Here is a 50,394-nt window from a genome sequence, read left to right as displayed (position 1 = left end):
TCGGTCAGATAGCCGCCCTCGTCGTAGCCGACGTAGCCGGGCGGCGCGCCGATCAGACGGCTGACCGAGTGCTTCTCCATGAACTCGCTCATGTCGATGCGCACCATCGCCTCGCCGGAGTCGAACAGGAACTCGGCCAGCGCCTTGCACAGCTCGGTCTTGCCGACGCCGGTCGGGCCGAGGAACAGGAACGAGCCGTTCGGCCGGTTCGGATCGGACAGGCCCGCGCGCGAGCGGCGGATCGCGTCGGAGACGGCCTTGACCGCCTCGTCCTGGCCGACCACGCGCTTGTGCAGCTCGTCCTCCATGCGCAGCAGCTTGTCGCGCTCGCCCTCGAGCATCTTGCTGACCGGAATGCCGGTCCAGCGGCTGACGACCTCGGCGATCTCCTCGGCGGTCACGCGGTCCTGCAGCAGCTTGAAGCCGGTGGTCTCGGCCTGCTGCGCCTCGGCCAGCCGCTTCTCGAGCTGCGGAATGCGCCCGTACTGGATCTCCGAGACCTTCGCGTAGTCGCCCTGGCGCATCGCCGCCTCCAGCGCGATGCGCGCCTGCTCGATCTCCTCCTTGATCGACTTGGTGCCGGCGACCGCGGCCTTCTCGGACTTCCAGACCTCCTCGAGGTCCGAGTACTCGCGTTCGAGCCCGGCGATCTCGGTCTCGAGGTCGGCCAGGCGCTGCCGCGACTCGGCGTCCTTCTCCTTCTTGAGCGCCTCGCGCTGGATCTTGAGCTGGATCAGGCGCCGCTCCTTGCGGTCGAGCTCTTCGGGCTTGGAGTCGATCTCCATGCGGATGCGGCTGGCCGCCTCGTCCATCAGGTCGATCGCCTTGTCCGGCAGCTGGCGGTCCGGGATGTAGCGGTGCGACAGCGTGGCCGCCGCGACGATCGCCGGGTCGGTGATCTCGACGCCGTGGTGCACGGCGTACTTCTCCTTGAGGCCGCGCAGGATCGCAATCGTGTCCTCGACGCTCGGCTCGCCGACGAACACCTTCTGGAAGCGGCGCTCCAGCGCAGCGTCCTTCTCGATGTACTTGCGGTACTCGTCGAGCGTGGTCGCGCCGATGCAGTGCAGCTCGCCGCGCGCGAGCGCGGGCTTGAGCATGTTGCCGGCGTCCATCGCGCCCTCGGCCTTGCCGGCGCCGACCATCGTATGCAGCTCGTCGATGAACAGGATCACGCGGCCTTCCTGCTTGGACAGGTCGTTGAGCACGCCCTTGAGGCGTTCCTCGAACTCGCCGCGGAACTTCGCGCCGGCGATCAGCGCGCCCATGTCCAGCGACAGCACGCGCTTGTCGCGCAAGCCCTCGGGCACCTCGTGGTTGACGATGCGTTGGGCCAGGCCCTCGACGATCGCGGTCTTGCCGACGCCGGGCTCGCCGATCAGCACCGGGTTGTTCTTGGTGCGGCGCTGCAGCACCTGGATCACGCGCCGGATCTCCTCGTCGCGGCCGATCACCGGATCGAGCTTGCCCGACTCCGAACGCGCGGTCAGGTCGACGCAGTACTTCTCGAGCGCCTGACGCGTTTCCTCGGCATTCTCCGAATCGACCTTCTCGCCGCCGCGGATCTTCTCGATCGCGGCTTCGAGGCCGGCCTTGGTCGCGCCGGCCGCCTTCAGCGCGCTGCCGACCGCGCCCTTGTCGTCGAGCGCGGCGAGCACGAACAGCTCGCTGGCGATGAACTGGTCGCCGCGCTGCTGGGCCAGCTTGTCGGTGAGGTTCAGCAGACGGCCCAGATCATTGCCGACGCTGATGCTGCCTTCCTGGCCGGCCACCTTTGGCAGCGCGTCGAGCGCCTGGCCGATGCGCGCGCGCAGCGCGCCGACGTTGACGCCGGCCTGCGCGAGCAGCGGCGCGGTCGATCCGCCCTGCTGGTCGAGCAGCGCGGCCATGACGTGGGCCGGCTCGAGCATCTGGTGGTCGCGGCCGACCGCCAGGCTCTGGGCATCGGCCAGGGCCTGCTGGAAGCGCGAGGTGAGTTTGTCCATACGCATGGGTCGATACCTGACATCGGAAGAGGGCGCGCCGGCGGGCGCGAATGCGCAAAAGATGCGGCTGGTTCGGTCCGGATCAAGCAGGGCCGGGCGCCGCCGCCCGCGCTGCGAGGCCAGTCTGGCCGGGCCGGCGCGCAGCGGTCTTGATCGGCGTCATCTGGAAATGACCGCCGCGAGCGGGCAGCATCGGGACCGATGCCGGCCGCCGCCGGCGCCGGAGACGGACCGTGATCACCGTTCACCACCTGGAGCATTCGCGCTCGCAGCGCATTCTCTGGCTGCTCGAGGAGCTCGGCCAGGACTACGAGATCGTCCGCTACGCACGCGATCCGGCCACGCTGCAGGCGCCGCCGGCGCTGCGCCGCATCCATCCGCTCGGCAAGTCGCCGGTCCTCGTCGACGGCGAGCTGACGCTGGCCGAGTCCGGGGCGATCGTCGAGTACCTGGCCGGCCGCTACGGCGGCGGCCGCCTGCTGCCGGCGCCCGATTCGCCGGAGCGTCTGCGCTGCACGTACTGGCTGCATTTCGCCGAAGGGTCGGCGATGCCGCCGCTGCTGCTCAAGCTGATCTTCGCGCGGCTGGCGACCGCGCCGATGGCGTTCTTCGCGCGGCCGGTCGCGCGCCGCATCGCCGCGACGCTGCAGCGGCGGCTGGCCGACCCGCAGATCGCGCGGCAGCTCGATTACCTGGAAAGCGAGCTGAGCGGACGCGACTGGTTTGCCGGCGCCGACTTCAGCGCGGCCGACATCCAGATGAGCTTTCCGGTCGAGGCGGCCGCCGCGCGCGCCGGCCTCGACGCCGGCCGGCCGCGGCTCTGGGACTGGCTGCGGCGCATCCACGAGCGGCCGGCCTACCGGCGCGCGCTCGAGCGCGGCGGCCCCTATCGGCTGGCCGGCGGATGAGCGCGCCGGCCGCCGTACCCGCCGCCGCGGCCGCGCGGCGAGGCACCGCCGCATGAGGCGGATCCTCGCGCTCAGCGTGTCGGCCGGCGCCGGCCACGTACGCGCCGCGCAGGCGCTGGTCGCAGCCGGGCAGGCATCGGGCGAGGTCGAGGTGGTCCACGCCGACGTGCTCGATTTCGTGCCCGGCGCGTTCCGGCGGCTCTACGGCGAGTTCTATCTCGATCTGGTCGGCCGCCATCCGCATCTGTGGGCCTACCTCTACGATCTCAGCGACCATGCGCCGCACCAGGGCTGGTTCGCGCGGATGCGCCGTGCCGTGGAGCGCCTCAACACGCGCGCACTGCACGCCCATATCCGTGCGCAGGCGCCCGATGCGATCGTCTGCACGCACTTCCTGCCGGCCGAGCTGCTGGCGCGGCGCATCGCGCACGGCGAAGCGCTGCCGCCGGTCTGGGTCCAGATCACCGATTACGACGTGCACCGGCTCTGGGTGCAGCCCGGCCTGCGCGGCTATCTGGTCGCCGCCGACGAGACCGCCTGCCGGCTGCGCGGCCTGCTGCCCGATGCGCCGCGGATCGCGGTGACCGGCATTCCGGTGATGCCGGCGTTCGCGCAGCCGCACGCGCGCGCGGCCTGCGCGCAGCGCCACGGCCTCGATCCGGCGCGCACGACCGCCCTGGTCATGACCGGCGGCGCCGGCATCGCCAGCGGCGCGGCGATGGTCGAGCGCCTGATCGCGATCGGCGGCGATCTGCAGATCGTCGCGCTGGCCGGACGCAATGCCGACCTGCTCGCCGAATACCGGCGTCTGGCCGCGGCGCATCCGCAGCGGCTGCACGCGATCGGCTACACCCCGGCCGTCGACGAGCTGATGGCCTGCGCCGACGTCGCCGTCACCAAGCCGGGCGGACTCAGCGTCAGCGAATGCCTGGCGATGGGCCTGCCGATGGTGCTGATCGCGCCGATTCCGGGGCAGGAGCTGCGCAACGCCCATCATCTGCTCGAGCAGGGTGCCGCGCTGCTGGCGCTCGACGCCGCCGCGCTCGAGTACCGCATCGGTCGCCTGCTGCGCGAGCCCGAACTCGGCGCGCGCCTGCGCGCGCGCTGCGAGGCGCTGCGCCGGCCCGACGCGGCGCGGCACGTGCTGGAGGAGGTATTGGCCGATGGCCGGGGCTGAGGCTCGCGGGCGTGCCGCCGGCCGGCTCCGGCGCGTGCTGGCCGGCGTGTTCGCGGCCTGGGTCGGCAGCGGCACGCTGTCGGCGCGCGAACTGGCGGCCGACGAGCAGGTGCTGTTCGTGCCCGGTACCGCGCGCGCGCTCGGCACGGACCGGATCGAGCTCGACGTGCATGCCTGGATCTACGAGCGCGAGGAACGTCCGCGGCTGGCCTCGGCGTTCGCGCGCTATCTCGGCTTCGACCGCGCCGCCGCCAGCGCCGAGGAGCGCGAGCGTTTCGAGCAGCGCACGCGGTTGTTCCTGGTCGACTCGGAGAACCGCAAGCGGATCGCGCTGCACCTGGCCGACGGCAGCCGCGTCGAGCTGCCGCGCACGCGGCGCGGCGGCCGCAGCGACGCGCGCGTGACGATGGCTGCCGCCGGCCGCGCTCCGGGCGCGCAATGGATCGGCTTTTCGGTGGACCTGCCGCCCGGCGATGCGCGGCGCTTCGAAGGGCGTGCGCTGTACGTGCCGGCCGAGGGCCTGTCGGTGGTCTCGGACATCGACGACACGATCAAGGACTCGGGCGTCGCCGACCGGCGCACGCTGCTGCTCAACACCTTCGTGCGGCCGTTCGCGGCGGTGCCGGGCATGGCGGCGCGCTATCGCGCATTGGCCGCCGCCGACGGCGTGCGCTTCCACTACGTGTCGTCGAGTCCGATCCAGCTGCTGGCGCCGCTGCTCGCGTTTCTCGAGGAGGCCGGCTTTCCCGAGGGCAGCGTGCATCTGCGCGAGGCGACCGCCTGGCGCACGCTGATTCCGCGCGAGGCCAGCGCCCAGGCGCGCAAGCGCGCCGCGATCGCGCGGCTGATCGCCGATTTCCCGCATCGCGATTTCGCGCTGGTCGGCGATGCCAGCGAGGCCGACCCGGAGATCTACGGCGCGATCGCGCGCGACCATCCGGCGCAGATCTGCGCGATCCTGATCCGCGATGCATCCGGCGCGGGCCGCGAGACGCCGCGCTACCGCTCCGCCTTCGCCGGCCTTCCGGACGAACGCTGGCAGATCTTCGGCGACGAGGACGACTGGGGCGCGGTGCTCGAGGGCTGCGCGCAGCGCGTGCGCGGGGCCGGCGATGCGCGGCAGGCGGTGGCGCGATGACCTCGCCGTCGCCGCGCCTGCTGCCGCCGCCGCCGCCGCTGACCGATGCCGCGGCGCTGTTCCTCGATCTGGACGGCACCCTGCTCGACATCGCCGAACGGCCGCAGGACGTGGTCGTCGCGACCGGTCTGCGCGAGGCGCTGGCACGCCTGCACGCACGGCTCGGCGGCGCGCTGGCCCTGGTCAGCGGGCGGCCGCTGGCCGAAATCGATCAGGTCTCGGGGCGGCTCGATTTCGCCGCCGCCGGCCTGCACGGCGCGCAGCTGCGCACCCCGGACGGCGGACTCGAGCAGCCGGCCGCGGCGGCGGCCGCCGCGCTCGAGCCGGTCCGCGCCGAGCTGGCCGCGTTCGTGCCGGCCTGGCCGGGCGTACTCGTCGAGGACAAGCACGACGCACTGGCCGTGCACTACCGGCAGGCCCCGCGGGCTGCGGACGCGGTGCGCATGCTCGCCGAACGCTGGGCGCGCATCGCCGGTTCAGGCTTCACCTTGCAGCATGGCCTGTGCGTGGTCGAGCTGCGCCCGGCCGGCAACGACAAGGGCACGGCGGTGGCGCGGCTGATGCGCGAGGTGCCGTTTTCAGGACGCGTGCCGTGGATGATCGGCGACGACCTGACCGACGAGCATGCGTTCCATCGCGTCAACGCGCTCGGCGGCGTCAGCGTCGTGGTCGGCGCACGGCGGCCGAGCGCGGCAAACCATGCGCTGGACGATCCGCCGGCGGTGCGGCGCTGGCTGGCCGAGGCCGCCGGCCTCGACGGCGCCGGTGGCGGCGAGCGGGCTTGAACTGGACAGAACCGGACGAACGACACGACGCATGACCGAACCGCAGCACGATCTCGACCTCGGCATCATCGGCAACGGCAGCGTCAGTGCGCTGATCGATGCGCAGGGACGCATCGTCTGGTCCTGTCTGCCGAGCTTCGACGGCGATCCGGTGTTCTGCAGCCTGCTCTCGCCGCGCGGCGGCGACGCCGGCTACTTCGACGTGGTGCTCGACGATCAGGTCTCGGTCGAGCGGCACTATCTGGACAACAGCGCGGTGCTGCGCACGCGGCTGCACGCTGCCGACGGCGCGGTCGTCGAGATCACCGACTTCGCGCCGCGCTACAAGCTGCACGGGCGCGTCTTCCATCCGATGAGCCTGGTGCGCACGCTGCGCCCGCTGGCCGGCGCGCCGCGGATCCGGCTGCGGCTGCGCCCGCTGGCCGGCTACGGCGCGCATGTGCCGGAGCGCACGTTCGGTTCCAATCACGTCCGCTTCGCGCTCGACGGTCTCGTGCTGCGCGCGACCAGCGACGTGCCGCTGCCGATGCTGGCCGAGGAGCTGCCGTTCCTGCTCGACCGGCCGATGCACGTGGTGCTCGGTCCCGACGAGACGCTGGCCGAGTCGCCGGCCCGATTCGCGCGCGAGGCCGAGGAGGCGACGCTGACCTACTGGCACGAGTGGGTGCGCTATCTGTCGATCCCGGCCGAGTGGCAGGATGCGGTGATCCGCGCGGCGATCACGCTGAAGCTGTGCCAGTACGAGGGCACCGGCGCGATCGTCGCGGCGATGACCACCTCGATTCCGGAGGCCGCGCACACCGTGCGCAACTGGGACTACCGCTACTGCTGGCTGCGCGACGCGGCCTTCGTCGTGCGCGCGCTGAACCGGCTCGGCGCGACGCGGAGCATGGAGGAGTACCTGCGCTATCTGTTCAACCTGGCCGCCGGCCAGCCCGATCTGGCGCCGGTCTACGGCATCCACTTCGAGCGCGAGCTGCACGAACGCGAGGCGACGCACCTGGCCGGCTATCGCGGCATGGGGCCGGTGCGCATCGGCAACGACGCCTGGCGCCAGGTGCAGCACGACGTGCACGGCAGCGTCGTGCTGGCGGCCACGCAGCTGTTCTTCGACCGCCGCCTGGTCGCGAGCGGCGACGCCGCCGCGTTCGCACGGCTCGAACCGGCCGGCGATGCGGCGTGGCGGCTGTACGACCAGCCCGACGCCGGGCTCTGGGAATTTCGCGGCCGCGCCTCGGTGCACACCTATTCCAGCGTCACCTGCTGGGCCGGCTGCGAGCGGCTGGCGCGGATCGCGCGCCAGCTCGGGCTCGACGCGCGCGCCGCGCACTGGGCGGCGCGCGCCGACGCGATGCGCGCGACGATCCTCCAGCGCGCGGTGCATCCCGAGGCCGGGCATTTCGTCGACGTCTTCGACGGCGACGGCCTCGACGCCAGCCTGCTGCTGCTGGCCGAGCTCGGCTTCGTCGACGCGGCCGATCCGCGCTACGTCGCGACCGTCGAGGCGATCGGCACCGGCCTCGCGCGCGGTCCGCACGTGTTCCGCTACCTGACGCCCGACGACTTCGGCACGCCGGAAACCAGCTTCACGATCTGCAGCTTCTGGTACGTCGACGCGCTGGCCGCGATCGGCCGCCGCGAGGAGGCGCGCGCCTTGTTCGAGACCCTGCTCGCGCAGCGCAACGGTCTGGGCCTGCTGTCGGAGGACATCGCGCCGCAGACCGGCGAGCTGTGGGGCAACTTCCCGCAGACCTATTCGCTGGTCGGCCTGATCAACGCCGCGATGCGGCTGTCGCGCAGCTGGGAGGAACTGCTGTGAAGACCCGGCCGCCGGTCGCCACGAGGGAGGCGCGCTGATGGGACGCCTGGTCGTCGTCTCCAACCGCGTCGCCGTACCGCGCGAGCTGCGCGCCGGCGGGCTGGCCGGCGCGATGCAGGCCGCGCTGTCGCAGCGCGGCGGCCTGTGGTTCGGCTGGAGCGGCCGCATCGCGGCGGCGCCGGCCGAGGCGCCGCGCATGGAGACCGTGGGCCCGATCACGTTCGCGCTGACCGATCTGACCCGCGCCGACTACGAGGCCTACTACCTCGGCTACGCGAACCGCGCGCTGTGGCCGCTGTTCCACTATCAGCCGAACCTGGTCGAGTTCAGCCGCAGCAATCTGGAAGGCTATCTGCGCGTCAACCGGCGCTTCGCCGGGCAGCTGGCCGGCCTGCTGCGCGACGACGACACGGTCTGGATCCACGACTACCACCTGATCCCGCTCGCCAGCGAACTGCGCGCGCTCGGCATCGGCGCGCGGATCGGCTTCTTCCTGCACATCCCGTTGCCGGCGGTCGAGCTGATGGCGATGCTGCCGGGGCACCGCCATCTGATCGAGTCGCTGGCCGACTACGACCTGGTCGGCCTGCAGACGCCGGCCGACCGCCACGCGCTGTGCGACTACTTCGAGCGCGAATGCGGCGCGACGCCCGAGGATGGCGGCATGCGCCTGCGCAACGGGCGTTCGCTGCGCATCGAGGCGTTTCCGATCAGCATCGATACCGCGCTGATCGCGCGATTGGCGGCCAGCGGATCGACCAATGCGGCCACGCGCGGCCTGGTCGCGAGCCTGCAGGGCCGCGCCCTGGCGATCGGCGTGGACCGGCTCGACTATTCCAAGGGCCTGCCCGAGCGCTTCGACGCGTTCGGCCGCTTCCTGGAGCGTCACGTCGAGCGGCGCCGCCAGGTCTCGATGATGCAGATCGCGCCGCTGACGCGCGAGGACGTGCCCGAATACCGCGAGCTGCGCGAACGGCTCGAGCGCATGGCCGGCGCGACCAACGGCCAGTACGCCGAGCCGGACTGGGTGCCGATCCGCTACATCAACCGCAGCTTCCAGCAGGCCACGCTGGCCGGCTACTACCGCGTCGCGCAGATCGGCCTGGTCACGCCGCTGCGCGACGGCATGAACCTGGTCGCCAAGGAGTTCGTCGCGGCGCAGTCGGCCGACGATCCGGGCGTGCTGGTGCTGTCGCGCTTCGCCGGCGCCGCCAACGAGCTCGACGGCGCGCTGATCGTCAATCCGCACGATGTCGACGATACCGCCGATGCGATCGAGCAGGCGCTGGCGATGCCGCTGGAGGAGCGCCGCGCGCGCTGGCAGGCGATGTTCGACCATCTCGCCCGGCACGACATCGCGGCCTGGCGCGACGCGTTCCTGGCCGCGCTGGACGCGCGGTGCTGAGCGCGGGCGGTCGGCGCCGCCGCGCCGGTCAGCGCGACTCGGGCAGCCGGTACTCGAAGTCGTAGCGGTGCGCGCCGTCGCTGATCGTGATCGACATGCGGCCTTCGATGCCGGTCAGCTCGCCGTCGCCCGAGTCGGGCACCACGGTGATGCTCAGCGACGGCGCGCCGCGCGTCATCGTGCCGCTGTGCTGCAGCATGAAACTGCCTGTGCGGCCGTGCAGGGTGCCGCTGACGCGTTCGATCGCGACATAGCCGGCCGAGCCTTTGACCGCGCCGGTCGCGGTCAGCATCTGGCCGACCCCGGTCGCATCGAGATCGCCGTGGAAGCGCTTGTCGAGCGCCATCCGGCCGCGCCGTTCGTCGGCGTCCGGCGGTTCGACCGGCAGCGGGCTCAGCTTGACGTCGAAGGCACCGCTGGCGTGTCGGGTCATGGTCGGCTCCTCGGTGGCGGGTGCGGCGGCCGTGGCAGGCGGGGTGGCGCTCTGCGCGACGGCAGCGGCCAGGCACAGCGCGCCGGCCAGGCACAGCGACGCGTAGCGGCGAATCGGATTCGGCATGGGGGCGATCTCGACGGACGGCGGGCCCGAGCGGACGATCGTCGGCGAGCGGTCGGCCGCCGTCAATCGGACCCTCACGGCAGGAAGCGCGCCCGCGTCTCGGGCGTCGGCAGCAGGCACTGCTCGGCGCGGCCGAACCAGCGCAGCCGGTTGCGTGCGATCCGGCGATAGGCCGCATCGCGCAGCGGCCGCGGTATCGCGCGCAGCAGCAGGCCGAGGCGCGCGATGCCGCCGAGGCCGCTCAGCACGCGCAGCACGGCGTCGCTCTCGACGTAGCCGCGGCCGTTCTCGACCAGCAGGAACGACGGCGGATCGGCCGGGTCCAGACCGTGGCGGCGCAGCAGCGCCTGGCCGGCCGCGCCCTGCTGCGTCGCGAAGCGAAAGCGGCCGGTGCGGTCGTGGCGCAGCACGAAACGGACGCTGCGGCTGCACAGCAGGCAGACGCCGTCGAAGACGATCACCGGCCCGGCCGGCTGCGCGGCGGCCGGACCCGCATCAGTCGACATCGAGGCTGCCGGCATAGGCGATCAGCAGACCGAACGGCGCGAGCCGCACCGCAACCTCGAAATGGTAGCGGTCGTCCCGCTCGTACTCGCGCGCCGCGACGTCGAAGCGGCGCCGCGGCAGCGCGATGCCGGCGATCGACAGCGACTCGGCGCGCCAATGCAGTCCGTCGGGCGTGGCCGCGATCCGGAAGCCGAGCGTCGCCAGGCCGATCCGCTCGATCAGACGGCCGTCGCGAACGGCCAGTCGCGAGCTCACCGGTACCGCGCCGAACCGGCGCGACCAGCGTTCGCCGCGTGCGTCGGCCGCGATCTCGACCTGGAGCGCATGCGCGCCGGCCGGCGGCAGCCGCAGCACGGCGGCGGCCAGCCGCGCCGCGCGCCCGCAGCCGCGTTCGACCACGACGCTGCCGGCATACCGGCACGGCCGCGCATCCTGGTGCAGCCGGCGCACGTGCGTCGGCAGGGCGCTCAGCGCTGCCGCACCGAGCAGCTGCGGCCACAGCGGCGGCACCGATCGCGTGCCGCCGCCGGCGTCGGCGCGCTCCGGCAGCGGGCCGGATGCGCGCACGGCCTTCAGACCGTGGCCGGATTCGGCTTGTCCGGATCGAGCTTCCACTGCTTGATCGCGCGCGCGACGTCCTCCGGATTCATCCGGCCCTCGGCGGCCAGCGCGGCGATCGCGGCGTGGGCGATCCAGTAGCGGTCGACCTCGAAGAAGCCGCGCAGATGCGCGCGCGAGTCGCTGCGGCCGTAGCCGTCGGTGCCGAGCACGACGTAGCGCTTGCCGTCGGGCAGGAACGCGCGGATCTGGTCGGCATAGCCGCGCACGTAGTCGGTCGCGGCCACGACCGGGCCGGCGCGGTCGGCCAGGCATTGCGTGACCCAGGCCTGGCGCGGCGTCTGGTCCATCGGATGCAGGCGGTTCCAGCGCTCGACCTCGAAGCCGTCGCGGCGCAGCTCGTTGAAGCTCGGGCACGACCACACGTCCGAGGCCACGCCGAATTCCTTCTCGAGCAGCTCGGCCGCGGCCAGCACCTCGCGCAGGATCGTGCCGGAGCCGAGCAGCTGCACGGTCGGCACGCTGCTGGCCTTGCTCTTGCCCTTGCCGCCGCTCTTGCCGGCGCCGCCGTCCTGCAGCAGGTACATGCCCTTGATGATGCCGGCCTCGGCGCCCTGCGGCATCTCCGGATGCGCGTAGTTCTCGTTCATCACGGTGACGTAGTAGAACGCGTCCTCCTGCTCGGTCAGCATGCGCCGCACGCCGTCCTGCAGGATCACCGCGACCTCGAACGAGAACGTCGGATCGTAGCTGCGGCAGTTCGGGATCGCGCCGGCGAGCAGGTGCGAATGGCCGTCCTCGTGCTGCAGGCCCTCGCCGTTGAGCGTGGTGCGCCCGGCGGTGCCGCCGATCAGGAAGCCGCGCGCGCGCATGTCGCCGGCGGCCCAGGCCAGGTCGCCGATGCGCTGGAAGCCGAACATCGAGTAGTAGATGTAGAACGGCAGCATCGGCACGTTGCTGACCGAGTAGCTGGTCGCGGCGGCGATCCACGAGGACATCGCGCCCGGCTCGCTGATGCCCTGCTGCAGCACCTGGCCGCTCTCGTCCTCGCGGTAGTACATCAGCTGGTCGGCGTCCATCGGCTTGTACTTCTGGCCGAACGGCGCGTAGATGCCGATCTGGCGGAACATGCCCTCCATGCCGAACGTGCGCGCCTCGTCGGCGACGATCGGCACGATGCGCGGACCGATCACCTTGTCGCGCAGCAGCAGGTTGATGCCGCGCACGAAGGCCATCGTCGTGGAGATCTCGCGCTCGCCGCTGCTCTTGAGCAGCGGCTCGAACAGCGCCAGCTCCGGCGTCGCCAGCGTCTCGGACTTCGGCCGCCGCTGCGGCAGGAAGCCGCCGAGCGCCATGCGCCGCTCGATCAGGTACTGCACCTCCGGCGAGTCCTTGCCGGGGTGGTAGTACGGCACGTTCGGCAGGTCGGCGTCGGAGACCGGGATGTTGAAGCGGTCGCGGAACGCGCGGATCGCCGCGTCGTCCATCTTCTTCTGCTGGTGCGTGATGTTCTGCGACTCGCCGGCGCCGCCCATGCCGTAGCCCTTGACGGTCTTGGCCAGGATCACGGTCGGCCGGCCGGTCGTGTTGACGGCCTCGTGGTAGGCCGCGTAGACCTTGTGCGGGTCGTGGCCGCCGCGGTTGAGCCGCCAGATGTCGTCGTCGGACAGGTTGGCGACCATCTCGCGCAGCTCCGGATACTTGCCGAAGAAGTGCTCGCGCGTGTACGCGCCGCCGAAGGCCTTGCAGTTCTGGTACTCGCCGTCGACGGTCTCCATCATCAGCTTGCGCAGCGTGCCGTTCTTGTCGCGCGCCAGGAGCGGGTCCCAGTAGCTGCCCCAGATCAGCTTGAGCACGTTCCAGCCGGCGCCGCGGAACACGCCTTCGAGCTCCTGGATGATCTTGCCGTTGCCGCGGACCGGGCCGTCGAGGCGCTGCAGGTTGCAGTTGACGACGAAGATCAGGTTGTCCAGGCCCTCGCGGCCGGCCAGCGAGATCGCGCCGAGCGACTCGGGCTCGTCCGATTCGCCGTCGCCGATGAAGCACCAGACCTTGCGGTCGCTCGGCGCGATCAGGCCGCGGTGCTCGAGGTACTTCCAGAACTGCGCCTGGTAGATCGCCTGCAGCGGACCCAGGCCCATCGAGACCGTCGGTACCTGCCAGTACTCGGGCATCAGCCACGGGTGCGGATACGAGGACAGGCCCTTGCCGTGGCCGGCCACCTCCATGCGGAAGTGGTCCAGCTGCTCCTCGCTGACGCGGCCCTCGAGGAACGAGCGCGCGTAGACGCCCGGGCTGGAATGGCCCTGGTGAAAGATCAGGTCGCCCGGATGGGCCGCGCTCGGCGCGCGCCAGAAGTGGTTGAAGCCGACGTCGTAGAGCGTCGCGCTCGATGCGAAGCTGGCGATGTGGCCGCCGAGGTCGCCGGGCTTGCGGTTGGCGCGCACGACCATCGCCATCGCGTTCCAGCGGATGATCGAGCGGATCCGCCACTCCATCGCCGCGTCGCCGGGCGACTTGGCTTCCAGGTGCGCCGGGATCGTGTTGATGTACTCGGTGGTCGGGTCGAACGGCAGATGGCCGCCGGCGCGCCGGGTCTCCTCGACCATGCGCTCGAGCAGGAAGTGCGCGCGGTCGGTGCCCTCGGCCTCGATGACAGCCTTGACCGAGTCGGTCCACTCGCGGGTCTCGACCGGATCGAGGTCCTGATCGAGGATGTCCTGCAGCTGATTCATGTGCGTACCCTCCGCGGCCGCTCTCGGCGCGGCTCGATGTGCTGGATGAATGGGATCCGGGTCATTTTAGCGGCGCCGGGGCACGCCGGGGCGACCGCGCCGGCAAAATGTCGCCGTTCGCGTGCGATGCGACAGGTGTCGCTGGCTTGCGCGGCGCCACCGCACCGCCTCCGGCCACCGTGCGCCGGCGCGAGACGATGTCTGCTGGCCGTGTCGTTTCTCGTAGGGCAAGCTGGTGAGCGGCCGGGACGCGGCCGTCGATTGCCGGTCGATGGGGAGATGACATGCAGGCGTGGTCGTTGCGATGGCGCATGGCGGTGGCGGCGGTTCTGGGTGGCGCGGCGGCGAGCGCGCAGGCCGATCTGGTCGTCTATGACGACGCGCTGCGCAACGGGTTCCAGAACTGGTCCTGGGGCGAGGTCGATCTGGCCTCGACCGCGCCGGTGTACGCCGGCACGCATGCGATCGCGTTCCGCGCACATTCCTGGCAGGGGCTGTCGTTCGCGCGGCCGGACCAGCCGCTGAGCGCCGCGACCTATCGCCGGCTGCGCTTCTGGATCCGCGGCGAGGCCGGCGGCGAGCAGCTGCGCCTGGTGCTGCAGTCTGGCGGTGCTGCCGTGGTCGACACCGCGCTGGACGGCTACGTCGCCGGCGGCGCGGTCGGCGCCGGCCAGTTTCGCGAGGTCGTGGTCGCGCTGGCCGATCCGCCGCTGGCCTATACCGGCATGTTCGACCGCATCGACCTGGTCGACGCCAGCGGCAACGCAGCCGGCAATCCGCAGCGCGTGCACGTCGACGAGGTCCGCCTGCTCGAGGGCGGCACCCAGCCCGATCCGGTCTTCGCCGACGGCTTCGAAGGCAGCGGACCGCCGCCGGCCGGCGGCCTGACGATCGAGCAGGACGTTGCAATCGACGGCCTCAGCGGCGACCGCTTCGGCTGGACCGACCGTGCCGGCCTGCCGCGCTCGGCCACGCTCGCGCACAACGATGCCGGCACCACGGCCGACGGCAGCCGCGGCGGCGAGCTGCGCGAGTTCCGCTACCGGGTCGGCGCGGCGACGCGCACGCTGAGCGCGGTCGGCGGCGGTGCCGGCGGCTTCGGCTACGTGGTTTCGCATCCGACCGACGCCGCGTTCTGCACCGGCGGCGGCGATTCTTCCAGCCTCGGCCATTTCACGCCGGGCCAGTTCCAGCGCGTGTTCTCGGGCCGCCACCACGCGATCTTCCGCTTCACGCAGGCCTATCCGCGCTATTGCACGGTGACCGCGCCGGCGGCGCGCTACGACGTGCCGGTGACGATCGACTGGGTATTCGCGAACGGCCGCGACCACCCGCTGTGGTCGATCACCTGGGATCTGTCGGCGGTGCCGGTCGGCCGTCTCGCCGACGATTCGCGCGCGCCGTACGGCGAGCTGCGCATCGACGGCGCCCCCAGCGACGCCGCGCGCAGCCCGATCGCCGGTACCGGCTGGGGCGACCGCTACCGCTTCGTCAGTACGCAGGACCCGTTGACGTTCGCCAGCGGCTGGACCTGGAACCAGCCCAATACGATCCCGTACGCGAAGCTGTGGACCAGCGCGGTCGACGCGACGATGGGCATCGTGCAGAGCGAGACGATCGACCAGCAGGATGCCGGCGGCTACTGGGGCCAGGATCTGTGGATGCGCAGCAGCGCCCAGGTCAGCGGCTGTCCCGGCCAGCACCTGATGCCGTGCAACTACAACTGGCCGTTCCAGACCGTCAACTACTCGCTGCCGGGCAGCGGGCCGACCGACAGCGCGCGCATCGCCTGGGGCACCAATTTCGGCTTTCTCGGCCAGGCCCAGTACCGCATCCGCGGCAATGCCTACTACGGCGGTTCGGCCAACGGCACCGCGCTGCCGGGCGATCCGATGGCGCCGGGCTGGCCGAAGAAGAGCTATTCCACGTACATCGTGTTCGGCACGCACAGCGCCGATCCGGTCGGCGCCCAGGTCGCGCAGATCGAGACGATCCAGACGCTGACGCTGGCCGCGACGATCGGCTCGGTCGCGACCGGCGGTCCGGCCGGCATCGCCGATGCGACCGTGCAGACCTATGCGCCGGCCGGCTACGACGCGGTCTACGGTGCGCTGACCTTCGTCGCGGCGGCCAACCGCCTCGACGCGACGATCGGCGTCGGCAGCGGCACGCTGCGCGATCCGCTGCTCGTCGTGCGGCAGTGGAGCGGCGGTCTGCCGACTACGCTGCGCTTGAACGGCGCGGTGCTGGTTCGCGACCAGGACTGGCTGCCGTCGCCTCGCGCCGGCGCGCAGGAACTGTGGATCACGCTCAGGCGCGACCTGGCCGCCGGCGCGCATCGGATCGAGATCGTGCCGTAGGCCGGCACGCCGGATACGGAACGGGGCGGTGCACTGCCGCCGGCAGAGAACAGCCCGTCCCGGGAACGGACGCGGTGCAGGGAAGGGACTAGGGAGGCGGATCGCATCGGCACCGGGACGGTGCCGCGAATACCGCAGCGGCGGGGAACGCGCGGGTCACGGACGGCCCGCGCGGCCAGGGAGGCGCCGCCGTATGCGCCGCACTGCGCATTTCCCTGCGCTCGGGCTCTGGGCAATACTCGGCCACCCCTCCACGGTCCCTGCGCCGCGTCGTGTCCGCCAGCCCCAGCGAAGTCACCCAGCTCATCCAGCGCTGGCAGTCCGGCGAGGCCGGTGCGCTCGACCGCCTGCTGCCGCTGGTCTACGCCGATCTGCGCGCGATGGCGGCGCGCCTGCTCGGCCGCGAGCAGCGCCAGGCGACGCTGCAGCCGACCGCGCTGCTGCACGACGTGTTCGTGCGCATGCTCGGCGGCGGCGTCGACATCCAGGACAGCGCGCATCTGTTCAACACGGCCGGCCGGATGATGCGCAACGTGCTGGTCGACCGCGCGCGCGAGGCCGGCGCCGAGAAGCGCGGTGGCGACTGGCAGCGCGTGGAGCTGGTCGACGCGCTGCAGCTGCCGATCCCCGAGCGCACCCATCTCGGTCTGCTCGACGAGGCGATCGACGAGCTCGAGCAGATCGACGCGCGCCTGGCGCGGATCGTCGAGCTGCGCTACTTCGTCGGCCTCAGCGTCGAGGCGATCGCGCGGATCATGGACGTGGACAAGCGCACGATCTACCGGGACTGGGCGTTCGCGCGCGCCTGGCTCGGACGCCACATGCAGCGCTGATGGACGCGTCCGCGCGCGCGCACTGGCGCCGGGTCCGCGAGGCCTTCGCGGTCCTGATCGACCTGCCGGCGCCGCAGCGCGCCGCGCAACTCGCCGCGCTCGGTGCCGAGGACGCGGCGCTGGCCGCGGACCTGGCCGCACTGCTCGCGCAGGCCGAGGCGGCCGGTGGCGCGGCCGACGATCCGGAGGCCGCCGATGCCGCCGCCGCACCGGCGCCGCAGCGTGCCGGCACGGTCGTCGGCGGCCGCTTCCGCCTGCTCGGCCTGCTCGGCATCGGCGGCATGGGCGAGGTGCATCTGGCCGAGCGCACCGACGAGCTCGACCGCAAGGTCGCACTGAAGCTGGTGCGCGGCGACCTGCCGATTCCGGCCGCGCGCGCCCGCCGCGAGCAGCAGATCCTGGCGCGGCTCAGCCATCCGCACATCGCGGCCCTGGTCGACGCCGGCATCGGCGAGGCCGGCCAGCCGTGGTTCGCGATGGAATACGTCGACGGCGCGCGCATCACCGACTGGTGCGACCACCGTGCGCTCGACCTTGCGGCGCGCGCGCGGCTGTTCGCGCGGGTCTGCCGCGCGGTGCAGTTCGCGCACCGCAATCTGATCCTGCATCGCGACATCAAGCCGTCGAACATCCTCGTCGACGGCGAGGGCGAGCCGCGCCTGCTCGATTTCGGCATCGCCAAGCTGCTCGACGGCACCGACGCGCAGCAGACCCAGACGCTGGCGTTCACGCCGGCCTATGCCGCGCCCGAGCAGCTGCGCGGCGAGCCGGCGACGACCGCCAGCGACGTCTACCAGCTCGGCCTGGTGCTCTACGAGCTGGCGGCCGGCGTGCCGGCACGGCGCGCGCACGAGGTTGCGCGCGCCCGCGCCGACGCCGATACGCCGCTGCCGCGCGTCGATCAGGCATTCGGCGCATTGACCGAGCAGGCGCCCGACGGCGCCGACCGCGTCGCGCGCGAGCGCGGCCTCGGCGTCGAGCGCCTGCGCCGTTCGCTGCGCGGCGACCTCGGCCGGATCGTCGCCAAGGCGACCGCCGCCGATCCGCGCGAGCGCTACGACACCGCCCAGGCGCTGGCCGACGACCTGGAGCGCTGGGCCGACGGCCGTCCGGTCGCCGCGCACCGCGGCACGTTCGCGTACCGGCTGCGCAAGCTGATCCGCCGCCACCGCGCGGCCACCGCGATCATCGCGCTGCTCGCGCTGGGCCTGGTCGCGAGCACGCTGTTCGCGGTGCATCGCGCCGCCGAGGAGCGCGAGCAGCGGCGCCGCGCCGAGGCGGCCGGGCAGCGCGCCGACCAGCAGCGCCAGCGCGCCGAGATCCTGCTCGGCTTCATGAACGACATGTTCCGCCAGGCCGACCCGCAGAACGCCGCTGGCGCCGAGCTGACCGCGACGCAGATGCTCGAACGCGCCGCCGCCGCGCTCGAAGCGCGCACCGACCTCGACGCCGCGACCCATGCCGCCCTGCTGACCCAGGTCGCCGATACGTTCAACTCGCTGTTCCTGCCCGAACGCGCCGCCGACAGCGCGCAGCGGGCGGTGAACCTGCTCGAGCCCGAACGCGAGCGGCGTCCGGACGAGTACCTGGCGAGCGTCGGCATCCTGCTCGACGCGCTGCAGATGCTCGATCGCAGCGACGCCCAGCTGGCCCTGGTCGACCACGCGCTGCCGGTCGCGCCGCGTTCGGACCGGCAGGCTGCGATCTGGACCGCGCATCTGCTGAAGTTCCGCGGCGCGGCGCGCTGCAGCCACGGCGATTTCCGCGACTGCGAGGCCGATCTGCGCGAATCGCAGCGGCTGATCGAAAGCACGCCCGACGCGCGCGCAGCCGGCCTCGCGGTCGGGCTCAACCAGCTCGCGGTGCTGCTCAATGACGAAGGCAACGCCGCCGAGGCGGTGGATCTGCTGCGGCAAGCGCTGGTCGCGCACGATCGCGATGCCACGGCCCTGTCGGCGTCGCGCGGGACGGTGCGGCTGAACCTCGCCAACAGCCTGGCCGCGCAGGGGCATGCCGCCGAGGCGATCGCGCTGCTCGAGGAAGGCCTGGCCGAACCGCCCGGGCTGTACGGCTCGGATGCCGCCTTCGTCGAGGCCGCGCTCAAGCGCAGCCTGGCGCGCGCGCACGTGCTCGGCGGCGACTACGCACAGGCGCGCCGGCTGCTGGCGGCACCGGCCGGCGCGATGCCGGCCGACCATCCCGGACTGCCGCGTCATTTCAGTCAGGCGCACCTGGTCGCGGCGCGGATCGCACTCGATCTCGGCGATCCGGCGACGGCGCTGACCGAGGTCGAGGCCGCGCATCGCCAGGTGGCGTCCGAGAACGACGCCGGCGCCACCCTGCTGCAGCTGCGCGTGGAGATCGTGCATAGCGATGCGCTGCAGCGCAGCGGCCGCTGCGATCTCGCGCAGCCGCGCTGGCAGGCCGCGCGCCAGCGCCTGGATGCGGCGATCGGTGCCACCCCGAGCTGGCTCGGCGCCGAGATCGCCGACGGTCTGGGCCGCTGCGCGCTCGCCGCCGGCGACACCGCGCAGGCCGAGGCCGCCTTCGACGCCGCGATCGCCGGCTTCGCCGCGGCCACCGGCGAAGCCTCGCCGTGGACCGCGCGCAGCCGCATCCACCGGCTCTGGGCGCAGGCGATGGCGAGCCGCGATGCGGCGCTGCTCGGCCGGCTCGACGCGGCGCGCGACGCGCTCGCCGAGGCGCTCGGCGGCAGTGCACGGGCCCAGGTCTGGCAGACCGATCTGCTGATCGAGGCCCTGTCGGCCGAGCTGCGCGTGCCGCTCGACCGGCGCCGGGCCGAGCGTGCCGCCGAGGCGCGCGCCGCGTTCGCCGCGCTGACCGGCCGGCCGGTCGCGTTTCGCGACGGCCTGACCGGCTTCAACTGAGCGCCGCGCCGCGGCGGCGGGGGCCGCCGGCACGGCCGAAGAAAAATTTTCGCCGCGATGTCATGTTTGGTCCTGCCGACTCCGCAACGGTAGGTAAGCGATCGTCCGTTCGCGCAGAGGGGAGGTACGGTGGTGAATGATGCAAACCTGACGAGCGGTGCCGTGCGCGGCACCCGCCGGCCGCTGGCGGTCGCGCTGGCGCTCGCGCTCGGCGTGCCGGTCGGCCTGGCCGCGGCCGCCGGCCTGCCGGCGCCGCCTGCGAGCGTCCGGCCCGAGGGCGGTGTGGTCTGGCCGGTCACGCAGTGCGGCGACAGCGGTGCGGGCAGCCTGCGCGAGGCACTCGCCGGTGCTGCGCCGGACGATACGATCGACCTCAGCGCGTTGACCTGCGGCACGATCAGCCTGACCAGCGGCGCCCTCCCGGTCGTGCAGCACGGCCTGACGCTGCGCGGCCCCGGCGCCGCGGCGCTGGCCGTGGCCGGCAACGGCGCCGACCGCGTGCTGCGCCACACCGGCACCGGCACGCTGACGATCGAAGGCCTGACCGTACGCGGCGGCGCGGTCGCCGGGACCGATCCCGACGCGACGATGCGCGGCGGCTGCATCGACTCCGACGGCTCGGTGGTCCTGACCGGCGCCACGGTCCGCGAGTGCTCGGTGTCGGCGATGTCGCTGGCCAAGGGCGGCTGCATCGCCGCGGCCGGCGCGACACTGACCGACTCGCGTCTGGAATCGTGCCGTGTCGACGTCGTCAACGGCGCCAGCCATGTCGCCACCGGCGGCGCGCTGTCCACCGATGGCAGCCGCGACGTCGCGCTGGTGCGCTCGACCGTCACCGGCAACGAGGTCGCCTCGCCGCTCGGCGGTGCGCTCGGCGGCGGCGTCTACGTCGGCTACGCCGCCTACGTCAGCAGTACCGTTACGGTCAGCGACAGCACCTTCAGCGGCAACCGCGCGAGCGGCCGGCCCTACGCGGCCGGCTATGGCTATTTCACGATCGACCAGGGCATGGGCGGCGCGATCATGACGCACAACCATCTGCGCATCGAGCGCAGCACGTTGTCCGGCAACGAGGCCGGTTCCGGCGGCGCGATCGCGATGATCGGTGGCGACGTCGCCGCCGACCGCATGGTGCTGATCAACAGCACCGTGTCGGGCAATGCCGCGCAGAACACCGGCGGCGGCATCTGGTCGCTGATCGGCGGCGTGCGCCTGTCCAACAGCACGATCGCGTTCAACTCCGCCGGCTACGGCGCCGGCGGGATGCTGCCGCAGCATCCGCTGTTCCAGGGCGTCTACGATTTCCCGCCGCGCATCGAGAGTTCGATCGTCGCGGCCAACACCACCGTCTACGGCATCGCCGACATCGATACCCAGTTGCCGAAGCTGGTGATCGCCGGCTCCGGCAGTCTGATCGGCACCTCGAGCCTGGCGGTGCCGCCCGACACGCTGGCCGGCGATCCGCGTCTGCTGCCGCTTGCCGACAACGGCGGGCCGACGCTGACCCATGCGCTGGCCGCCGACAGTCCCGCGCTCGACGCCGGTCTCAATCCGGAGAACCTGGTCCACGACCAGCGTGGAGAAGGCCATGCGCGCCTCTCGGGTGCCGGCGTCGACATCGGCGCGTTCGAGCGCACGGTCGGCGACGCGATCTTCTCCGACGGTTTCGACTAGCCCCTGCAAGCCGCCGCCGTGCGCCCGTGTGGCGTACGGCTCACCCGACCGCCCTCGATTGTCCGGAGATCCTTCGATGATTCCGTTTCGCTACTCCCGCCGGCCAGTGACCGCGCCGGGGTTCGCCCGGTGGCTGCTCGCGCTGGCGCTGACCGTCGTGCCCGCCGCGGCCTATGCGGTGCCCGCGTCCGAGCGCGCGTTCCTGCTCGATTTCTACGCCGACATGCATCCGGAGTACTGGTTCGACCGCAGCAACTGGGGCGGTCCGGCCGGCACCGAGTGCACCTGGTACGGCGTGATCTGCGACGGTGCCGGCGACCATGTGCTCGGCCTGGAGATGGTCCGCAACAACGTCTGGGGCAGGCTGCCGGCCTCGCTGTCCGAGCAGACCCAGCTCAAGATCTTCCGGCTGCCGCTGAATTTCTTCGAGGGCCCGATCCCGCCGCTCGGCGCGCTGGTCAACCTGGTCGTCTTCGAGGCGACGCAGCAGGTCAACACGGCCGAGGAATACGGCCTGACCGGGCCCTTGCCGTCACTGGCCGGCATGACCCGCCTGCGCCGCTTCAACGTCAACCACAACCGGCTCGAAGGCGCGATCCCGCCGTTCCCGGCCGAGAACGGACCGGTCGCGCTCGAGGAATACGTAGTCGCGGCGAACCTCCTCGGCGGCGCCGTGCCGGCATTCGACGGCATGCCGAAGCTGGCGATGATCGACCTCAGCTTCAACGCGTTCTCCGGCGCGCTGCCGCCGCTGGCGCATCTGGCCGACCTGACGTTCTTCGGCGCCAATGCCAACCAGCTCAGCGGGCCGCTGCCGCCGATCGCCGGACTGTCGCGCCTCGTGCAGTTCTACGCACGCAACAACCAGTTCGACCGCATTCCGTCCTCGTTCGCGGATCTGCCGGCGCTGGAGATCTACGACGTCGCATCCAACCGCCTGGAGGGCCAGATCCCCGCACTCGATCAGACGCCGCGTCTGCGCGTGCTCTACGTCAACGACAACGCGCTCAGCGGCGCGCTGCCGACATTCGCTGCGACGCCGGAGATGACCCACTTCGATGCGTCGAACAACCGCCTCAACGGCGCACTGCCGCCGATCACCGGGCTGGCCTCGATGGGCACGTTCCACGCCGCGAGGAACCAGCTGACCGGCGGCATCCCGTCGCTGGCCGACCTGCCGATGATGAACAGCTTCGACGTCTCGCATAACCGGCTCGGCGGCCCGATCCCGGTGTTGAACGGCATGCCGCGCCTGGGCTGGTTCCGGGTCAACGACAATCACCTGACCGGCACCGCGCCGCGCGTGGCGACCCTGCACATGCTGCTCGGCTACAACGTCTCGAACAACCGTCTGACCGGACCGGCGCCGGCGATCGTGCCGGGCGGCATTCGTCCCGAAGCGACGGCGCTGTGTCCGAACCACCTCGATCCGGAGCCTTCCGCGCAGTGGGATCAGGCGACCGGCGAGACGCCGTGGTATCAGGCCTGCACCGCGTTTCCGGACGTGATCTGGGCCGGCGGATTCGAGCCCGCTCCGTAACCGTCCCGAGCCCCGGCAGCTCGCCGCCGGGGCTTGGTCGTGCGCGGCGTCAGGCGCCGGCCGCCTGCGCCTTGCGGATCTGCGACTCGACGCTGGCGATCGCGGTCATGTTGACGACGCGGCGCACCGTCGCCGACGGCGTGATGATGTGCGCCGGCTGCGACAGGCCCATCAGCATCGGGCCGATCACGACGCCGTCGGTCAGCACGCGCGTCATGTTGTAGCTGATGTTGGCCGCGTCCATGTTCGGGAACACGAACAGGTTCGCACGGCCGTGCAGCCGCGAGTTCGGGAAGATCCGCTCGCGGATCTCCTCGCTGAGCGCGGTGTCGGCGTGCATCTCGCCCTCGACCTCCAGGTCCGGCGCGCGCGCGCGGATCAGACCCAGCGCCTGGCGCATCTTGGCCGCGACCGGATCCTCGTGGCTGCCGAAGTTCGAATGCGAGAGCAGGGCGACCTTCGGCGTCACGCCGAACATGCCGAGCCGCTTGGCGGCCTGGATCGTCGCCTCGGCGATCTGCTCGGCAGTCGGGTCGAGCTTGACGTGGGTGTCGACGTAGAAGAACGCGCCCTTGGCGTTGACCACGCCGGTCATCGCCGCCGGCGCGCAGACGCCCTCGTCGAGCGGGATGATGTCCTGGATGTAGCGCAGCTTCTTGTGGTAGCGGCCGACGATGCCGGTGATCATCGCGTCGGCCTCGCCGCGCGCGACCATCAGCGCGGCGATCACGGTCGGCCGCGAACGGACCACGGCCTTGGCGCTGTCGGGCGTGACGCCGCGGCGCTGCAGCAGCTCGTGATAGTGCGTCCAGTAGTCGCGAAAGCGCGGATCGCTCTCGATGTTGCAGATCTCGAAGTCGATGCCGGGGCGGATGCGCAGATGCAGGCGCTGGATGCGCGCCTCGATGACCGCCGGACGGCCGATCAGGATCGGCCGCGCCATGCGCTCGTCGGCGATGTGCTGCAGCGCGCGCAGCACGACTTCTTCTTCGCCCTCGGCATAGACGATGCGCTGCGGATCGGCGCGCGCGCGGTCGAACAGCGGCCGCATGATCAGGCCGGTGCGGAACACGAACGCGTTAAGCTCGGTGCGGTAGGCCTCCAGCGATTCGAGCGGGCGCGTGGCCACGCCCGATTCCATCGCCGCCTGCGCGACCGCCGGCGCCAGCTGGGTCAGCAGGCGCGGGTCGAACGGCTGCGGGATCAGATAGTCCGGTCCGAACTCCGGCATCTCGCCGCCGTAGGCGCGCGCGGCGACGTCGGACATCTCGCGCTCGGCCAGATCGGCGATCGCGTGCACGCAGGCGACCTTCATCGCCTCGTTGATCGTGGTCGCGCCGACGTCGAGCGCGCCGCGGAAGATGTACGGAAAGCACAGCGCGTTGTTGACCTGGTTCGGATAGTCCGAACGTCCGGTCGCGATGATCGCGTCGGGGCTGGCCTCGCGGACCAGTTCGGGCAGGATCTCCGGCGTGGGATTGGCCAGCGCCAGGATGATCGGCCGCGGCGCCATGCGCCGCACCATCGCCTGGCTCAGCACGCCGGGCGCCGACAGGCCGAGGAACACGTCGGCACCGTCGATGATCTCCTCGAGACTGCGCGCGGCGGTGTCGCGCGCATAGCGCGCCTTGTTCGCGTCCATCTCCTCGGCACGGCCGGCATAGACCACGCCGAGCCGGTCGACCACCTGGATGTGCTCGGGCCTGACGCCGAGGCTGACCAGCATGTCCAGGCAGGCGATGCCGGCCGCGCCGGCGCCGGTATGGACCAGGCGGATGTCGCCGATCGCCTTGCCGACGACCTTGAGCGCGTTGACGATCGCGGCGCCGACGATGATCGCGGTGCCGTGCTGGTCGTCGTGGAAGACCGGAATCTTCATGCGCTCGCGCAGCTTGCGCTCGACCTCGAAGCACTCCGGCGCCTTGATGTCCTCCAGGTTGATGCCGCCGAAGCTCGGCTCGAGGCTGGCGATGATGTCGACCAGCTTGTCCGGATCGCACTCGTCGATCTCGATATCGAACACGTCGATGCCGGCGAACTTCTGGAACAGCATGCCCTTGCCTTCCATCACCGGCTTGGCCGCCAGCGGGCCGATGTTGCCGAGGCCGAGCACGGCGGTGCCGTTGGTGATGACGGCGACCAGGTTGCCGCGCGCGGTCAGCGTAGCGACCTCGGCCGGATCGCGGACGATCTCCTCGCAGGCGGCGGCGACGCCGGGCGAATAGGCCAGCGACAGTTCGCGCTGGGTGACGACGGGCTTGGTCGGCGTGACCTTGATCTTGCCGGCCGGCGCCTTGCGGTGGTACTCGAGCGCGGCCTTCTTCAGCTCTTCGGCATGGGACATGAGGCAATGACGGATTGACGCACCGGAACGGCCGGTGCTCGGGGGTTCCTCGACCGGATCGGACTATACACCGTCGCCGTGTCGCGCCTGGCCGCCGCATGCCGTGCGAGCGTATCGGCACCGCCGTTGGCAAGTGCCGAAAGAGAAGGAACTTTGGCGCCGGTGCCCGGACTAAAATCCGTTCGGTCGTCCGCGCGCGCGGTCCTCGAGCGCGTCCGGAACCCTCCGAGCGAGCCAGTGACGGCGCCCGTACGCGCTGCCGGCACAGCCATCCCGTCGTCGTCCGTTTCACGCCAATGCCCCGCGCCGATCCGCGGGACAGGAGTTGCCATGACCGTCCATCCGCCGTCCCGTTCCCGCCTGCGACCGTTCGCCGGTCTGTTCCTGGTGGCGATCCTGCTGGCCGGCGGCTTCTTCGCGTGGCGTCATTTCGTCGGTGCCGGGGCGGCGCCGCCGCCGACGCGCGGCGGCTGGCGCGACGGCACCCAGGTGGTGCCGGTGCGCGTCGCGATCGCGCAGCGCGAGGACCTGGTGCTGCGCCTCAAGGCGCTCGGCACGGTGACGCCGCTCAATACGGTGACCGTGCGCAGCCGCGTCGAGGGCGAGCTGATCCGCGTCGCGTTCGAGGAGGGCCAGCAGGTGGCCGCCGGCGATCTGCTCGCCGAGATCGACCCGCGCCCGTTCCAGGTCCAGCTCGCGCAGGCACAGGGTACGCAGCAGCAGAACCTGGCCGAGCTCGCCAATGCGCAGTCGGACCTCGCGCGCTATCGCGAGCTGCAGAGCAAGGGCTACGTGTCCGGCCAGCAGCTCGGCACCCAGGAAGCCCTGGTCCGCCAGTACGAGGCGCGCCGCCAGACCGATCAGGCGGCGGTCGACGACGCGCGGCTGCAGCTGACCTATACGCGCATCGTCGCGCCGATCGGCGGCCGCATCGGCCTGCGCGGCGTCGATGTCGGCAATCTCGTGCGCAGCGGCGACAGCGACGGCATCGCGACGATCACGCAGATGGCGCCGATCAGCGTGCTGTTCACGATTCCCGAGACCGAGCTGCCGGACGTGCTGGAGGCGGTGCGCGCGCAGCGCACGCTGACCGTCGAGGCCTGGGACCGCGAGGAGCGCCGGCAGCTGGCGACCGGCACGCTGACCAGCCTCGACAACCGCATCGACACGGCCACCGGCACGCTGCGCCTGCGCGCCGGCTTCGACAATGCCGACGAGAGCCTGTATCCGAACCAGTTCGTCAACGTGCGCTTGCAGGTGTCGAGCACCGACTCGATCGTGATCCCGAACGCGGCCGTGCAGTTCGGCGCCAAGGGCAATTTCGTCTACGTCGTCGGCGACGACAACACGATCAGCGTGCGGCCGCTCAAGCTCGGTGCGGCCGACGGCGAACGCGTGGCCGTGCTCGACGGCATCGCCGCCGGCGAGCGCGTCGTGCTCGAGGGTCTGGATCGCCTGCGCGAGGGCGCCAAGGTCGAAATCGTACCGGACGCGCCCGCGGCCGAGGCGCCGGCGAAGCGCTCGTGAACCTGTCGCGCCCGTTCATCCTGCGGCCGGTGGCGACCACGCTGCTGATGGTCGCGCTGCTGCTGTCGGGCCTGCTCGCGTACCGCCTGCTGCCGGTGGCCGCGCTGCCGCAGGTCGACTACCCGATCATCCAGGTGCTGACGCTGTATCCGGGCGCCAGCCCGACCGTGACCACGCGCGCGATCACCGCCCCGCTGGAACGGCGGCTCGGCCAGATCCCGGGCCTCAAGCAGATGTCCTCGACCAGCTCGGGCGGCGCCTCGGTGATCACGCTGCAGTTCACGCTCGAGGTCTCGCTGGCGGTCGCCGAACAGGAGGTGCAGGCGGCGATCAACGCAGCCAGCTCGTTCCTGCCCGACGACCTGCCGATCCCGCCGGTGTACCGCAAGGTCAATCCGGCCGACACGCCGATCCTGACCCTGGCCGTCACCTCGTCGGCGATGGCGCTGCCGGCGGTCTACGATCTGGTCGATACGCGCATGGCGCAGCGCCTCTCGCAGCTGCCCGGCGTCGGCCTGGTCAGCCTGGCCGGCGGCCAGCGGCCGGCGGTGCGCGTGCAGGTCAATCCGGTCGCGCTGGCCGCGGCCGGGCTGTCGGTCGCCGACATCCGCAGCGCGATCGGCGCGGCCAACGTCAATACGCCCAAGGGCAGCTTCGACGGCCCGACGCGCGCGATCATGCTCGACGCCAACGACCAGATGCGCTCGGTCGAGGAATACCGCCAGCTGATCCTGGCCTATCGCGACGGCGCGCCGCTGCGCCTGGGCGACGTCGCGACCGTCGAGGACGGCGCCGAGAACCGCCATCTGGCCGCCTGGTCCGGTCCGGTGCCGGCGATCCTGGTCAACATCCAGCGCCAGCCCGGCGCCAACGTGATCGAGGTGGTCGACCGCGTGCGCGCGCTGCTGCCGCAGCTGTCGGCGGCGCTGCCGGCCGGCATCGACGTGGCCGTGCTGAGCGACCGCACCGAGTCGATCCGTTCCTCGATCCGCGGCGTGCAGCACGAGCTGATGCTCGCGATCGGCCTGGTCGTGATGGTCACGTTCGTGTTCCTGCGCAACGTGCCGGCCACGATCATCCCGAGCATCGCCGTGCCGCTGTCGCTGATCGGCACGTTCGGCGTGATGCTGCTGGCCGGGTTCTCGCTGAACAACCTGACGCTGATGGCGCTGACGATCGCCACCGGCTTCGTCGTCGACGACGCGATCGTCATGCTCGAGAACATCGCCCGCCATCTGGAGCGCGGCGCGCGGCCGCTGCAGGCGGCGCTGGAGGGCGCGCGCCAGATCGGCTTCACGCTGATCTCGCTGACGCTGTCGCTGATCGCGGTGCTGATCCCGCTGCTGTTCATGGCCGACGTGGTCGGCCGGCTGTTCCACGAGTTCGCGATCACGCTGGCGGTGGCGATCGGCATCTCGCTGATCGTGTCGCTGACGCTGACGCCGATGATGTGCGCGCTGTTCCTGCGCCACGGCCATCCGACGCGCCGCGAGGGCGAGAATGCCGGTGCACGGCACCGCCACGGCGACGCGTTCGACCGCCTGATCGACGCCTACGACCGCGCGCTGCACTGGGTGCTGGCGCGCCAGCCGCTGATGCTGGTCGCGACGCTGGCGACGCTGGCGCTGACGGCGGCGCTGTACCTGGCCGTACCCAAGGGCTTCTTCCCGATCCAGGACGCCGGGCTGATCCAGGGCATCAGCGAAGCGCCGCAGTCGGTGTCGTTCGCGGCGATGTCCGAGCGCCAGCAGGCGCTGGCCGACGAGATCCTGAAGGATCCCGACGTCGCCAGCCTGTCCTCGTTCATCGGCGTCGACGGCAGCAATGCCACGCTCAACACCGGCCGGCTGCTGATCGAGCTCAAGCCGCACGGTGAGCGCAGCGCCGGCGCGCTCGCCGTCATCGAGCGCCTGCGCCAGCGCGTCGCGCGCGTGCCCGGCATCGCGCTGTACCTGCAGCCGGTGCAGGAGCTCAGCATCGAGGACCGGATCAGCCGCACCCAGTACCAGTTCAGCCTGACCAGCCCGGACTTCGCCGAGCTGGCCGCGTGGACGCCGCGTCTGCTCGAGCGGCTGCAGCGTGCCGGCCCGCTCGCCGACGTGGCCAGCGACCTGCAGGACCAGGGCCTGCAGGCCTACGTCGCGATCGACCGCGACGCCGCCGCCCGGCTCGGCGTATCGGTATCGGCGATCGCCGATGCGCTCTACGACGCGTTCGGCCAGCGCCAGATCTCGACGATCTTCACGCAGGCCAACCAGTACCGCGTCGTGCTCGAGGCGCGCCAGGACTTCCAGTTCGGTCCGGAGGCGATCGAACGGATCCGCGTCGCCGCCGGCGACGGCGGGCAGGTGCCGCTGTCGGGCATCGCGCGCATCGAGGAACGGCCCTCGGCGCTGCTGGTCAACCACATCGGCCAGTTCCCGGCGGTGACGGTCTCGTTCAATCTCGCGCCCGGCGCCTCGCTCGGCGAGGCGGTCGCGGCGATCGAGCAGGCGCAGCGCGAGCTGGCGATGCCGGCCAGCGTCGAGCTGCGCCTGCAGGGCGCGGCCGATGCGTTCCGCAACTCGCTGTCGAGCACGCTGTGGCTGATCCTGGCCGCGGTGCTGGTCATGTACATCGTGCTCGGCGTGCTCTACGAGAGCTACATCCATCCGGTCACGATCCTCTCGACGCTGCCGTCGGCGACGGTCGGCGCGCTGCTGGCGCTGCTGATCAGCGGGCAGAGCCTGGACCTGATCGCGGTGATCGGCATCGTGCTGCTGATCGGCCTGGTCAAGAAGAACGCGATCATGATGATCGACTTCGCGCTCGAGGCCGAGCGCGAGCAGGGCCTGTCGCCGCGCCAGGCGATCCACCAGGCCGCGCTGCTGCGCTTCCGGCCGATCCTGATGACGACGCTGGCCGCGCTGTTCGGCGCGGTGCCGCTGATGTTCGCGACCGGCTCGGGCGCCGAGCTGCGCGCGCCGCTCGGCCTGGTCATGGTCGGCGGCCTGATCGCGAGCCAGATCCTGACGCTGTTCACGACGCCGGTCATCTATCTGTTCTTCGACCGCCTGCGGCGGCGGCCGCGCGCGGCCGCCGCCGGCGCCGAGCCGGCATGAGCGCGCCGGCGCACGCGCGCGCTGCCGTATCCGCGGAGACTGCCCGGTGAACCTGTCGCAGCTGTTCATCGAGCGCCCGGTCGCCACGGTGCTGTGCGCACTGGCGGTGGTGCTGGCCGGCCTGCTGGCGCTGCGCCAGCTGCCGGTCGCGCCGCTGCCGCAGGTGGACTATCCGACGATCAACGTCACCGCCAGCCTGCCCGGCGCGAGCCCCGAATCGATGGCGGCGACGGTCGCCACGCCGCTCGAGCGCGCGCTCGGCACGATCCCCGGCATCATCAGGATCGAGTCGAGCAGTTCGCAGGGCTCGACCAACGTCGAGCTGCGCTTCGATCTCGGCCGCAACATCGACGACGCCGCGCGCGACGTGCAGGCCGCGATCAACGCCGCCCGCGCGCAGCTGCCGAGCGGCATGCCGGGCATGCCGCAGTACCGCAAGGTCAACCCGTCGCAGGCGCCGATCATGGCGCTGGCGCTGACGTCCTCGACGCTGTCGCCGGGCGAGGTCTACGACGCGGCCTCGACGATCATCGCGCAGAAGCTGGCGCAGATCCCCGGCGTCGGCGAGGTCCAGGTCGGCGGCAGCTCGCTGCCGGCGGTGCGCGTCTCGCTCGACCCGAACGCGCTGAACCAGTACGGCATCGCACTGGATGAAGTGGCCGCGGCGATTCGCCAGGCCAACGCGCTCAAGCCGCTCGGCACGGTCGCGACCGACGCGCGCAGCTGGCAGATCGAGGCCAGCCTGCAGCTGCGCACGGCCGCGGAATACCGGCCGCTGATCGTCGCCTGGCGCGACGGCCGGCCGGTGCGGCTGGCCGACGTCGCCAGCATCGCCGAGGGCGTCGAGGACCGCTACGCCTCGGGTTTCCACAACGATCGCGACGCGGTCCTGATCATCATCAGCCGGCAGCCCGATGCCAACATCATCGAGACCGTCGACGCGATCCAGGGCCAGATGGAGAACCTGCGCGCATTGCTGCCGGCCGGCGTCGACATGACCGTCGCGATGGACCGCTCGCCGGTGATCCGCGCGACGCTGCGCGAGGCGCAGACCACGCTGGCGCTGGCGATCGCGCTGGTCGTGCTGGTCGTGCTCGCGTTCCTCGGCAATCTGCGCGCCGGCCTGCTGCCGTCGCTGGCGATTCCGGTGTCGCTGTTCGGCGCGCTGGCGATCATCTGGTTGTGCGGCTTCTCGCTCAACAATCTGTCGCTGATGGCGCTGATCGTCGCCGCCGTGCTCGTCGTCGACGATGCGATCGTCGTGCTCGAGAACATCTCGCGCCACATCGAGGACGGCGCCACGCCGCTGGCCGCCGCGCTGCGCGGCGCCGGCGAGGTCGGCACCACGCTGCTGTCGATGAACATCGCGCTGGCGGTGGTGTTCGTGTCGATCCTGTTCCTCGACGACTTCGTCGAGCGGCTGTTCCGCGAGTTCTCGATCACGCTGGTCGCGGCGATGGGCGTCTCGCTGCTGGTCTCGCTGAGCCTGACGCCGGCGCTCTGTGCGCGGCTGCTGCGCGCCCGCGGCGACGCACGCCCGAACGCGCTGCAGCGGATCGGCGGCGGCCTGATCGAGCGCCTGCGCGACGGCTACGCGCACACGCTGGACACCGCGCTGTCGCATCTGCCGGTCGTGCTCGGCGTACTGGTCGCGGTGATCGCGCTGAACGTCTGGCTGTTCGACCACGTGCCCAAGGGCATCATGCCGCGCCAGGACACCGGCCAGATGCGCGGCTTCGCGCGCGGCGATGACGGCCTGTCGTTCCAGGCGATGCAGCCGAAGATCGCCGCCTACCGCGAGCTGCTGCTGCGCGATCCGGCGATCGAGGACATCATCGGCTACGTCGGCGGCCGCTCCGGCGTCAACAACGCCTTCATCATGATCAAGGTCAAGCCGCTGGCCGAGCGCAAGCTGTCCAGCGACGCGATCATCGCGCGGCTGCGCGAGCAGATGCCGAAGATTCCCGGCGGCATGATGTGGCTGTGGGTCGACCAGGACATCCGCATCGAGGGCGGTTCCAGCGACGGCCAGTACGAGTTCGAGCTGCTCTCCGACGACCTCGCCGCGCTGCGCGAATGGACGCCGCGCGTCAGCCAGCGCCTGTCGGCGCTGCCGGAACTCGCCGACGTCGAGTCCAGCGGCGACGAGGGCATGCGCCAGGTCGTGCTCGACATCGACCGCGAGGCCGCGGCCCGGCTCGGCGTGGACATGCGCACGATCGCCTCGGTGCTCAACAACTCCTTCAGCCAGCGCCAGGTCGCCACGCTCTACGACAGCCTCAACCAGTACCGGGTCGTCATGGAGCTCGACCCCAAGTACACACAGAGCCCCGACACGCTCGAGCGCATCCACGCGATCGCCGCCGACGGCCGCCGCGTGCCGCTGTCTGCGTTCGCGAGCTATCGCTACGGCATGGCGCCCGACCGCGTGCAGCACCGCAACCAGTTCGCCGCCGCGCGCGTCAGCTTCGCGCTCGCGCCCGGCGTGACGCTGGGCCAGGGCGTGGAGGCGATCGAGCGCGCGATGGCCGACATCCTGCTGCCGACCGAGGTCCGCGGCGCGCTGGCCGGCGAGGCCGGCAGTTTCGGCCAGATGCGCGAGCGCCAGTTGTGGCTGATCCTCGGTGCGATGATCGCGGTGTATCTGGTGCTCGGCATCCTCTACGAGAGCACGATCCAGCCGCTGGCGATCCTCTCGACGCTGCCATCCGCCGGCGTCGGCGCGCTGCTGGCGCTGTACGCCTCCGGCGGCGAGCTCAACCTGATCGCGCTGCTCGGCCTGTTCCTGCTGGTCGGCATCGTCATGAAGAACACGATCCTGATGATCGACTTCGCGCTCGCCGCCGAACGCCGCGACGGCCTGACGCCGCGCGAGGCGATCCTCGCCGCCGCGCGGCTGCGCTTCCGGCCGATCCTGATGACCAGCATCGCGGCCCTGCTCGGCACGCTGCCGCTGATGCTCGCGGCCGGCGAAGGCTGGGAGATGCGCCGGCCGCTCGGCGTGGCGATCGTCGGCGGTCTGCTGGTCAGTCAGTTGCTGACCTTGTATACGACGCCGGCGATCTATCTGGGGCTGGCGCGGCTGCGCGGGCGGTTTTCGCGGGTGCGCGGGGTGGGGGTTGCGCACGGGGGAGGTTGAGGTTTTTTCTGCTCGCCTGCGGGCGGGCGGGTCACTTCTCTTTGCGTGGTCATGTGCCGCAGGAGCGGCGCGAACGGCAGCTGGTTTGATGTTTGGGGGGGGGGTGCTTCGTAGGCGGGCGGCATCCCTGCCTGTTTTCCGCTCGCCTCCAGGCGAGCGGGTCACTTTCTCTTGCGTGCCCAAGAGAAAGTAACCAAAGAGAAGGGCACCCCACAGACGTGCCCTCCGGGCATCCTGCCCTGCGGGTCCGTGGGCCGGGGCCGAGGTTCGTCGACAGCACCTCCTGTGCTGACGACGAACGCGCGGGCCTCCCTGCCCGCGCCCCTGCGGGCTTTTCGGCCCCGACCCACCACGTCTGACGGGACCCTTCAGCGCGCTTCCTGCGCGCAGAAGATCAAGCAACAGCAAAAGCGGTGTTCGATGCGCCCGCGTCTTTGCTCTTTCGTCGCCGCTTTCAATTCAAGTTTCGCTTTCATATGCACTCACTCATTGTTGCGGCCGTCGCTTTTCCGCTTCTCGCTCCTGCACTTGCTTGAGCGCGCAGGACGCGCGCCCACGGTGCCCCTGTGCCGCGGCGAAGGTGCGTAGGGAAAAGCCCGAAGGGTGGGCCACAGGACGTGGCCCAGTCTGCTGTCAGCGCAGGATGCGCTGTCAGCAGACCTCCGGAGCACCTTCGCGAAGTCGCAGGGCAGGATGCCCGGAGACCGCGGCACCGGGGTGCCCTTTCTCTTGGTTACTTCTCTTTGGGCACGCAAAGAGAAGTAACCCGCTCGCGGGAGCGAGCGGAAAACAGGCAGGGATGCCGACCGCCTACGAAGCACGAAACCCATCCAGTTTGTTCGCATGCGAGTGCACTCGCTCACTCGAAGGCAAGCGAAAGAAGCAACGATTCCGCCCACCCACGAAGCAAACCTAGCAGCCTCTCGGTCCACAGAGAGAAGCCAGATCGAATCAGGCCGAAGACGACACCTTCATCAACACCAGCCCCGCCACGATCAAGCACGCCGCAACCACCCGCAACGGTGAAGCCGCCTCCCCGAGCACGACGATGCCGACTACGAACGCGCCGACCGCGCCGATGCCGGTCCAGATCGTGTAGGCGGTGCCGAGCGGCAGCGTGCGCATCGCCAGCGCGAGCAGGCCGAAGCTGCCGATCATCGCGGTCAGCGTGATCAGGGAAGGTGTGAGGCGAGTGAAGCCGGCCGATTGCTTGAGCGCGTAGGCCCAGACGATTTCGAGCGCGCCGGCGGCGAGCAGCAACAACCAGGACATGAAGAACCTCCCGATGGCAGCCGGGTCGTCCCGGCGATGCGTCCCGAAGCGGGGGAGGTCGTCCTCGCCGCTTCGGGTTGGGGACGGTCGATCGGCATTTCAATCCGCGTGAAGTCGATCCGGCGGCGGCGTTGTGGCCGCTTCGATCCAGGGCCCGACGCGGCGCGCTCGCGCCGTGTCGGCGACACGCGACGCCGCGGCCGGCGGTAGCATGCGCCATGGCCGCGCCGCGCAAGATCATCCACGTCGACATGGACGCGTTCTACGCCTCGGTCGAGCAGCGCGACGACCCGTCGCTGCGCGGCCGGCCGGTCGTCGTCGCCTGGCGCGGCGCGCGATCGGTGGTCTGCGCGGCCTCGTACGAGGCGCGCCGCTACGGCGTGCGCTCGGCGATGCCGGCGCTGCGCGCCGAGCGATTGTGTCCGCAGGCGGTGTTCGTGCCGCCGGACTTCACGCGCTACCGCGCGGTGTCGCGCCAGGTCCGCGAGATCTTCCAGCGCCATGCCGATGCGGTGGAGCCGCTGTCGCTCGACGAGGCGTATCTGGACGTCACGCGACCGCGCAGCGGTCTGCCGAGCGCGACCGCGGTGGCCGAGCGGATCCGCGCCGAGATCCGCGAGGAGACCGCGCTGACCGCGTCGGCCGGCGTGGCGCCGAACAAGTTCCTGGCCAAGATCGCCTCGGACGTGCGCAAGCCCGACGGTCTGTTCGTGATCCGGCCGCACCAGGTGCTCGATTTCCTGACGCCGCTGCCGGTCGAGCGCATCCCCGGCGTCGGCAAGGTCATGCAGGGCAAGCTCGCCGCGCTCGGCATCGTCACCGTCGGCGATCTGCGTGCGCTCGACGTCGCCGAGCTCGACCGGCGCTTCGGCCGCTTCGGCCGCCGCCTGCACGAGCGCGCGCACGGCATCGACGAGCGGCCGGTCGATCCGCACCAGCCGGTGCAGTCGATCTCCTCGGAAGACACGTTCTCCGAAGACCTCGTGCTCGGCGAGCTCGAGCCGGCGATTCGGCAACTGGCCGAGAAGACCTGGGCCGCGACGCGCCGCACGGCGCGGATCGCGCACACGGTGGTGCTCAAGCTCAAGACCGCGCAGTTCAGGATCCTCACGCGCAGCCACACGCTGGAGGCCGCGCCGCGCAGCGCCGAGCAGGTGCAGACGCTGGCACTGGCGCTGCGCGAGCGCGTCGACCTGCCGGCCGCGACGCGCTATCGCCTGGTCGGTGTGGGGCTGTCGGGCTTTCGCGATCCGGAAGAAGACGGGCAGGGCTCGCTGTTCGATGTCGTCGATTGAGCGCGGCCGCGCGCGCATCAGTACGTCCGGCCTTCCGCTACTTGACCGGCGCCGCCGCAGCCGATATCACCGTGCGGACTCGTTCAAGTGGGGATCGAAGATGAAGCGTTCGTTCGTCGCCGTGCTGCTGCTGATTCCGTTGGCGGTCTTCGCCGCCGACAAGCGCCCGATCACGCACGAGGATCTGTGGCTGATGCCGCGCGTCGGTGCGCCGACGGTCAGCCCGGACGGCCGGCAGGCGGTGTTCACGGTGACCGAGCCGTCGTACAAGAAGGACGAGTCGGCCACGCATCTTTGGATCGTCCCGACCGACGGCTCGGCGCCGGCGCGCCGCATCACCTCGTCCAAGTCCGACGAGAGCGGCGTGGCCTGGAGCCCGGACAGCCGCCGCCTGGCGTTCTCGGCCAAGCGCGGCGACGACAAGCAGGCGCAGATCTGGATACTCGATCTGGCCCAGGGTGGCGAGGCGCAGCGTCTGACGCGGCTGTCGACCGGCGCCTCGGCACCGGTGTTCTCGCCGGACGGCCGGCGCATCGCGTTCACGAGCCGCGTCTATCCGGGCAGCGCCAGCGACGCCGACAACGAGCGCCTCGCCAAGGAAGAGGAAGACCGCAAGTACAAGGCGCGCGTCTACACCGGCTTTCCGATCCGCAGCTGGGACCGCTGGCTCGACGAGAAGCAGACGCGCGTGTTCGTGCAGGCCATCGACGGCGGCGAGGCCAGGGATCTGCTGGCCGGCAGTGCGCTGATCAAGCTGCCCGGCTATGCGATGGCCGACGAAGGCGCGGTCTGGACGCCGGACGGCAAGGGCATCGTGTTCGCGGCCAGCCGCAATCGCGATCGTGCGGCCTGGTCGTTCACGAACGCCGATCTGTGGCAGGTCGGCGTCGACGGCGGCGAGCCGCGCCGGCTGACCGGCGCCGAGACGATCGCGGCCGGCGACGGCTACGGCTCGCCGCGTTTCGGCGCGGACGGCCGCACGCTGTTGGCGACGCTGACGCCGCGCAGCGACCGCATCTACAACGCCACGCGGATCGTCGCGCTGGAGTGGCCGTCGCTGCGCGAGCGCGGCCGCATCGAACTGCCGGACGGCCGCTCGGTCGCCGGCTTCGATCTCGCGCCGAACGGACGCGAGGTCTGGGTGACCGCCGAGGACGCCGGCCGCGAGGTGGTCTACCGCGCGGCCGCCGGCGGCGGCGAGGCCAGGCCGGTCGCGGTGCCCGAGCGCGGGCTCTACACCGGCCTCAGCGTCGGCGGCACGCGCGCGCCGGTGCTGGTGGCGACCTACGAGAGCGCGACCGAACCGCCGGAGCTGGTGCGCCTGGATCCGGCCGGCAAGTCGGTCAAGCGGCTGACCGCGCTGACGGCGGCCAAGCTCGCGCCGCTCGATCTGGCCCCGCTCGAGCATTTCTGGTTCGACAACGACCGCGGCCAGCGCATCCACAGCATGCTGGTGCGTCCGCCCGGCTTCGATCCGTCGAAGCAGTATCCGCTGCTGGTGCTGATGCACGGCGGCCCGCACACGATGTGGCGCGACCAGTGGGTGCTGCGCTGGAACTACCACCTGCTCGCCGCGCCGGGCTATGTCGTGCTGCTGACCAACTATGTCGGCTCGACCGGCTTCGGCGAGCGCTTCGCGCAGGCGATCCAGGGCGATCCGCTCAAGGGGCCGGCCGACGACATCAATGCCGCGGCCGACGAGGCGATCCGCCGCTACGCGTTCATCGATGCCGATCGCCAGTGCGCCGGCGGCGCCAGCTACGGCGGTCACCTCGCCAACTGGCTGCAGGGCACGACGACGCGCTACCGCTGCCTGATCAGCCACGCCGGCTTGGTCAATCTCGAATCGCAGTGGGGCACCAGCGACATCGCCTACAGCCGCGAGGTCGGCAACGGCGGTCCGGTCTGGGAGCAGGGCCCGGTCTGGCGCGAGCAGAACCCGATCCGCCTGGCCGCGAACTTCAAGACGCCGGTGCTGGTCACGTTCGGCGAGCGCGACTTCCGCGTGCCGCTCAACAACGGCCTGGAATACTGGGCCGCCTTGCAGCGCCAGCAGGTCGAGAGCCGGCTGGTCGTGTTCCCGGACGAGAACCACTGGATTCTCAACGGCGAGAACAGCCGCTTCTTCTATCAGGAAGTCGCCGACTGGCTGCAGCGCTGGATCGGTCCGGCCGACGCGAAGAAACCCGAAACGGCAGCCACGCCGGCCGCGTGACCAAGATGCTGCGCGCCGCCGTCGCGGCGGCGCGCAGCGCGGTCAGAAGAAGCGCGGATTGGCCAGCTCGGTGAAGAAGCGGCCGATCACGCGCGGCTCCAGCGCGATCGTGAACAGGATGCCGTAGATCGCGCCGGACAGATGCGCGCTGTGGTTGATGTTGTCGCCGCCGCGCTTGTTCATGTAGACCGTGTAGGCCAGATACAGCACCGCATAGATGATCGAGGGTACCGGGATCACGTAGATGTAGATCGTCCGCCACGGCGCCAGCAGGATGAACGCGAACAGCACCGCCGAGACCGCACCCGAGGCGCCGAGGCTGCGGTACTGGCCGTCGTTCTTGTGGCGCATGTAGGTCGGGATCATCGAGACCACCAGCGCGCTGACGTAGAACAGCACGTAGCCGAACGGCCCGATGTACTGCGCGTAGAACTTCTCCATCAGGCCGCCGAAGAAATACAGCGTGATCATATTGAACAGCAGGTGCATGCCGTCGGCGTGGATCAGGCCGCAGGTCGCCAGGCGCCAGTACTCGCGGCCGCGCGTGATCGCCGGCGGCCAGAAGATCAGCCGGTCGACCAGCTGCGCGTTGTTGAACGCCATGAACGAGACGATGCAGGTGATGGCGATGATGACGAGATTGACGGACATGCGGTGGTTCCGGCGAAGGTGAAGGGAGTGCGCGTCGGGCGCGGGAAAGGAAGGGGGTGTCAGTCGCCGTCGAGCAGCTCGATCGCCATGACGATCGCGTCCTCGCGGCCGCGCCGTGCCGGATAGTAGTTCGGGCGCTTGCCGATCTCGTTGAAGCCCAGCGACAGGTACAGCGCGATCGCGCGCGCGTTGGACGGGCGCACCTCGAGGAAGATGCGCTCGGCGCGGTGCCAGCGTGCCAGGTCGATCACGCGGCGCACGAGGCGGCGGCCCAGGCCCAGGCCCTGATGCGAGGGCGCGATGCAGACGTTGAGCACGTGCGCCTCGCCGGCGCCGACCGAGAGAATGCCGTAGCCGGCGATCGTCTGCCCCTCGGCCAGGACGCGGCAGTCGTAGCCGGCGCGCAGGCAGTCGCGGAAGATGCCGGCCGACCACGGAAACTCGTAGGCGCTGCGTTCGATCGCGGCGACGGCCTCGATGTCGGCGTCGCCCATCGGCCGCAGCTCGGCCGGCGGCGCCTGCGGATGGGCGGCCACTCAGGCGCCTCCGTGGCGCGCCGCGAGGCTGCGCGCCAGACGCTTGAGCTCGCCCCAGAGCGCGCGCTTGGCGGCCGCCGCGCGCGCCAGATCGGCGGCCGGATCGGCGATGACCCATTCGCAGGTGCCGAGCCGGTCGGTCGGCAGGCTGGCCGCGACCTGCCGCGCCAGCGGCTCGCCGAGCACGACGAAACCGGCGGCTGCGCTCAGCCTGTCCGCGTCGCCGGCGCCGGCGCGCGACCAGGTCACGCGCAGCCGGTCCAGGCCGCGGCCGATGTCCTCGATCAGCGCCTGCGGTCCCGCGGCATCGGCGATCAGCAGCACGCTCGCGACGGGCGCCGTGGAGGCCGGCGCCGATCGGCGCGGCATCGCGGCTGCCGCGAGCGGCGGTGCGGTGCGGTCCGGCGGCGGGTCGGCGGCCGCCACGTCCGGCGCAGCGGAGCGCCGCAGCACGTAGCGTTCGATGCCCATTTCCGCCAGGCGGCGGCCGGCGTCAGCCGCCGGCATGCGGGCACCGCGGGCCGGGCGGGCGCACCGGCATCACGCCTCGCCACCGCCGCCGCGCGCCGCGCGCCGTTCGCGGCGATGCCGGACCAGACCCCAGACGGTCATGATCAGGCCCGACAGCACGTACAGCAGCGCGATCGTCAGCAGCACGCGCGGCGTGTCGATCGCCAGCGCGACCAGGATCAGCATCGCCAGCGGAATCCAGATGAACGGCACCTTGTCCGACAGCGGCCAGGCCTTGAAGCTGTAGTAGCGCACGTTGCTGATCATCAGCAGGCCGGCACCGATCGCCAGGAACGGCGTGACGAAGCAGACGTCGTCGCCGGTCAGGTCGGTGCGCTCGATCGTCCAGACGAAGGCCATGCACAAGCCGGCCGCGGCCGGGCTGGCCAGGCCCTGGAAATAGCGCTTGTCGATGACGTTGACCTGGGTGTTGAAGCGCGCCAGGCGCAGCGCGGCGCAGGCTGCGTAGATGAACGCGGCGGCCCAGCCGATCTTGCCCCAGACCGGGCCGAAGCCCTTCAGCGCCGACAGCGACCAGGTGTACATCACCAGGGCCGGCGCCAGGCCGAAGCTGACCAGGTCCGACAGCGAGTCGTACTGCACGCCGAATTCGCTCTGCGTGCCGGTCAGGCGCGCGACGCGGCCGTCGAGGCCGTCGAGCAGGGTGGCGACGAAGACCGCGATCGCCGCCTCGGTGTAGCGGGCGCCGATCGCGGCGACGATCGCGTAGAAGCCCGCGAACATCGCGGCGGTCGTGAACAGGTTCGGCAGCAGATAGATGCCGCGTGACGGTTTCGTGGAGCGGGGAGTCTCGTCCATGCGCATCGGGAGTTCGTCGCCAGCGGCCAGTTTAACCGGGTTCGCCGGGCCCGGCCGAGCGCCGGTGCGCGCCGGGCCGCGATGTGGCCCACCGCACGACAGGCCGTGGCCGGCTGTGACACACTCGGGCACCGCTGGAATGCCGGTCCCCTGCCGGCTGGAGAGTCCCGATGAGGCGCTGGCCCCTCGTGCTGCTGTGCTTGCTCGCGCTGCCCGTGCTGGCCGATGCCGCCGGCAATGCGCGCGTCTACACCTGGAAGGATGCCAACGGCGTCACCCATTTCTCCGATTCGCCGCCGCCGGCCAGCGTCAAGTCGGCGCGGCAGATCACGGTCCGCGGCGACACGCCGGTCGCGGCGGGTCAGGAAGCCCAGGCCGGCGAGACGGCCGCGCCGCCCGCCGAGGGCACGCCGCCCCCCGGCACCGGCGGCGCGACGCTGACCGACAGCCCCGAGGCGCGCCAGCAGGTCTGCGAACAGGCGCGGCGCAATGCCGAGCTGCTCGAGGGCCAGCAGCAGGTCAGCATGGACGTCGACGGTGACGGTGCCAACCAGGTGCTGACGCCCGAGCAGCGTCAGCAGCAGCTGGCCCAGGCGCGCGAGCGCGTCGCGTTCTACTGCCGCTGAGCGGCAGGAGTCGGGCTGGTCCGGCGGCGAACGCCGATCGCCGAGAGACCGTCCCGATCGCGCATGTTCGCGGTCGGCCTCGCGAACCTGCGCGCATGAGCAGGCGGCCGATCGCCTGCGCCGCCGGCGCGCATCGGCGGACCGGTCGCGCGGCGGCGCTGCTAGAATCGCCGGCTCCCTCGATCCTGCGAAGCCGGTCATGCGTCTTTCCCGATTCCACCTCGCCACCATCAAGGAAGTCCCGGCCGACGCCGAGATCGCCAGCCACCGGCTGATGCTGCGCGCCGGCATGCTGCGCAAGCTGGCCGCGGGCATCTACACCTGGTCGCCGCTGGGCCTGCGCGTGCTGCGCAAGGTCGAGCACGCGGTGCGCGAGGAGATGAACCGAGCCGGCGCGATCGAACTGCTGATGCCGTCGGTGCAGCCGCGCGAGCTGTGGGAGGAGACCGGCCGCTGGGAGAAGTTCGGCGGCCAGCTGCTGAAGCTGCGCGACCGCAAGGACGCCGAGTACTGCTACGGCCCGACCCACGAGGAGGTCATCACCGACTTCGCACGCAACGAGCTGCGCAGCTACAAGCAGCTGCCGGTCAACTTCTACCAGATCCAGACCAAGTTCCGCGACGAGATCCGCCCGCGCTTCGGCGTGATGCGCGCGCGCGAGTTCCTGATGAAGGACGCCTATTCGTTCCATCTCGACCCGGACAGCCTGGCCGAGGAATACCGCAACATGTACGACACCTACGGCCGCATCTTCACGCGGCTGGGGCTGCGTTTCCGCGCGGTGCAGGCCGACACCGGCGCGATCGGCGGCAATGCCAGCCACGAGTTCCAGGTCATGGCCGACTCGGGCGAGGATGCGATCGCGTTCTCGACCGGTTCGGACTACGCGGCCAACATCGAGCTGGCCGAGGCGGTCGCGCCGGGCGAGCCGCGGCCGGCGCCGTCGGCGCCGCTCGAGCGCGTCGACACGCCGACCCAGCGCACGATCGAGGAGGTCTCGGGCTTCCTCGGCGTCGCGCCGGCGCGCTGCATCAAGACGATCCTGGTCCGCGGCGTCGACGGACTGGTCGCGCTGTGCGTGCGCGGCGACCACGAGATCAACGAGGTCAAGGCGGCCAAGCTGGCCGAGCTGCCGGGCGCCTCGGTGCTGGCCGACGAGGCCGAGATCGTGCGCGTCGCCGGCACCCGGCCGGGCTTCATCGGCCCGGTCGGCCTGCCCGAATCGATCCCGGTCATCGTCGACCGCGCCGCGGCGGTCCTCGCCGATTTCGTCTGCGGCGGCAATGCCGAGGGCACGCACTGGCGCGGCGCCAACTGGGAGCGCGACGCGCGCGTCACGCGCATCGCCGACCTGCGCAAGGTCGTCGACGGCGATCCGTCGCCGGACGGCCACGGCGAGCTCAGGCTCGCGCGCGGCATCGAGGTCGGCCACGTGTTCCAGCTCGGCCAGAAGTACGCCGAGGCGCTCGGCGCCAGCGTGCTCGACGAGAAGGGCGTCTCGCGCACGACCTGGATGGGCTGCTACGGCATCGGCGTCAGCCGCATCGTCGCGGCGGCGATCGAGCAGAACCACGACGAGGCCGGCATCGTCTGGCCGGACGCGATGGCGCCGTGGCGCGTGGCGATCTGCCCGATCGGCTCGCATCAGAGCGAGGCCGTGCGCGAGGAGGCCGAGCGGCTCTACGCCGAACTGACGGCGGCCGGCGTCGAGGTCGTGCTTGACGATCGCGGCCTGCGTCCGGGCGCGATGTTCGCCGACATGGAGCTGATCGGCATTCCGCACCGGATCGTCGTCAGCGAGCGCGGCCTGGCCGCGGGCACCTACGAGTACCGGCGCCGCACCGAAAGCGAGAACCGCTCGCTGACGCGCGAGGAGATTCTCTCCGCGTTCGTCTGAGCCGCGCTCGATCGAAGACGGCGTGCTGGCATCGCGGTCGGTACGACGGACCGCGATGCCGCCTCAGTCGCCGCTGCGGCGCCAGCGCCGCAGCCGGCCGAACGCCTCGGCGATGCGGCCGCGCAGCGTGTAGCGGCTGCGCAGCATCGCGACCTCCTCGTGCTGCAGCGTCTCGATGCGCGCCTCCCAGCGGCGCCGGATCTCCTGCTGCTGCACCTTGGCCTTGAGGTGCAGGCGCACGTTGTCGGGCAGATCCTCGCGCAGCAGACCGTTGTCCTCGCGCAGCAGGTAGCGCCCGATCTCCTCGAACAGCGCCTCGTCGGCCTGGCCGGCGGCGACGCTGCGGCCGACGGTCGCGAAATCGTCGTAATTGGCGAACGCGAGCTTGAGCTGGGCAGTGGTCGCGTCGGCACTCGCGGTCAGTGCCAGCGGAATGCGGCCCTTGGCCTTGAACGTGGCGGCGACGACTTCGCCGCCGGCATCTTTTTCCGGCGCCAGCATGCCGCCGAGCCGGTGGCGCTGGAACAGCGCCGCGACGGTCTTGATCCTGCCCGAGCCGCGCACCACCGCGGACGGACATTCGGCGCTGGCGACGGTCGCGTGCGAGACCAGCTTGATCTCGCGCGAATGGGACTGCTTGCTGTAGCGCAGCTCGTAGTCGTGGTCGAGGTAGGCGATCACGTCGCCGTAGCCGGGAATCACGTGGCGCAGCGCCACGCGCGGATGGACGACCTTGAGGTGGGCGACGAACCGCTGCAGATAGTCGTGGAGGGCATCCATCGCCGGCTCGAGCTGGATGCGGTAGATCTCGCCGCGCTCGGCGCGCCGCTGCGCCTCGTCCGCCTCGCCGCTGCGGCGCTTGTCGGCTTCCTGTTCGAGCGAATCGAGCAAACCCACATCTGATCCTCGACGAGGACCGCATCGCGGCCTGCGCGATGACGTGTCCGGATTCCCCCAATGGCCACTCGCGCGGCCGCCCTGTGCCGACAGTAATACCAACGCGGCCCTCAAAACGCCAGCCCCGGCGGCCGTAGCCGGGATGCCGTTGCGCCGGCCGTGCATGCCGCGTTCAGCGGCATTAAGCCGCGCGGCGCGCGCGGATTTTCCTGCCGTCCAATAGCCGGCGTCGCGGCAGATGCCTTGCGGCTTTCATTCGATGTCGCGCAGCGGCGCTTTCACGCCACCGGCGCGCAGCGCCGCGGTTTCCAGTGAGGTCGGGGGCGATCTGCGCGTTACTCGGCGCAATGGCACGGACGCGGTATTGGCCGCTCCGCTCGGGTCCGGCGGCGACCGTTGCGGTCAGGATCTGCCGCGCGGCGCGAATTTGATTTATTATGCGCCGGCTTGACCTGCATATTCCGGAGTTTGATTAATGGCAATCGATCTGAAGAGTCTCAATCACAATCAGCTGAACGACCTGATCGGTCGTGCTCAGCAGCGTCAGGAGGAATTGGCCAAGGACAAGCTGACCAAGCTGCGCGACAAAATCGTCGCGATGGTGACCGCGGAAGGTTTTACGCTGGACGACGTGTTCGGCGGCGGCCGCAAGAGCAGCCGGCGCGCCGTGAGCAAGGTGAAGCCGAAGTACCGCAATCCGGCCGATCCGTCGCAGACCTGGACCGGCCGTGGCAAGCGCCCCCGCTGGTTCAATGCCGCGCTGAGCGCAGGCAAGAAGGAAAAGGACCTGCTGATCGGCTGATCGCAGGACGCGAACAAGGAAAGAAAACGCCGGCGTCAGCGCCGGCGTTTTCTTTTGTGCGATTCGCGGCGCCGCTCAGTCGCGCATCAGGGTCGACTTGCCGAACAGGCTCTCGACCAGATCCACGGTCAGCGCCGCGGTGCGATTGCGCACGTCGAATGCGGGATTGAGTTCGACGATGTCGAGCGAGCCCAGGCAGCCGCGGTCGGCGATCATCTCCATCGCCAGCTGCGCCTCGCGGTAATTGGGTCCGCCGGGAATCGTCGTGCCGACGCCCGGTGCGATCTCCGGATCGAGAAAATCCACGTCGAAGCTGACGTGCAGATGGGTATCGGCGTCGATGCCCTCGAGCGCTTCCTCCATGGCGCGGCGCATGCCGATCTCGTCGATGTAGCGCATGTCGTAGATGTCCAGGCCGGCGTCGCGCACCATGCGCTTCTCGCCGGCATCGACCGAGCGGATACCGATCTGGCGGATCCGGTCCGGCGTGATCGCCGGCGAGGAGCCGCCCAGTTCGGTCAGTTCGCGCGGACCGTGGCCGCACAGGCAGGCCACCGGCATGCCGTGCAGATTGCCCGACGGCGTGATCGTGCTGGTATTGAAGTCAGCGTGCGCGTCAAACCACAGCACCAGCAGCTTGCGGCCGCGCTCCCGGCAGTGGCCGGCCACCGCGGTGATCGATCCCAGCGCCAGCGAGTGGTCGCCGCCGAGCACGACCGGCAGATTGCCGGCGGCCAGTTCGTTGCGGACCGCGGTCATGACCGCCCGGTTCCAGGCGGTGACTTCGGCCAGATGCCGGTAGCCGTCCTGCGGCGGCTGCCACGGATTGAGCGGGCCGGCCAGGTTGCCGCGATCGACGACCTCGATGCCGCGCTCGTGCAGCGCCTGCGGCAGGCCTGCCACGCGCAGGGCCTCCGGGCCCATCGAGGCGCCGCGATGGCCGGCGCCGATGTCGGTCGGTGCGCCGATCAGGGCGACCGGAGGAAATCGCTGGGACATGCGCGATCCACCCGCTGAACGATGAGGGCGCGCAGGATAGCTGCCGTGCGCCCGGCGATCCAGGCCGGGCGCAGCATCGGCGCGCTCAGGCGCTCAGGCGCGACGCGACGTGGGCGCGGATCGCGGCGACCAGATGCTCGACCGGCGCATGCTTGAGCACGAAGGCGTCGCAGCCGGCCGACAGCGCCGCCTGCTGCAGCGGCAGGCCGATGTCGGCGGTCAGGCAGACCCGCGCGATCCGCGCGAAGCTCGATTCGCGCTGCAGCATGCCGGCGATCTCGGCGGCGGTCTCGCCGTGCAGCCAGTAGTCGAGCACGATCGCCTGGCACGGCCAGGTCACCAGCATCTGCCACAGCGTGGCCGAATCGGCGGCATGCCGGATCTCCAGCCCGTGCCGCTCGAGCGTGGCGGCCAGCCGCGCGGCCTGGTCGCCGTCGTCCTCGACCAGGATCACGCGCAGCGGCGCCGCCTCCACGTCCGCCGCCGCCGGCGCCTTGGCCGGCGCCTGCGTGGCGAACGCGGCGAGCAGGTCGCGGATCGGTGCCTGCAGGCCGCTGGCCAGCGTGATCGCGGGTTCTCGGCGATGCGCCGGGGTGCGCTGCCAGTCCGCCAGACGTTCGTCGACCGCGCGCGCCAGCGCACCGAGCGTCTCGAAGCCGTAGGCCGGCGCCGAGCCGGACAGCCGGTGCACGAGGCGCTGCAGGTCGGCGCGCGCGGCCTCCTCGTCGGGCATCAGCAGCATCCGCTTCCAGGCCTGTTCGATCTCCTCGCGCTTGCGGGCGAACGAGTCGACATAGCGCTGATGGAGCAGATCGAAGGCGGGCGGATGATCGGTCATGGAGCCCTCGCACGGCGGTGCCGCTCCTGGCATGCCGCGGGATTCGGCCGGCGTCGATGACGGCGGTGCCTTGCCAGGCGGAGCGAGCCTAGCACCGGCCCGGCGAGGCCGATGCCGTGATGACGAAGGTTTCACGATCTTTAACCGTTGCACGATCGCGCCGCCGGCGCACCGGGGCCACAATGCCGCCTCGCCTTGAGGCGCCCATTGCGGGCCCGGCGCGCGGAGTGTCGAACCGATGACCACAGCAGATTCCGACCTGGCCGGCCAGGTCATGAGCCAGTTGAGCCCCGCCGATCTCGGCGCGATCGCCCGCCGGCTCGGCGTCGGCGAGGAGCGTGCCGGCGCCGCGGTCGAACAGGCCCTGCCGCTGCTGCTCGGCGGCCTGGCGCGCAACGCCGCCAGCGACGAGGGTGCCGGCGCGCTGTACGGCGCGGTTCGTCGCGACCATCAGGATCTCGATCTCGGTTCCGTGCTCGGCAGCGTGCTCGGCGGCGGCGGCGCCGGCGGCGGCATCCTCGGCCACATCTTCGGCTCGCGCCAGCCGCAGGCCGCGCAGGGGCTCGGCCAGGCCAGCGGCCTGGGCAGCGACAACGCGGCGCAGCTGCTGGCGATGCTGGCACCGCTGGTGATGGCCGCGATCGGCCGGATGACGCGCGAACAGGGGCTGGACGCCGGCGGTCTCGGCGGCCTGCTCGGCCAGCAGGCGCCGCAGGCCGCGCAGCGCAGCGGCGCCGGCGGCCTGGTCAGCGCGGTGCTCGACCGCAACGGCGACGGCGAGGTCGACCTCGGCGAGCTGCTGCAGGCCGGCAGCGGCCTGCTCGGCGCGCTCGGCCGCCGCTAGCGACACGGAGCGAAGGGTCTACCGGCCGGACGGCGCGCCGCTCGCGGTCCGCGTGCGGGACGCCGTGATCGCGGCCGGCGTTCGCCCGAGCCGGCGCGGTGTCGGCCGGTAGGGCGTCGCGCGGCACGCATCGGTGCGCGGGACATGGCGGATGGATCGCGGCGCGCCTTTGCCGCCTTGCGCGCCGGCCCCAGCCGGATCGCGCGGCCGCGGACCGGTGCTCGCGCCGCGACGCAGCGGACCGGCGCGCGCGATTCCGGCGCGCAGACGGGCGAGCCGCTGCCGCGTCAGTTGCGGAAATAGGCCTCGGCCAGCGTGTCGTGCAGCGCGACCAGGCCGATCTGGATCCGGTCCATCATCACCTTCGGTCCGTGCTCGGCGAGCGCGACGGTGTCGGCGCCGCGTACGATCGACTGCACCTGGGTCAGCGCGCGCGATACCGCCTTGCGGCCGGGCAGGCGCGGCAGCGTGCTCTCGGCGCGGTCCAGGCAATAGGTGACGCTGCGCGGGAACTCGGCGTCCTGCAGCAGGAAGCGCAGCGCCAGGGCCGGCGTCACGCGCTGGCGGACCTGGCGGCGGTACATCTGGTAGGCCTCCAGCGAGCGCAGCACGCTGATCCACTGCACTGCTCGGAACGCGGCCAGGTCGTCGCTGACGCGCGGCCGGATTAGGCCCGAGCCGCCGGCATCGATGATGCGCGTGGTCATGTCGGCCTGTTCGAGCGCGGTGCCCAGGCGCAGGAACTGGAAGCCGGTGTCGCGGCTGACGTTGGCGGTCAGCATGCCCGACACGACCAGGCAGCCGTCGACGACGCGGCTCAGCAGCTCCTGGCGGTAGCGCCGGCCGAGCGCGCGCTCGCCGTTGTCGGCCAGCCACAGGTACAGGCCGTTGACGCGTTCCCAGCTCTCGGCCGGCAGTGTGTCGCGGATCGAGCGCAGCGCCTCGCGCGCGGCCTGCAGCGAGCTCAGCAGCGAGCACGGGCTGCCCGGCTCGAGCAGCAGGAAGCGCACCACCTCGGTTTCGCCGGCATCGCCGCCGCTGTCCGGATGCAGGCTCCGGAACGCGTCCTGCACGCCGAGCGTATCGAGCAGCGGCTGCCACGCGAAGCGCACGTTGCGCGGCAGGTCCAGCTGCAGCTGGCTGTTGACGTTGACCAGGCGCGCGGTGTTCTCGGCGCGGCGCAGATAGCGCGTGAACCAGTACAGGTTGTCGGCGACGCGCGAGAGCATCAGGCGCTCTCCTCGAAATCGACGATCCAGGTGTCCTTGGCGCCGCCGCCCTGCGAGCTGTTGACGACCAGCGAGCCCTTCTTCATCGCGACGCGGGTCAGGCCGCCGGTGGTCACGTAGATGTCGTGGCGCGACAGCACGAACGGGCGCAGATCCAGATGGCGCGGCTGCGGGCCGGTCTCGGTCACGACCGGCGCGGTCGACAGGCTCAGCGTCGGCTGCGCGATGTAGTTGCGCGGCCGCGCGGCGATCAGCTTCGCGAACTGCTCGCGCTGGCGCTTGGTCGAGCGCGGCCCGACCAGCATGCCGTAGCCGCCCGACTCGTTGGCCGGCTTGACGACCAGCTCGGCCAGATGCTCGAGCACGTACTTGCGCTGGCGCGCGTCGTCGCACAGGTAGGTCGGCACGTTCGGCAGGATCGGATCCTGGTCGAGGTAGTAGCGGATCATCTTCGGCACGTAGGCGTAGACGACCTTGTCGTCGGCGACGCCGGCGCCGGGCGCGTTGGCCAGCGCGACCTTGCCGGCGCGCCAGGCGCGGATCAGGCCGCGCACGCCGAGCACCGAATCCTCGACGAAGCATTCCGGGTCGATGTACAGATCGTCCACGCGCCGGTAGATCACATCGACGCGGCGCGGCCCGTAGACGGTGCGCATGTAGCACACGTCGTCGTCGCCGACGAACAGGTCGCCGCCTTCGACCAGCTCCACGCCCATGCTCTGCGCGAGGTAGCAGTGCTCGAAGTAGGCGCTGTTGTAGATGCCGGGTGTCAGTAGCGCGATCACCGGCTGCTCGCCGGGCCGCGGCGACAGCGCGGCCAGCGTGTCATAGAGCTGCGCGGGGTAGTCGTCGACCGGCAGGATCGCGGTGGTCTCGAACAGCTCCGGGAACACGCGCTTGGCGACCAGGCGGTTCTCGAGCAGGTAGGACACGCCGCTGGGGATGCGCAGATTGTCCTCGAGCACGTACAGCGTGCCGTCGCCGTCGCGCACCAGGTCCGACCCGCAGATGTGCGCCCAGACGCCGAGCGGCGGACGGATGCCGACGCACTGCTCGCGGAAATTGACCGACTCCTTGAGGATCGCGCGCGGCACGACCTTGTCGCGCAGGATGCGCTGCTCGCCGTAGATGTCGTCGATGAACAGGTTCAGCGCCTGCACGCGCTGGCGCAGGCCCGCTTCGGTGCGCGCCCATTCGCTGCGCGGAATCACGCGCGGGATCACGTCGAAGGGCAGGGTGCGGTCGACGTTGCGACCTTCGGAATAGACGGTGAAGGTGACGCCCATCTCGCGGGCCGCGAGGTCGGCGGCGAGCTGGCGTTCGGCCAGCTCCTTGCGCGAGAGACCGGTGATGTACTCGATCAGCCGGCGCGCGCTCGCGCGCGGCTGGCCGTCGGCCTGGATCAGTTCGTCGTAGCTGGGCGGCCTGTACCGGCTCCAATCCATGCACACGTCCTCGATCGGTCTGTCCGCTGATCGCGGACCGGCATATCTCATCCGGCGCCAGCATGAGGATATTGCGACGCATCATGCACCGACGGCGCGATGCCGTCGAGACGGTAGCGGCGAGCCTAGGCCCCGACCGCCTCGAGGCTCTCCAGCTCCCAGCGCGGGCGCACCGCGATCGCCGGATCGGCGTGCTGGCCGGCCGCCAGGCGCAGCGCGCCGGCCAGCGCGATCATCGCGCCGTTGTCGGTGCAGAACGCCGGCCGCGGGAAATGCACGCGGAAGCCGTCGGCCTCGGCGGCCTCGGCCAGCTGCGCGCGCAGCCGGCGGTTGGCGCCGACGCCGCCGGCGATCACCAGGCGCCGCGCGCCGGTCGCGGCCAGCGCGCGGCGGCACTTGATCGCCAGCGTGTCGACCACCGCGTCCTCGAAGCCGCGCGCCAGGTCGGCGCGCGTCGTCTCGCCGCCGTCGCTGGCCTGCCAGGCCAGCAGCACCTGGGTCTTGAGACCCGAGAAGCTGAAATCCAGTCCGGGCCGG

General features: G+C 71.3%; 37 protein-coding genes (1 of these 37 running past the window's edge). 20 read left to right on the top strand and 17 right to left on the bottom strand.

The window, feature by feature from the left end:
- On the bottom strand, positions 1 to 1,991 hold a 1,991-nt coding region (locus VMR06_RS03105), incomplete at its 3' end, for an AAA family ATPase (protein ID WP_325372875.1).
- A gap of 227 nt (positions 1,992 to 2,218) precedes the next feature.
- On the opposite strand from VMR06_RS03105, the gene VMR06_RS03100 reads away from it, so the two are divergent.
- Genes VMR06_RS03100 through VMR06_RS03075 form a run of 6 tightly spaced genes read left to right on the top strand, consistent with a single transcriptional unit; the run spans position 2,219 to position 9,217 of the window.
- Positions 2,219 to 2,893 (top strand): glutathione S-transferase, encoded by a 675-nt coding sequence (locus tag VMR06_RS03100; protein WP_325372874.1) that lies wholly within the window; start codon positions 2,219 to 2,221, stop codon positions 2,891 to 2,893.
- A gap of 52 nt (positions 2,894 to 2,945) precedes the next feature.
- A complete protein-coding gene (locus tag VMR06_RS03095) occupies positions 2,946 to 4,070 on the top strand; it encodes an MGDG synthase family glycosyltransferase (protein ID WP_325372872.1) in 1,125 nt (374 codons plus the stop codon).
- The gene (locus VMR06_RS03090) at positions 4,057 to 5,208 is read left to right on the top strand and encodes an App1 family protein (protein ID WP_325372870.1); all 1,152 of its coding nucleotides are present in this window, start codon (positions 4,057 to 4,059) and stop codon (positions 5,206 to 5,208) included. Before VMR06_RS03095 ends, VMR06_RS03090 begins: the two co-directional genes overlap by 14 nt.
- The gene (otsB, locus tag VMR06_RS03085) at positions 5,205 to 5,993 is read left to right on the top strand and encodes a trehalose-phosphatase (RefSeq protein WP_325372868.1); all 789 of its coding nucleotides are present in this window, start codon (positions 5,205 to 5,207) and stop codon (positions 5,991 to 5,993) included. The genes VMR06_RS03090 and otsB overlap by 4 nt, the downstream gene beginning before the upstream one ends.
- Before the next feature lie 31 nt (positions 5,994 to 6,024).
- Positions 6,025 to 7,812, top strand: a complete 1,788-nt coding sequence (locus VMR06_RS03080) for a glycoside hydrolase family 15 protein (RefSeq protein ID WP_325372866.1) — start codon at positions 6,025 to 6,027, stop codon at positions 7,810 to 7,812.
- A 37-nt stretch (positions 7,813 to 7,849) separates the two neighbouring features.
- Complete coding sequence (locus VMR06_RS03075) at positions 7,850 to 9,217, top strand: alpha,alpha-trehalose-phosphate synthase (UDP-forming) (RefSeq protein ID WP_325372864.1); 1,368 nt, start codon at positions 7,850 to 7,852, stop codon at positions 9,215 to 9,217.
- 28 nt (positions 9,218 to 9,245) lie between these two features.
- Here VMR06_RS03075 and VMR06_RS03070 read toward each other — a convergent pair whose 3' ends face one another.
- The 4 genes from VMR06_RS03070 to aceE form a co-directional block, all read right to left on the bottom strand.
- Positions 9,246 to 9,776: a DUF3224 domain-containing protein gene (locus VMR06_RS03070; protein ID WP_325372862.1), complete on the bottom strand. Its 531-nt coding sequence runs from the start codon at positions 9,774 to 9,776 to the stop codon at positions 9,246 to 9,248.
- A 74-nt stretch (positions 9,777 to 9,850) separates the two neighbouring features.
- Positions 9,851 to 10,282 carry a thiol-disulfide oxidoreductase DCC family protein gene (locus VMR06_RS03065; protein WP_325372861.1) on the bottom strand — a complete coding sequence of 144 codons (432 nt, stop codon included), beginning with the start codon at positions 10,280 to 10,282 and terminating at the stop codon, positions 9,851 to 9,853.
- Entirely contained in the window at positions 10,272 to 10,850 is a 579-nt protein-coding gene (locus VMR06_RS03060; protein ID WP_325372859.1) for a DUF4166 domain-containing protein, read from the bottom strand. The genes VMR06_RS03065 and VMR06_RS03060 overlap by 11 nt, the downstream gene beginning before the upstream one ends.
- A 5-nt stretch (positions 10,851 to 10,855) precedes the next feature.
- Positions 10,856 to 13,576 (bottom strand): pyruvate dehydrogenase (acetyl-transferring), homodimeric type, encoded by a 2,721-nt coding sequence (aceE, locus tag VMR06_RS03055; protein WP_325372857.1) that lies wholly within the window; start codon positions 13,574 to 13,576, stop codon positions 10,856 to 10,858.
- Between the two features lie 311 nt (positions 13,577 to 13,887).
- On the opposite strand from aceE, the gene VMR06_RS03050 reads away from it, so the two are divergent.
- From VMR06_RS03050 to VMR06_RS03030, 5 genes are all read left to right on the top strand, one after another.
- Complete coding sequence (locus tag VMR06_RS03050) at positions 13,888 to 15,936, top strand: hypothetical protein (RefSeq protein WP_325372856.1); 2,049 nt, start codon at positions 13,888 to 13,890, stop codon at positions 15,934 to 15,936.
- Between the two features lie 272 nt (positions 15,937 to 16,208).
- Positions 16,209 to 16,769 (top strand): ECF-type sigma factor, encoded by a 561-nt coding sequence (locus tag VMR06_RS03045; RefSeq protein WP_325372855.1) that lies wholly within the window; start codon positions 16,209 to 16,211, stop codon positions 16,767 to 16,769.
- Positions 16,769 to 19,657 (top strand): serine/threonine-protein kinase, encoded by a 2,889-nt coding sequence (locus VMR06_RS03040; protein ID WP_325372853.1) that lies wholly within the window; start codon positions 16,769 to 16,771, stop codon positions 19,655 to 19,657. Before VMR06_RS03045 ends, VMR06_RS03040 begins: the two co-directional genes overlap by 1 nt.
- Before the next feature lie 132 nt (positions 19,658 to 19,789).
- Entirely contained in the window at positions 19,790 to 21,331 is a 1,542-nt protein-coding gene (locus VMR06_RS03035; RefSeq protein ID WP_325372851.1) for a choice-of-anchor Q domain-containing protein, read from the top strand.
- A gap of 76 nt (positions 21,332 to 21,407) precedes the next feature.
- Positions 21,408 to 22,871, top strand: a complete 1,464-nt coding sequence (locus tag VMR06_RS03030) for a hypothetical protein (protein WP_325372849.1) — start codon at positions 21,408 to 21,410, stop codon at positions 22,869 to 22,871.
- 49 nt (positions 22,872 to 22,920) lie between these two features.
- Here VMR06_RS03030 and VMR06_RS03025 read toward each other — a convergent pair whose 3' ends face one another.
- Complete coding sequence (locus VMR06_RS03025) at positions 22,921 to 25,215, bottom strand: NADP-dependent malic enzyme (RefSeq protein WP_325372847.1); 2,295 nt, start codon at positions 25,213 to 25,215, stop codon at positions 22,921 to 22,923.
- A gap of 330 nt (positions 25,216 to 25,545) precedes the next feature.
- On the opposite strand from VMR06_RS03025, the gene VMR06_RS03020 reads away from it, so the two are divergent.
- From VMR06_RS03020 to VMR06_RS03010, 3 genes are read left to right on the top strand one after another with little or no spacing between them, the layout of a single operon-like run.
- On the top strand, positions 25,546 to 26,742 hold the full coding sequence (locus VMR06_RS03020; protein WP_325372845.1) for an MdtA/MuxA family multidrug efflux RND transporter periplasmic adaptor subunit: 1,197 nt from the start codon (positions 25,546 to 25,548) through the stop codon (positions 26,740 to 26,742).
- Entirely contained in the window at positions 26,739 to 29,843 is a 3,105-nt protein-coding gene (locus tag VMR06_RS03015; RefSeq protein WP_325372843.1) for an MdtB/MuxB family multidrug efflux RND transporter permease subunit, read from the top strand. Before VMR06_RS03020 ends, VMR06_RS03015 begins: the two co-directional genes overlap by 4 nt.
- Positions 29,844 to 29,889: 46 nt before the next feature.
- Positions 29,890 to 32,982, top strand: coding sequence for an efflux RND transporter permease subunit (locus VMR06_RS03010; protein WP_325372841.1), 3,093 nt, complete (start codon positions 29,890 to 29,892; stop codon positions 32,980 to 32,982).
- 951 nt (positions 32,983 to 33,933) lie between these two features.
- Here the strand turns inward: VMR06_RS03010 and sugE are convergent.
- Positions 33,934 to 34,254: a quaternary ammonium compound efflux SMR transporter SugE gene (sugE, locus tag VMR06_RS03005; protein ID WP_325372839.1), complete on the bottom strand. Its 321-nt coding sequence runs from the start codon at positions 34,252 to 34,254 to the stop codon at positions 33,934 to 33,936.
- Between the two features lie 218 nt (positions 34,255 to 34,472).
- Between sugE and dinB the strand changes: the two genes are divergently transcribed.
- Complete coding sequence (dinB, locus tag VMR06_RS03000; RefSeq protein ID WP_325372837.1) at positions 34,473 to 35,549, top strand: DNA polymerase IV; 1,077 nt, start codon at positions 34,473 to 34,475, stop codon at positions 35,547 to 35,549.
- 100 nt (positions 35,550 to 35,649) lie between these two features.
- Positions 35,650 to 37,764: a S9 family peptidase gene (locus VMR06_RS02995; protein ID WP_325372835.1), complete on the top strand. Its 2,115-nt coding sequence runs from the start codon at positions 35,650 to 35,652 to the stop codon at positions 37,762 to 37,764.
- Between the two features lie 42 nt (positions 37,765 to 37,806).
- Here VMR06_RS02995 and VMR06_RS02990 read toward each other — a convergent pair whose 3' ends face one another.
- The 4 genes from VMR06_RS02990 to pssA are packed head-to-tail and all read right to left on the bottom strand — an operon-like array spanning position 37,807 to position 40,280.
- Positions 37,807 to 38,415, bottom strand: coding sequence for a rhomboid family intramembrane serine protease (locus VMR06_RS02990; protein ID WP_325372833.1), 609 nt, complete (start codon positions 38,413 to 38,415; stop codon positions 37,807 to 37,809).
- 59 nt (positions 38,416 to 38,474) lie between these two features.
- Complete coding sequence (rimI, locus tag VMR06_RS02985) at positions 38,475 to 38,951, bottom strand: ribosomal protein S18-alanine N-acetyltransferase (RefSeq protein ID WP_414648050.1); 477 nt, start codon at positions 38,949 to 38,951, stop codon at positions 38,475 to 38,477.
- Positions 38,952 to 39,458, bottom strand: a complete 507-nt coding sequence (locus VMR06_RS02980) for a hypothetical protein (RefSeq protein WP_325372831.1) — start codon at positions 39,456 to 39,458, stop codon at positions 38,952 to 38,954.
- A gap of 33 nt (positions 39,459 to 39,491) precedes the next feature.
- Positions 39,492 to 40,280, bottom strand: coding sequence for a CDP-diacylglycerol--serine O-phosphatidyltransferase (pssA, locus tag VMR06_RS02975; protein WP_325372829.1), 789 nt, complete (start codon positions 40,278 to 40,280; stop codon positions 39,492 to 39,494).
- 170 nt (positions 40,281 to 40,450) lie between these two features.
- On the opposite strand from pssA, the gene VMR06_RS02970 reads away from it, so the two are divergent.
- Complete coding sequence (locus VMR06_RS02970; RefSeq protein WP_325372827.1) at positions 40,451 to 40,906, top strand: DUF4124 domain-containing protein; 456 nt, start codon at positions 40,451 to 40,453, stop codon at positions 40,904 to 40,906.
- A 199-nt stretch (positions 40,907 to 41,105) separates the two neighbouring features.
- Positions 41,106 to 42,803 carry a proline--tRNA ligase gene (locus tag VMR06_RS02965; RefSeq protein ID WP_325372825.1) on the top strand — a complete coding sequence of 566 codons (1,698 nt, stop codon included), beginning with the start codon at positions 41,106 to 41,108 and terminating at the stop codon, positions 42,801 to 42,803.
- 63 nt (positions 42,804 to 42,866) lie between these two features.
- On the opposite strand, the gene VMR06_RS02960 is transcribed toward VMR06_RS02965, so the two are convergent.
- Positions 42,867 to 43,700: a hypothetical protein gene (locus VMR06_RS02960; RefSeq protein ID WP_325372823.1), complete on the bottom strand. Its 834-nt coding sequence runs from the start codon at positions 43,698 to 43,700 to the stop codon at positions 42,867 to 42,869.
- A gap of 475 nt (positions 43,701 to 44,175) precedes the next feature.
- Between VMR06_RS02960 and VMR06_RS02955 the strand changes: the two genes are divergently transcribed.
- On the top strand, positions 44,176 to 44,502 hold the full coding sequence (locus tag VMR06_RS02955) for an H-NS histone family protein (RefSeq protein WP_325372821.1): 327 nt from the start codon (positions 44,176 to 44,178) through the stop codon (positions 44,500 to 44,502).
- 75 nt (positions 44,503 to 44,577) lie between these two features.
- Here the strand turns inward: VMR06_RS02955 and rocF are convergent, their stop codons facing one another.
- Complete coding sequence (gene rocF, locus VMR06_RS02950; protein WP_325372819.1) at positions 44,578 to 45,501, bottom strand: arginase; 924 nt, start codon at positions 45,499 to 45,501, stop codon at positions 44,578 to 44,580.
- 85 nt (positions 45,502 to 45,586) lie between these two features.
- Positions 45,587 to 46,339 carry a response regulator gene (locus VMR06_RS02945; protein WP_325372817.1) on the bottom strand — a complete coding sequence of 251 codons (753 nt, stop codon included), beginning with the start codon at positions 46,337 to 46,339 and terminating at the stop codon, positions 45,587 to 45,589.
- Between the two features lie 238 nt (positions 46,340 to 46,577).
- On the opposite strand from VMR06_RS02945, the gene VMR06_RS02940 reads away from it, so the two are divergent.
- Positions 46,578 to 47,183, top strand: a complete 606-nt coding sequence (locus tag VMR06_RS02940) for a DUF937 domain-containing protein (RefSeq protein WP_325372815.1) — start codon at positions 46,578 to 46,580, stop codon at positions 47,181 to 47,183.
- Between the two features lie 287 nt (positions 47,184 to 47,470).
- Here VMR06_RS02940 and VMR06_RS02935 read toward each other — a convergent pair whose 3' ends face one another.
- From VMR06_RS02935 to tsaD, 3 genes are all read right to left on the bottom strand, one after another.
- The gene (locus VMR06_RS02935; protein ID WP_325372813.1) at positions 47,471 to 48,412 is read right to left on the bottom strand and encodes an alpha-E domain-containing protein; all 942 of its coding nucleotides are present in this window, start codon (positions 48,410 to 48,412) and stop codon (positions 47,471 to 47,473) included.
- The gene (locus VMR06_RS02930; protein WP_325372811.1) at positions 48,412 to 49,857 is read right to left on the bottom strand and encodes a circularly permuted type 2 ATP-grasp protein; all 1,446 of its coding nucleotides are present in this window, start codon (positions 49,855 to 49,857) and stop codon (positions 48,412 to 48,414) included. The genes VMR06_RS02935 and VMR06_RS02930 overlap by 1 nt, the downstream gene beginning before the upstream one ends.
- 125 nt (positions 49,858 to 49,982) lie before the next feature.
- Positions 49,983 to 50,394, bottom strand: the final stretch of a protein-coding gene (tsaD, locus tag VMR06_RS02925; protein ID WP_325372809.1) for a tRNA (adenosine(37)-N6)-threonylcarbamoyltransferase complex transferase subunit TsaD. It continues 656 nt past the right edge of the window; the window shows 412 of its 1,068 coding nt (coding positions 657-1,068); its start codon lies beyond the right edge, outside the window; the stop codon is at positions 49,983 to 49,985.

This window comes from Dokdonella sp. (genome assembly GCF_035511235.1).
Taxonomy (GTDB): domain Bacteria; phylum Pseudomonadota; class Gammaproteobacteria; order Xanthomonadales; family Rhodanobacteraceae; genus Dokdonella.
This window is presented reverse-complemented; position numbering and strand designations above follow the sequence as displayed.

Bases quoted from the DNA above. Each gene is read 5' to 3' on its own strand.
- pssA (WP_325372829.1), bottom strand. From the start codon at position 40,280: ATGGACGAGACTCCCCGCTCCACGAAACCGTCACGCGGCATCTATCTG.
- otsB (WP_325372868.1), top strand. From the start codon at position 5,205: ATGACCTCGCCGTCGCCGCGCCTGCTGCCGCCGCCGCCGCCGCTGACC.
- VMR06_RS02970 (WP_325372827.1), top strand. From the start codon at position 40,451: ATGAGGCGCTGGCCCCTCGTGCTGCTGTGCTTGCTCGCGCTGCCCGTG.
- VMR06_RS02930 (WP_325372811.1), bottom strand. From the start codon at position 49,857: ATGGATTGGAGCCGGTACAGGCCGCCCAGCTACGACGAACTGATCCAG.
- rocF (WP_325372819.1), bottom strand. From the start codon at position 45,501: ATGTCCCAGCGATTTCCTCCGGTCGCCCTGATCGGCGCACCGACCGAC.
- VMR06_RS02965 (WP_325372825.1), top strand. From the start codon at position 41,106: ATGCGTCTTTCCCGATTCCACCTCGCCACCATCAAGGAAGTCCCGGCC.
- VMR06_RS03025 (WP_325372847.1), bottom strand. From the start codon at position 25,215: ATGTCCCATGCCGAAGAGCTGAAGAAGGCCGCGCTCGAGTACCACCGC.
- VMR06_RS03030 (WP_325372849.1), top strand. From the start codon at position 21,408: ATGATTCCGTTTCGCTACTCCCGCCGGCCAGTGACCGCGCCGGGGTTC.
- VMR06_RS03065 (WP_325372861.1), bottom strand. From the start codon at position 10,282: ATGTCGACTGATGCGGGTCCGGCCGCCGCGCAGCCGGCCGGGCCGGTG.
- VMR06_RS02980 (WP_325372831.1), bottom strand. From the start codon at position 39,458: ATGCCGGCGGCTGACGCCGGCCGCCGCCTGGCGGAAATGGGCATCGAA.
- dinB (WP_325372837.1), top strand. From the start codon at position 34,473: ATGGCCGCGCCGCGCAAGATCATCCACGTCGACATGGACGCGTTCTAC.
- VMR06_RS03070 (WP_325372862.1), bottom strand. From the start codon at position 9,776: ATGCCGAATCCGATTCGCCGCTACGCGTCGCTGTGCCTGGCCGGCGCG.
- VMR06_RS02935 (WP_325372813.1), bottom strand. From the start codon at position 48,412: ATGCTCTCGCGCGTCGCCGACAACCTGTACTGGTTCACGCGCTATCTG.
- VMR06_RS02990 (WP_325372833.1), bottom strand. From the start codon at position 38,415: ATGTCCGTCAATCTCGTCATCATCGCCATCACCTGCATCGTCTCGTTC.
- VMR06_RS03020 (WP_325372845.1), top strand. From the start codon at position 25,546: ATGACCGTCCATCCGCCGTCCCGTTCCCGCCTGCGACCGTTCGCCGGT.
- VMR06_RS03075 (WP_325372864.1), top strand. From the start codon at position 7,850: ATGGGACGCCTGGTCGTCGTCTCCAACCGCGTCGCCGTACCGCGCGAG.
- VMR06_RS03040 (WP_325372853.1), top strand. From the start codon at position 16,769: ATGGACGCGTCCGCGCGCGCGCACTGGCGCCGGGTCCGCGAGGCCTTC.
- VMR06_RS03050 (WP_325372856.1), top strand. From the start codon at position 13,888: ATGGCGGTGGCGGCGGTTCTGGGTGGCGCGGCGGCGAGCGCGCAGGCC.
- VMR06_RS03095 (WP_325372872.1), top strand. From the start codon at position 2,946: ATGAGGCGGATCCTCGCGCTCAGCGTGTCGGCCGGCGCCGGCCACGTA.
- sugE (WP_325372839.1), bottom strand. From the start codon at position 34,254: ATGTCCTGGTTGTTGCTGCTCGCCGCCGGCGCGCTCGAAATCGTCTGG.
- VMR06_RS02955 (WP_325372821.1), top strand. From the start codon at position 44,176: ATGGCAATCGATCTGAAGAGTCTCAATCACAATCAGCTGAACGACCTG.
- VMR06_RS02940 (WP_325372815.1), top strand. From the start codon at position 46,578: ATGACCACAGCAGATTCCGACCTGGCCGGCCAGGTCATGAGCCAGTTG.
- VMR06_RS02995 (WP_325372835.1), top strand. From the start codon at position 35,650: ATGAAGCGTTCGTTCGTCGCCGTGCTGCTGCTGATTCCGTTGGCGGTC.
- VMR06_RS02945 (WP_325372817.1), bottom strand. From the start codon at position 46,339: ATGACCGATCATCCGCCCGCCTTCGATCTGCTCCATCAGCGCTATGTC.
- VMR06_RS03080 (WP_325372866.1), top strand. From the start codon at position 6,025: ATGACCGAACCGCAGCACGATCTCGACCTCGGCATCATCGGCAACGGC.
- aceE (WP_325372857.1), bottom strand. From the start codon at position 13,576: ATGAATCAGCTGCAGGACATCCTCGATCAGGACCTCGATCCGGTCGAG.
- VMR06_RS03090 (WP_325372870.1), top strand. From the start codon at position 4,057: ATGGCCGGGGCTGAGGCTCGCGGGCGTGCCGCCGGCCGGCTCCGGCGC.